Below are 57,671 nucleotides of genomic sequence, written 5' to 3'. Positions count from 1 at the left end.
GTGGTGATGCAACCAACGTGACTTTCACTTTGACTAAGCCTTATGAAAATGGTTTTGCAGGTTCTATTTCCTATACTTATGGAGAATCCAACAAAATATTTGATGGTACTTCATCTCAAAATAGCTCACAGTGGAGAAACATCTTGACCGTAAATGGTAAGAACTCTCCTAATTTGCCTGTAACGCGTTCAGATTTTGCAATTGGTAACAGAATAGTCGCCAATGCTTCTTACCGTTTGAACTGGAATGATAATATTGCTTCTACAATTTCATTGTTCTACACAGGTTTCCAAGGACAGCCATATAGCTTTAGCTACAGGGAAGGACGTGATTTGTTGAATGACGATTCTAGAGACAATGCGTTGATTTACATTCCTAGAAATAGCACTGAGATTCAATTCTCTGGTGATGAAGCAGAACAAGCTGCACAATGGGCACAATTGGATAACTTCATCAGTAGCATTGACTATTTGGATGAGAACAGAGGAGGATACGCTGAAAGAAATGCAGTTAGAGGACCTTGGAGCCACATTGTGGACTTGAAATTCCTACAGGACTTCAAAGTTAACTTTGGGAACAAGAACCACACGTTCCAATTCTCTGCTGATATCTTCAACTTCACCAATTTCTTGAACAAGGAATGGGGTAAATTGAAATTTATAAGAAGCGAAGTAAGCCCATTGACAACAGTATCTACTGGAGATGTACCTACCTTTAGTATCAATCAAGGGGTAATGGATGATGCAGGAAATCCTGATTTTGAAGAATTGGATGATGCAGGAATCCAATCTTCTAGATGGCAAATGCAACTTGGTTTGCGTTACATCTTCAACTAATAATAACATATCTAGTTTAGATAGTAAAGCCCTCTGCTTTCGCAGAGGGCTTTTTTATTTCCAAAAGCCGTATTTTAGATTCCACAAACAAAACTCATGGAAATTATAAAAAACCTGCATTCGTATTTGGCCTACATTGTTTTGGCCATACTTATTTACGCATTTGTCAATGCCTTGTTAGGACTATTGGGCAAAAAGGAATTCACTATGCACAAAGACCTTAGAATTAGTCTATTCGCACTGATTTTTACGCATATCCAGTTACTTATTGGTCTGATACTTTATTTTGTTTCTGCAAATGGATTGAATGCCATTCAATCGCTAGGTATGGGTGGACTTAACTCAGCAGCACGCCTATTGGCAGTGGAACATCCATTTGTCAACATTTTGGCCGTTGTTTTAATCACCATTGGATGGTCCAAGCATAAAAAGAAAGAGGATAGTAACCAAAAGTTCAAAACCATTACCATTTTTTATGGATTAGGTCTTTTATTCATCCTAAGCAGGATTCCATGGAGCCAATGGTTCGCTTAATGATCTAAGTAAGAAAACAAAAATTGGGATTGCCTCAATTTTAGTATCTTAGCACTTTAAAACAAACCTCTTACGCATTTGCGTATGAGGTTTTTTGTTTTATATCGGGATGTAATCCCATCAACCTCTCATTGTTCTCAACTAGAAAGTGTAACCAATTAATTTTTATAGAACCATGAGAAATTTAACCCATTTACCCCTCTTTGCAATTTTACTTATGCTGTTGTTTGGCTGTTCAGGGAGCAACAATAAGGACCTTGCTGGGTCACCATTTTATTGGCCTCCAGAAGCTGTAGATAAGCAGAAGGTCTTTAGTAGTTCATACTTTAGCGCTATACATGAGAACAATCTGGGGAGATATCTATTCGCCAATGAACCCATCCAACGGGAATGGGAAGATGAAAGCGACTTTGTAACAGTTTATGATATGTCCAAGATGGATGAGGTAGGACTTTATTGCAGATGGCTGGGAGCGCAGAATGCAGGGCCAGAAGTGCTATTCAAGACTTTTGCAAAGAATCCGAATTCCAAAAAACGGATACATCTTCGGTATGATTATTTTATAGATAGCATACAAGGGGATTTCCATTACTTTGACAAACCAACGGCGGAGGAACTTACCTGGGAGTCATCCAGATACCCTGTGTTTGCTCCGGGGGTACTTCCTGACTCCGAAGCTGAGGCGTTGGAAATAAGTCTTACCCAGCAAAATGTAATCAATACACTTTGGAAGCATCAAGACTATGTTCGAAACAAATCGGACAATACTTTGCTATTGGGACTTAAAATAGCAGTTGCAGATGGTACTTCCCCAGGAAAAAAAGCAGATAGGAAAACAATGGAAATGGCTTCGGGTCAGATTTTATTGACCAATATTGATCAAGGGTTGGAATGGATAAGTAAAATTCCGCAATACAGTATTCCAGAACCTTTTGTTAAAGACAAGGATTTGGAAAAACAAGGCCTAAAATTGATGCAGAGTTATGCGCGTAACAATGGTTGGAAAGAAAAATTTGTAAAAGCTATTGTTACCAGCGTAAATGACCGAAGAAATAAATACACCGGCATCAAAACAGGGGAATCTGTGATATTTGGTTTAATTGGTAAGTGGCCCAATGGCACCTATACCATACAATCGTTCAGGACTTTTAGGCAAAACGAGGATAGCCCAGTAAGCTTTGATGGTACGGGTAAGCAACGTAACATTATACCAACGGCTGATCAACTATCCGATTGGGAATAACTCCTTTTATTGCGCTTTCTTAACTAAAAACAAATACACCGGAAAATGGTCGCTGTACCCTCCGGTGTAGTTTTTGCCAGAGTAGGTGCGAAGTGGATAACCCTTATACCTTCCTGCAACGGATTTAATGTACGCGGGTGCAAATATTCCCGCTTTCCATAAGGTATATGAATCTTTATGTTCAGACAGCAAGTTAGGGGTAAGCATAAACTGATCAAAAAAATTCCATTTATCACGATAGGCTAAGGTACCTAATCCTCTACGATACATTTGTTCCATGGGGTTAAACAAGGAAAGACTATCCAATTTGGAACGTTTACCCTTAGTGTTCAGTATTTTTTTGAGACTATTATCCCTGGGATCATCATTGAGGTCACCCATACAGATTACTTTCACATTTGGATTTTGGCGCTGTAAAGAATCCATAATCCGTTTGTTTAACAATGCAGCTCTAATCCGTTTTGGATTACTAAGTGTGGTACCGCCTCTTCTGGATGGCCAATGATTAATGATAAAATAGATTTCTTCACCATCAAGATAACCACCTACCACCAATTGATCGCGGGTGTATTCTCTGTGGCCCATTTCATTAAACAGTAATAAACGATGACTTTTGAATGAAGAGGGCAGAAAAACTTTGGTTTTATATAGCAATGCTACGTCTATGCCTCGAGCGTCTGGCGAATCAAAATGTACAATTCCGTAGCCCTTGTCCTTTATTGTAGGATAACTTACTAGGTCTTCCAGCACGCTTTTGTTTTCCACTTCGCATAAACCAATTATGTCTGGAGATGTACCTGTGTGCTCCTTTCCAATTTGGGATATTACCTTGGAAATATTTTTAATTTTTGAGTTATATCGTTTGGGAGTCCATGTATATGCTCCATCCGGAGTACGTTCATCATCAAAAATCAGACTATCATTTTTAGTGTCAAAAAGATTTTCAACGTTGTAAAAAGCAACGGTTCTAATCGTATACTTTGATTGTTTTTGCCCATAGGTATATGAGAAAAACACTAGAAGTGTGTAGGTTAAATATTTCATTTGGGTTTTGTTTTCTGGCTTAAAATAAGTAAGATTGTTCGTATTCCTACAAAAAACGAAGTCCATAACCCCAAATTTTATTTTGATTAACCTACAATCATAAAGTTATGAGAACTTTCAAGTTCTTAGTGGCTCTTGGCTATACTGCAGTTGTACACGGCCAAACGGACTCAAAAATTACCGGGTATGTTTTAAACGCCGCTAATAATGCAATTCCGAACGCCTTTGTTCAGATTTCAGGCACTTCACACAAGTACTTTGTCAATGAATTAGGACAATTCACCTTCTCGACAAGTTTAACGGGTAAACAATTACTTCAAATTGAGGCAATTGACTATCAGCCCAAAACATTTGAATTGATTTTGGATGGAACGCCTAAGGATCTTGGCCAACTCATATTATATCAAGACATGGCGCTGGAGAATTCGGAAAACCTAATTCTTCTTTCGGACAATGAGCTTTCAGATGATGAGGATTTAATTTCCGGGTCGATGGGTTTATTACAATCTACGCGAGATGTTTTTTTAACTCGTGCTGCCTTTGATTTTGGTCAAGCATTTTTCAAAGTCAGAGGGTATGATTCTAGAAATGGTATCGTAATGATCAATGGCCTTCCAATGAATAAAGCATTGGATGGCAGGCCGCAATGGAACAATTGGGGTGGGCTTAATGATGTGTTTCGAAACCAAACGTACAGTAATGGATTGGAGATCAATAGCTATGCGTTTGGCGGAATTTTGGGCAATACGAATATTAATCTTAGACCTTCCAAATTTAGGCCAGGATTCCGACTTTCCACATCAGCATCCAATCGAACTTATAAAAATAGGGTAATGGCCACTTACAATTCGGGTCAAAATGATTCTGGATTTAGCTATTCAATTTCGACGTCAAGAAGATGGGCGCAATCTGGCTACGTTGATGGAACACTATATGATGCGTACTCCTTGTTTGGCGCCATTGAATATCAAATAAGTGATTCGAATAGTATTGTTTTTGGAGCGTTCAATGCAAAAAATAGAAGAGGTCGATCTCCGGCGTTGACCGAAGAAGTTGCGCAACTGATGGGAACACAATACAACTCGTATTGGGGTAAACAACAGGGAACTATTAGAAACTCAAGGGAACGAGAAATTAATGAGCCGTTATTTCTAGCGAGTCATTTTTTTCAATCGGATAAATTGCGATGGATAACTGGAGTTTATTATCAGATTGGCCAAACAGCCAAAAGTAGATTAGGGTATTATGATGCTCCTAATCCGGATCCAACGTACTATAAATATTTACCCAGTTATCATATCAATAATTCAATCAGTGCTGATTTTAATAATGCCAATTTAGCTGAGCGATCATTGGTTAATGATCCTCAATTGAATTGGGAAGAATTGTACAAAGCAAACAACAACTCGATAGATGGTAAAGCTTCCTATTTACTTTATGACGATATCTCTGCTGAAAAACGTGCTGTAGCTGCCACTAGTTTTCATCTTTCACTCCCCTCGAATTGGGCGTTAGGATTTGGGGCTGGCTTGGCTCAATCGCGAATGGAAAATTATGCTCGTATTTCAGATATGCTAGGAGCTCAATATCATTTGGATGAAGACCCTTTCACCGAAACTTACAACAATTTACGCTCTGAAACACCAGCAGGATACGGGAACAAAATAGGATACCATTATAAACTGGATTACAATGATTTAAACGGTTTTGTGCAAATACAATACGACTCAAGTAGATTCAACATGTATTCAGCTGCATCAATATCCAGCATTGAGGTAAAACGTGAAGGTATGTTTCAGAATGAACGATTTTTGGAAAATTCATTTGGTGATAGCGAAACCATAAAATTACCTGGATTCAATGTAAAAGGAGGAGCTCGGTTTTTCATTACAGGAAGGCACTGGTTTTCCTTAAATGCATCGCAATTGAAGAGAAACCCAACACCACAGAATCTATTTGTAAATCCAAGGGAAAACAATTTGGTAAATCCGGAGATCACTAATGAGTTGGCAACATCGATTGACCTCAACTATTTTTTCAGCTTACCTGATTTTAGAGGAAGGGTCTCATCCTTCTTTACGAGATTCCAACACACCAGTGACATTAATTTCTTTTTTGTGGATTCGGGGTTAGGGTCAGACTTTGTCCAAGAAGTTCTCACAGGAGTAGATAAATTACATAAAGGGATAGAATGGGGTTTGGAGTACCAAGCTTCTAATCAAGTTAAATTAACCCTGGTCGGAAACATAGGAAACTATGCGTATGCCAGTAATCCAAATGTTGAGATTTATTTTGATACCGCTGGGGAGGTAGATGATTTAATCAATACGGAAGGTGACGCAGATTTGGGTCTAGCGAACTTAAAAGGGCTTCGATTGGCACAAGGCCCGCAGACCGCTTTGGCATTTGGTGTTGAATATAGAAGTCCCAAGTATTGGTGGATTGGAACCACTGCAAACCTACTAGATCACAATTACGCAAATCTCAGTACCATAAAACGGACGCAAAGTTTTGCGTTGGATCCTGAAACAGGCCAAAACGCATCAACGGCATCTCACGACAATGTCAACCAATTACTTGGACAAGAAAAACTTGATGAAATTCATTTGCTCAATCTTGTTGGTGGAAAATCATGGTTGATCAATAAAAAATACATCAGTGCTTTCGTGAGTATCAATAACCTATTTGATTCGACGTATAGATCAGGAGGATATGAGCAAAGTAGGAATGGAAACTACAATCAGATGGTGCAGGATAATCTTAGCGGTAGTCCATCATTTGGACCAAAATATTGGTATGGCTATGGGCGAACATACTTTTTGAACTTGGCCATAAATCTTTAAAATTTTTCAATGAAGAACTTAGTCCGTAATGTGTTTATCAACCTCAGTATGGTATTGATTTTATTGGCATGTGTTCCAAGCAATGATTTTGAAGTAATATCAAGCAATTGCACCAAAAAAGAACTCGACTTCATCTCCTTTGATGAGCTGGCCTTAATTGCTGAAAATGGGGTTGTTCAAATTCAAGAAGAATTATTTTTGGAAGCTTGGGTAATTTCATCTGACAAGGCTGGAAACTTCTTTAATGAAATATACCTTCAAGATAAACCTGAAAATCCTTCATTTGGGATTGTCTTTAAAGCTGAACTGAATCAGTCCCATTTGTTTTACCCTGAAGGAAGTAAAGTGATAATTGATTTACAGGGACTCTTTGTAGGGAAATCAAATAACACAATAAACTTGGGAAGTACATTTTCTTCTTTTGGTAACCTATCCGTAGGGAGATTACCAGCGCTTACAGCAAAAGAACATATTGCTTTGAGTTGCGATCAAGCACAAATGATAAAACCGAGGATCATTTCAATTTCGGATATGCAAACACTAGAGAACAACACCTTGATAGAGCTTAAAGGAGTTGAGTTCATTGATGCTGAACTTGGGTTGACCTTTGCAGAACCTAAAGAGGAAACAAACAGAAGTTTAGTAGACTGTGAAGCTGCTATTGTGACAGTAAAAACAAGTGGCTATTCCGATTTTCAAGCTAGTCCGATACCTAATGGAAATGGAAGCATAACGGGTATTGTAAAAAAGGAAGGTGACGAAATACATTTGATAATTCGGGATTTGAATGATTTGGAATTTGACGGACCTCGTTGCCCTGAAATAATCACGGAGTTCACTTCAGAATCCGTTTTCATATCAGAATTGGCCGACCCGGATAACAATACTGGAGCCCGATTTGTGGAATTATACAATTCTGCTTCCGAACCCTTGAATTTAAACCTGTGGACTTTAAGAAGATATACCAATGATAAAACAGAAATCAGTTCTGAATTAGATTTATCTGGATTGATGATTGAAGCAGAAAGCACCTTGGTTATTTCACCTAATGCAGAAGAATTTGAACTAGTTTATGGTTTTGCACCCGATTTGGGTGTTTCTACCAATAGCCCCGCAGATTCCAATGGGGATGATAATCTAGAACTTGTAGATCCCTTTGGAAAGTTGATAGATGTGTTTGGTGTTGTTGGTGAAGACGGTTCAGGAACCAATCATGAATTTGAAGATGGCCGGGCCATAAGAAATCCGGAAGTCACCAAAGGAAATCCAAACTATACTTTTTCAGAATGGACAATCTACAACGACACAGGAGATGCTGGCACCATAAAGCAACCGCAATTGGCCCCCGAAGATTTTACACCTAAACAACACTACTAAAATGAAAATATCGCAGCATACCCCAATAACATTTAAAAATTCAAATTATGAAAAACACAAAAATGTTTTGGGCTGTTGTGAGCATGACAGTTGTATTTTGTTGGCTAGTCTCTTGCCAAAAAGAGGAGATGCAAACCAAGGAAACGCAAGATGTCGAGCTACAGGAACCGGACACTGCACGGATGATCAAGATTGGCGAAAAATTGGAGAATCCATATTCTGTCGAGAATATGCGGCGGGCTTATGACCGCTTACTGAAAAAGAACAAGGTGTCAAAAAAGACCTACGCGGCCAAAACCTTTAAAGATTCAAATGACATTAGCACTACCGATTACTATGTGAGGTTTTGGGTTGAGAACGATGAACAAAAAAGTTTACTTTTGGCCGACTCCCTTAATTTATCGGTTGTTCCTTTGGACGTGGAAATTGTGGAAGATGGTGACCACTATTTAGATGAGGGGTCAGAGTTGGATGGTGCACGGTGGCTTTACACTTCCGTTGTTGAAAATTACCATTTTCACGAAAGTATTAAATATGAAAAACTAGAGGATTTATTTCTTATTGAAGCATCTGATTTAGGTGAAGAAGAGGAACATGAAGAAATGAAAACCACAACGATTGGTGGCAAAACCGGAATTTCGAAGAATTTCTTATATGACCTGGAAGATGAGGCATTGATGCTCACCGGAAACCTTGATGCCGAACAATCTAGAAATGGAGCAGCAGTAGCAAGGAGCAGACAAAGGCCACAAGGACATGTTAGAGTGTTAAATACCGTTAGCGGAAACTTTGATCCTGTAGTTGGCGTAAAGGTCAAGACTAGAAAGTGGTTTAAATGGGCCAAGGGTTGGACCAATGCTGAAGGTTTTTATAGGGTAAATAGAAGATATCGAAGGAACGTTCGTTATACGGTAATTTTTAAAAATAACCGTGGGTTTAAGATTTGGCCCTCAGTAGTAAGTGTTTCGGCGGCTAGATTTAGAGCGGGATCTCGTAGCAAGTTTGGTCATGATTTTAATTTTCGTACTAATTCTGCTGGCTGGCGTTGGGCAACCGTTAACAATGCAACCAGAAGGTATTTGGATTATTGCACACAATTTGGGATTGGCAGACCACACCGTAACCTAAGAATAGTTGCGCTTGGAGGTTCAGGAGCATCTTCTGCCCCTATGCTGAGAAGGGTTTGGGGATTGTATGGTTTTACCACCAGATCTAAGGTGGTGACTTTTTTGGCCAAGGCAAATAAATTAAATATGAGTGCAAATGTAGTAGCTCATATGCTAAAGTTTATACAACCAGACCTAATTATTAGGGCCAACGCCAATAGAGGTACAGATGGCGTCTTTTCGGTAACATTCCACGAACTGGCACATGCTTCCCATTTTAAAAAGGTGGGCAGTAGGTATTGGATAAAATATATTAATTACATAATTAGCTATGGAACTTTATCCAAAGCCAAAAGACCTTATGGTGATGGTCGAGGTAAAAACTTTGGATTATGCGCTTTAGGTGAGGCTTGGGCGTATCATTGTGGATATACTTTAATCTTAGAAGAGTTTGGAAACGATAACAATATCGTTTCTGAAGAGGGATTGGAGAATTTCGAGCCAATTAGAAGACCAAGTAATATTTCAATAAATAGGCAAGGAAGACCTCTTTTTGCCTGGGAAGGTTGGATTCCTAGTGGTATAATGAACGACTTGGAAGATGATAATGAAGATTTGATTCGACAGGGATTTAATGACAACGTTTCAGGTTATGGCATTGCAGATATTTTTAATGCATTAGATTCAGGTATAGAATCACCACAAGCTTTTAGAAATCGATTGCTTAGCGAAAATGGCAATAGAGCTGCTAACGACGTAAGAAACCTTTTTGAAGCGTATCATTGGGATTAACTAATAATGATTTAAGAAATGAGAAATGTAATTTTAAGTTGGTTTTTGACTTCACTCTTAATAGCCTGTGACCCATCTGAGAGTTTAGATGCCGTAATAAATAATAATACTGATTTAAGCCTTAGGATTAGTTTTGTGAGTTCTCAAATTTTAACAGAGATGCCAAATCAGACTGAATTCATATTAGTGGCAAGTAGAGGAAAAACTAGCTACGCTAGATTAGGCTCTGATTCAGGAATAGGTAATGTAGCATTTTCACTACAAGTATTCGATTCAATTTATATCACAGACATGTCAGATGAGATATTGCAGGTTTATAAGCCTAATACACAAGGTAAGAATATCTTTAATATCGATGAATACTGGGAAGTCACAGAACCTTCGAAAAACCATTTTGTCTATAGTTATACAATTAACGATGAAGATTTAGGCAATTAAATTGTAATCCGCCCCCAATTTGGGGGCGGATTATCTTATATCTGATTTCAGAAAACTTCGTCTAATTGAAATTGACTAAAACGGCTTATAGCTAAACTTTTGGCCACCCACAGAGGCATCTGCCATTAATCCGGCTTTTGGTAAGGCAAAAACGGCAACACCATCTTTGTATTTGGCATTAAATGCAATTCCGGATTTTAAGGCAACTGCAGAGGTCTCTGCCGCAAACTGGAATTTACCGCCCTTGAATCGTTCCAAATCAACAGGGGTTTCAAAAAAGATGACCTCTATAATGGCTTGTCCACCTGCTTGTAGACCAATGTTCAGTTTTTTCAATCCTGCCATACCAATTGGCGTCCCATTTTCATATATCACACCATTACCAGAGGCACCACCTACTATAAAACCACCTTTACCAACATTGGGGAAAAGCACATAACCGGCTGAGTTGTCAAAAAAACGCTGGAGACCACTATCCGCTTTTAATAGTGCCTTTTTTGCCTTTTTGGCATCATTCATAATCTTACGATCTTTCTTACTCTGGGCGTTGGACGTAAAGGCGAATAATAGCAATCCCACCAATACAACGGATTTCAATAGTCTCATGTTCCTTTCTTTTATGGTATCAAAATTAAACAATAAACCCCTTCCTAAAAGGAAAGGGTTTGCCAAATATTGTTAAGGATAGCTTAGTCAACATTTTCCGGAAAAAACCTATTGGTCATGATTTCCTCCATTTGATTAACATGTCTTTCGGTATGACCAGACATGAAAAGTATCAATTGTACACCATCTATAGTTCCAAAAGGAAGGTCACTATTGTATAATCTTCTCAAGTCATCATCGGTACTTTCCATATAAGCAATATGTTCAGCTCTCTTGCTCATGAACGTTTTTAAGGTTTCCTCGGCCGAACCAAATTTTCCGCTAGGCTCAAATGGTTCTGAGGTTTTTACCTTGTTGGAACGATCTAGTATAATACCCAATAACGCTTGATCATCTAATTTCACGGAATCCTTCAAACTTGGGTTTGGACCAGCAGCAACCGTTTTTTGAATCAAACCACCAAAGGCATTTTCTGAAATGGTAATATGCTCCAAACAATCTGCTATTGACCAAGCCTCTTCTTCCGGTTGAAAGTTCAATTGTTCGTCACTAAGCCCTTTCAGGATTTTTGACATGTGATCTCTTGTTTTTTTGAGATGGTCAACAACCATTTTCCGATCATCATCGGTTAGTTTATTTGTATCCGCCGTGAAACTAAAAAGCAACAAGGCAACAATAGGGATAATTAGTTTTTTCATCTGTGATGGTTTTTATATTACTAATGGTATTTGTTTACTACAGAGTATTGACGATTCACCGAAACAAAATTGGACAACAATCCACTTTATATTTCTTTGAATTCTATTGATGTATTCAAAGATAACGGATATTTCTACCATAAAAAGGGGCATATCTGCCAAAAAACAGCCGTCAATAGCCATTTTTATCCCTTAAAGACATATAGATAACATTTATGTTTAGATAATATATTAATATAATTTATCTATCAACCGACCTTTCTATTTCATACCTTTAGAATGGTTATTAAACAAACAAAAATCAACATAGAATCATGAGTAAAGATTTAGCAAATTCAGCAGGAAATGGCATGGACGAAAGCATGTGCCCATTTCTTAACGGAGCACTTAAGCAGAGTGCTGGTGGCGGTACCAGCAATCGTGATTGGTGGCCTAACCAACTTAATTTGGGAATTCTACGTCAACATTCCAATTTGGCAGATCCAATGGACAAAGGCTTTGATTATGCAGAAGAATTCAAATCCTTGGATTTGGAGGCAGTGAAAAAAGACTTAACTGATTTGATGACGGATAGTCAAGACTGGTGGCCCGCTGATTATGGGCACTATGGTCCATTTTTTATCCGAATGGCTTGGCATGCCGCAGGGACTTACAGAATTGCTGATGGCCGAGGTGGTGGAGGTACAGGTGCGCAACGTTTTGCACCTTTGAATAGTTGGCCGGATAATGCCAATTTGGACAAAGCAAGACTTTTGTTATGGCCGGTAAAACAGAAGTATGGAAAGAAGATTTCATGGGCAGATTTACTGATTCTTGCAGGTCACGTAGCACATGAATCCATGGGATTGAAAATGTTTGGATTTGCCGGCGGCCGAGCAGATATTTGGCAACCTGAAGAAGACATTTATTGGGGTTCTGAAGCAGAATGGCTTGGAAACAAAGCAAGATACAATGATGAAGGTGAATTGGAAAAGCAGTTGGGCGCAGCCCATATGGGTTTGATTTATGTGAATCCTGAAGGACCAAATGGCAACCCAGACCCTTTGGCAGCTGCTCATGATATTCGTGAGACCTTTGGTCGTATGGCGATGAACGATTATGAAACCGTTGCTTTGATTGCTGGTGGTCATACGTTCGGAAAAACCCATGGCGCAGCAAGCGATGCGGAGTATGTAGAAGTAGAACCAGCAGGAGCATCTATTGAGATGCAAAGCATGGGATGGAATAACAAATTTGGCTCTGGTAAAGGAAGTGATACCATAACTAGTGGTTTGGAAGGTGCATGGACAGATACACCTGCAAAATGGAGCCATAAATTCTTGGAAAACCTTTATGCTTATGAATGGGAATTGACCAAGAGTCCAGCTGGGGGGCACCAATGGAAACCAAAAGATGGTGCTGGAGCAGGGACTATTCCAGATGCCCATGATCCAGAAAAGAAACATGCACCATTTATGCTGACTACAGACCTTTCATTGCGAATGGATCCTGAATATGGCAAAATTTCCAAGCATTTCTTGGAAAACCCAGATGAGTTTGCTGAAGCGTATTCACTGGCTTGGTTCAAATTAACCCACCGTGATATGGGGCCTGTAAGTCGTTATTTAGGTGCAGATGCACCTACGGAAGAATTGATTTGGCAGGATCCTATTCCTGCTGTGGACCATGAACTGATTAATGATGGTGATATCGCAGATTTGAAATCGAAAATCTTGGATTCCGGATTGTCAATATCCCAGCTGGTATCCACAGCTTGGGCTTCTGCGTCCACATTCCGAGGTTCAGACTATAGAGGTGGAGCTAACGGTGCAAGGATACGTCTTGCCCCACAAAAAGATTGGGAAGTAAACAATCCATCTCAATTGGCCAAGGTACTTGAAACCCTAGAAGGCATCCAAAAAGATTTTGGCAAGCAGGTTTCCGTGGCAGACTTAATTGTATTAGGTGGAAGTGCAGCAATAGAACTTGCAGCCAAGAATGCAGGTCAAGACATCACGGTTCCTTTTACACCTGGAAGAATGGACGCATCAGCTGAACAGACAGATGCAGAATCATTTGAAGTACTAGAACCGGTAGCCGATGGATTCAGAAATTACCTTAAGGGGAAATACACCGTTAAATCCGAAGAACTGTTGATTGACAAAGCACAATTGTTGACATTGACTGTTCCGGAAATGACAGTACTTGTAGGTGGAATGCGTGTTTTGGATACCAATCAAGACAAGTCTCATAACGGAGTGTTTACCAATAAAACGGAAAACCTATCCAATGATTTCTTTGTAAACCTATTGGATTTGAATACAAAATGGTCCGCAACTTCGGAAGATGATGAAGTCTTTGAAGGAAGAGATCGTAAGTCGGGAGACCTGAAATGGACGGGTTCTCGCGTGGACCTTATTTTTGGCTCAAACACTGAACTTAGAGCAATTGCTGAAGTTTATGGCAGTAGTGATGCCAATCATAAGTTTGTGAATGACTTTGTTGCAGCTTGGAGCAAGGTCATGAATCTAGATAGATTTGACTTGGCTTAGCAGCCATTTAAAGAAAAAGAAAATTAGATGTAAGACTGCCACCTCCTAAAAGGATGTGGCAGTTTTTTTAGTACCTTTCAATACCTAAAAATGAGTAGCACACAAGATTTTTTCAATGCGATTAGAAATGGTGATTTGATGACCGTTTCCAACTTACTGACCAAGGACAAAACCTTATTGAACAGCAAGGATGAACGAGGGTCTACACCATTGATATTGGCCACGTATTACAACCAGAAAGAAATAACCCAACTATTAGTAAAACAAGGTGCTCCCTTGGATGCCACGGATGGTTCTGGTAATACGGCATTGTTGGGCGTTTGTTTTAAAGGATATGTAGATTTAGCGCGTCTAATAATCGAGGCAGGCGCCGATGTTGATCACGTAAATTCTATGGGAGCAACAGCATTGATTTACGCTGTAACTTTCAATAGGTTGGACATTGCAGAATTGTTGTTGTCCAAAGGAGCGGATGTAAACAAAAAGGATGCTAGGGGAAATACGGCTTTAGATCAAGCCAAAGAACAAAATAACCTAGCAATGATTGACCTGTTGGAGGCCGCACAAGGATAACAAATGGATGCCCTAGAACAACTTAATCTAATCAAACGAATAAAGGCGTTGGCCGAAATAGGACTGGTTTATACTGAAAATGGCTATGATATTGAACGCTATGAAGAATTAAAGGAAATCAGTCATAAACTAATGGCAACTGTGGCCAATACGCCCTTGTCCACAATAGATGAGTTTTTTATTCCGGTCAAAGATTACCCGACTCCAAAAGTGGACGTTCGTGGATTTGTACTGAATGATAACGATGAAATCCTGATGGCTAAGGAAAGCGTTGATGGCAAATGGACGATTCCTGGTGGTTGGGCCGATATTGGAAGTTCCCCTTCCGAAATCGCAGTTAAGGAAATAGAAGAAGAAACGGGACTAAAAGCTGAGGTGGTACGCATATTGGCTGTTTATGATAAGCAAGCCCATCCGCACCCACCTGAGCCTTATTACATTTATAAACTTATTTTTCTCTGCTCCGCAACCGGTGGTGAGCTCAGACCAGGATTCGATATGTTGGATGCCAATTACTTTGACCTGGATCATTTACCGGAGTTATCCCAAGACCGTATATTGCTTAGCCAATTGAAACAACTGTTTCATTTGGCCAAATCCCCTAACAGTGAAGTATATTTTGATTAATAATGTCTGATAATCTAAAAATTGCCTTGATTCAAACCCATTTAAATTGGGAAAATCCGTTAGCTAATCGCAATAATTTCGAGAAAAAAATAAATTCTATTTCAGAGGAGGTGGATTTGATAATCTTACCTGAAATGTTCACAACTGGGTTTACCATGACACCTCAACACCTTGCCGCATCTGAGAGTGAAACTACTGTTGCATGGATGAAAAAGCAGGCAACGATAGCTAAGGCTGCTATAATTGGGAGTATGGTTTACCAAGAGGGAGATAAGTTTTACAACAGATTGTTATTTGTAGACCCGGATGGCAGCACCAAGCATTATGACAAGAAACATACATTTACCTTGGCTTATGAAGACAAAGTTTATCAGGCAGGTAAGACGCGTCTGATATTGGAATATAAAGGTTTTAAGCTATGCCCTTTGATATGTTATGATCTTCGATTTCCTGTATGGGCGAGGAATACCGAAGCATATGATGTATTGATTTATGTAGCCAATTGGCCCAAACCTAGAATTAATGCATGGGATACATTACTAAAGGCGAGAGCCATTGAAAATATGGCATACACCATTGGAGTCAATCGGATTGGCACGGATGACCTAGGGCATGAATATTCTGGGCATTCAGCGGTTTACAATGTTCTAGGGGAAACCATGGTTCATGCTGAAAAGGAAACTATTTTATATGCCCAATTGGAAAGGGAACATATTATTTCAACCAGAAATAAGTTAAAGTTTCTTGATGATCAGGATGCTTTTAGTTTGAAATAACGAAAGTCTGCTCCAATTCCCAATTTGCGCGAACATCTATCACATCGGGGTAATAACTGACACGCTCAGGTTGACGTTTTAAAAGATAACTACCTGTATCCCACTTTTGATTTCCATTCGCATCAAAAATCACACGAACCATATAATTGCCAGGTTCTAAATTGGCAAATTCGAAGATTTTAGGCTCGGTCGCAAATAATTCACGTTGAACTTCTTCCCGCTCATTGGTCAACTGCAGGATCAAAGGATACTTCACTGCCCCTCCAATATTGAATCTTAAATTTCCGTAATCGGCATAACTACCTGTGGAAAATCGGTAATTAAGTGTATCATTCTGAATACCAAAAAAATCGGTCACGGCACCTGGCATTATCTCAAAAGAATACTTCTGATTGGGTTCCAAGTCGAAATCAAAATCAATTTGGTTTTTCAAACTGTCAATAGTATAGCTATAGGGCATGTTAATGGAATCACTAACAAACAATGCAATTTGATTCGAATCAATAGCCGCAATAGGTGTATTGGCCAAAATGCTATAAGAGTCCTCAAAGTTTAAAGTTCCACTTACGCCAGGGGTAAGTTTTAAGGAATCCAACGGAAGATTTCGATTTTTTAGCGTAAACGTATCTATAATGTCCAGTTTTTCATTGCTTACAGTGAAAATGATGGAATCCAAATCCGTAGGAGAGATCCAATAGTCCAACGTATCCTTTTCCCTGTCTTTAAAAATCAAGGTTTGAACAGAATCCGGCAGTTCGGTCAGCGTGTTGATTTCAATATCGTGGTAATCCCCTTGATATCCGAAAAGTATGTGATTTTTTGCCATATAACTGGGAACGGAAACCGAATAATCAGGTTCTTCCTGGAATAAAGTCAATAGGTATACAGAATCTGTGGGGATGCTGATGGTATCGGTTAAAAACCCAATTTTATCCTGGCGTTGATTGAACATATTGTTTTTGTTCACATCTTTTAACGCAATCAAAGCATAATCACCTGCCTTTAAATTTTTCAATTCAAAAACAGGAAGACTGTCCAAGGTGTTCGATATATAGTTTGGAACCTTTTTGTAAATCGTAGAATCTGTATATGCTGTATCAATTTCGTATAGCATAACACTCACAAATTCGTCCGCCACACGGTTAAAGGCATCCTTTACTGCTCCAGTTAAACTTAAGGAATCAATATAAGTGCCAGTGGAGAACACATAGGTTAAAAAACTATTGGGATTCCCCTCATTATTGTCCACAATACTTTGCCCAAAATTGAATGTATAGGTGGTGTTATCTTGCAATGTGTCTTTAATGGTAACTTCCACATACTTATTTGCACCACCAAGCGGTCTAATTTCCGTTGGATATTTTAACGGCGGGGAAACGATCAATTGGTTTTGGACGTCCTCAAGTTTAATCAATTCATCAAAATAGAGACGAATCTTTTTGGCCTTGAATTCAGTCGTATAATTATCTGGTTCTGTGCGCAAAAGTTGTGGAGGTGTCAAGTCTTTAGGGCCACCCGTTGGATTGCCTCGTTTAGCGCATTGCCAAAGCGCCAAACCCATTAGAACAAGAAAAGTGAAACTCAACAATTTTTTAAAGTACCGCATCCGAAACTTGTATGGGGCAAAGAAACAACTAATTTAAAAAAGGGGTATAAGCCTTAGTAAAATTTAAACACTATGGGACAACGGCCATGCTTAATATTGAAATTTGGACATTGTCTATTTTTGAGAGTGCGGTTGCACAAGCTTCCAAAGTTGCGCCGGTTGTGATAACGTCATCTACCAACAAGATATGTTTGTTGTTGACGGAAGCTTTGCTTGTCAAGTCAAACACATCTTTAATATTTTCCCAACGCTTTTGTCGGTCTTTTTTGGTTTGAGTCTTTGTGTTAACAGTACGGACCAAAATATCATCCCTATAATTGGAACCAATGGTCATAGCAATTTTTTGGGCAAACAAGGAAACTTGGTTGTAACCTCTTTTTTTCCGTTTTCTAGGATGCAGGGGTACAGGTATTACAATATCAACTTCTTTTAGTTTAGCCTCTTTTTTAATTTCAGCACCACACCATTCCCCTAAAAACCCGCCTATTTGTTCTTGGTTTTTATACTTTAAATGATGTAATAGGTTCATTACGACTCCATTTTTACTGAAAACTAGAAAAGATGCGGCTTTTTTTATAGGAATTCTCCCATAAAATATACGATCTACAGGGTTTTCATCGGAATAGTTATAATCGGTGAGTGGCAGCTCATGTCGACAAACGGTACACAAAACGTTTTCTCCACTGGATAAACGCGCATTACATCCAAAACATACCTTTGGCAATAGGATGTTGTGAATCTCGTTTAGTATCTTAGCCAACCTTTTAGGGATCAAATCTTATACGTGTTATAGTAGCCAATTAACCTCATGGATGCCCAAGATAACAATTTCAACTACAAGATTATCTTTGCTGCTTTGGTCGCAGTAATCGTGGGTATTCTCATTGCTTTTTACTACAGTTATGCACAATCCAAGAACCAGATGAATTTCTTGGAACAGGAAAAATCCCTTTTGGTAAAGGACCTTACCTTGATGAAAGCCGAAGTGGACCGTTTATCCGGTTTAAATGAAGTAAGTGAGATTGAACTGCAAACATCTCGTTTTAGGGTGCAACAATTATTGGATTCTGTAGGCCGATTGAATTTCAGTATCATGAAGCTAAAAGAAACACGAAAGGAACTGAGAAGATTGGAAATCAAGTTTGACAGCCTTAAACTAAAGAACAATTTTCTGCGGTATAACAATAGTCTGCTAGCAGATCGTTATGATGAAGCACAGCGCCAGTTGAATGAACTTCGAGGTCAAGCCAATACCATGGCTCGCGCGGAATCTTTACTTAGGGAAACCAATCGTGAATTGGCTCGGGAACTTAAGATCAAAAGCTATTTAAAACTTCAAGATGCTGAAGGCAGTGGATTCCGATTAAGAGCAGGACGACCACTAAAAACCAACAAAGCTTCCACCATTGAAAAACTTAGGGGGTGTGTTACCATAATGGGTGACCCTAACGAGCAAGGTAATGTTAGAGTACTATATCTTCAGTTTTTAGACCCTAACATGGCAATTATTGAGGACAATGCCAGTACCATTTCCGTTAGTGGAAATACCTATAGCAAAAAAGTGGAGATTCCATATACTGGTAAAGAAATCAGTATTTGTGATGCCATTACTGTTCCGGAAGGTTCTTTAGCCGAAGGAATTTATACCCTTAACGTTTTTGAGGATGAAAGACTCCTTGCCTCTGCCGAATTTCAGTTGAAATAGCCCTCGTTTTTTAGGTAATGTTCTATTTTTGCCGAATGGCAAATCAAGAAGATAGTTTTAAGAAGGTAATCTCCCATGCCAAGGAGTATGGGTATGTTTTCCAATCCAGTGAAATATATGACGGATTAAGCGCTGTTTATGACTATGCTCAGAACGGGGTGGAACTCAAAAAGAACATTAGGGAGTACTGGTGGCAAGCCATGGTACAACTCAATGATAATATTGTGGGGATAGATGCAGCCATCTTCATGCACCCTACCACTTGGAAGGCATCTGGCCACGTTGATGCTTTTAATGATCCGTTGATTGATAATAAAGATTCTAAAAAAAGATATAGAGCGGATGTTTTGGTGGAGGATTATCGAGAGAAAATCAATGATAAAATCCTAAAAGACATCAATAAGGCAAAAAAACGATTTGGTGATGCCTTTGATGAGCAACAGTTTCGAGAAACCAATCCCAATGTACTGCGAAGACAAAAGGAGATTGATGAAATCAGTGCCCGCTTGGCTGAGGTCCAAGAGAAGGGAGATTTAGAAGCCTTCAAGCAATTGATTTTGGATTTAGGGATTGTATGCCCGGTTTCCGGTTCCAAAAACTGGACGGATGTAAAACAATTCAATTTAATGTTTGGCACCAAGCTTGGAGCTTCAGCAGATTCAGCCATGGATCTTTATCTAAGACCAGAAACCGCACAAGGGATTTTCGTGAACTTCCTTAACGTCCAAAAAACCGGTCGTATGAAGATTCCGTTTGGAATTGCCCAAACAGGTAAAGCCTTTAGAAATGAAATTGTAGCTCGCCAGTTCATTTTTAGAATGCGCGAATTTGAGCAGATGGAGATGCAATATTTCATCAAGCCAGGTACGCAACAGGAATGGTATGAAAATTGGAAAGAGAAGCGTTTGCGTTGGCACCTCTCTCTAGGAATGGGGGAAGAAAATTACCGTTTCCATGATCATGATAAATTGGCGCATTATGCCGATGCCGCAGCTGATATTGAATTTAAGTTTCCATTTGGGTTTAAGGAATTGGAAGGGATCCATTCCCGTACTGATTTCGATTTAGGACAACATGAGGAATATTCTGGTAAGAAGTTGCAATACTTCGACCCAGAGGAAAACAAAAGCTATGTTCCTTATGTGCTGGAAACCTCTATAGGATTAGACCGTATGTTCCTAGCGGTATTTTCCAACTCCTTGAAAGAAGAAGAATTGGAAAACGGAACAACTAGAACGGTTTTAAAAATACCTGCTGTATTGGCTCCTACCAAAGCTGCGGTTTTACCTTTGTTGAAACGTGATGGATTACCAGAAGTAGCCCACAAAATTTTTGATGATTTGAAATGGGATTTCAACGTAATCTATGATGAAAAAGATGCTGTTGGACGTCGTTACCGAAGACAGGATGCCGCAGGGACACCATTCTGTATCACGGTAGATCACCAGACATTGGAGGATGAAACCGTAACCATCCGTCACCGTGACTCCATGGAACAACAGCGCGTGAAAATAGCGGAAGTGAAAGCGATTATTTCCAAGGAAGTGGACATGCGCTACTGGTTACAGCGGATTTAAATCATAGCGTACCCAAAAACATAAAAAGGCTCCTATTGGAGCCTTTTTTTAATTGTAATGGATTGTTATTTACATTTTGGAGACACATATTTTTGACCGGTCATGCCGAATACCTCTATACTACCATTTGGCATTTTATGAAACATGGAGGTAATCACTCCATGTGCTTGTCTACCATCTTTTAAAGGGTAGCGTGTTCTAAACGTAGCCGAACATTTGGAGTAGAGGTATACCCCAAACGCGTTATATACTTTTGTCCATTCGGTTTGATGACTAACCACGTCTGTAAAGGTTTCTGGCCATCCTTGGGCTCTTCCATGAGTACGTAGTGTTGCCAAAAGTGCATTGGTTTTGGCTCCTGAGCTAAACTTGCCAACTGGAGTTCCGTAATCGGTGCCACATAGATTTTTAAGCCCCTCATCCGTAATGTTCATCGTTATGGGGCCAGTAGTCGCTAAAAACAGACGCTCACTATCTGGAAAATCTGAATTCATGACATATCTTTTCCATTCTAGCTCATAGGTGCCAACCTTCAAATTGTTCTTTAGGACATAATCCATAAACGCGCCGCCCACTTCCGATCGTTCGGAAACAATAAATGGTAGTCTGCTGGTCGTCCAACTGTTGGACATTTGTTCCTCTTCTTTGTGAAATGGACCCTCTAAATAACTGGCAACTTTTTCACCATTAAGATAAAGGTCATTGGCAATCCGAATGGTGTAATGATCCTTATGCGAGATATATCCAAGTTTTTGAAGCATTTCAATTGGGGGCGCCACTTGCTCATAAAAGGTTCTGGAGTAAATCTTGTCGCCAATGGTAAACTCCTTCAAATTAAATGGTCCTTTATTTTCCAATCCAAGATTATTGCTTTTGGAAAACACAATTCTTCCAGCTTCTTTATTGTGGGTATCACCCATTGGTTTTCCATTGCTTTCAGAATTTGGCACCTCAAATGCCATTGCTTCCTTCGTTAAAGTAGCGGTATCAGTATCACCTAAAATTACAACACCACAGAAATTGTTTTGTGCATAGAATTCAACAATAATGCGATCTCCCTTTTCATATACAAAACAGTCAACCCCAGCTGGATCATCCATTTTCCCTGGAATTTTTTCGGGTGTGGGTTGGTCACTCGGATACTTAAGTATCCCATCATAAGTAGATCCATCTTTGCCACGTAGCGTTATTTGCATTTTGTTACTGGTATTCCCAGGAGTGAAGTTACCTAGGAACACTTCCGTATAATATGGAGAGGAACTGGTATAGTTCCCTTCTACAAATGGCAAAAGTTCCTTCTCGAATTCTTTTAAAAATGCCTTGGCTTCAGCAATTCTGCTTTCTAAGTTTGGGATTTCACGACAGCCCGGAGAGCGCTCTTCTATCTTTTCCTTGTAGTCTACCGCCATTTTAAGAGCATATTTTAGACTGTTGAGACCCTCTTCTGATTTTCCATCTTTGACATCAGCAATTTTTTGCATTTTGGTCTCGAAAAGATTCAAAGTGGAGGAAGATCTAGTACAATCTTCATCTGGAGATGCATTTGCAGAACTTTTAGCCGTGTTTTCTGAAATGGTTGCATCCGAAGCTTCCTTTTTGGCTTGGTTGTCTTCTTGCGCCTTTCTGGCCATTTCCAATTTACTTGGCCTCTTGGAGCCTTGCGCAACCATCGTTTGTAGGCCGCCAAACCCAAATAGGAGGATTGCGGCGATAATCATTCTTTTCTTCATGGGATAACTGGTTTTTGGTTTATCCCATAAGATTGCTAATAATTAAAGCTTCTAAGGCAGGAAATTAACGGATGCCCCATCTGGATTCACGAATACCTGTTTTGAATTGATAAGTAATTCAAGTAATGCTTAAAATTCTAAAACAATCCAGTGATTTCTCCCTCATCATTTACATCAATTCCTTCTGAAGATGGTGTTGCGGGTAGACCAGGCATACGCATTATATCCCCAGTTATTGGAATTAAAAACCCAGCGCCGACCGCAATTTCGATTTCACGGACTGTTATGATGAAATCCTTTGGTCTGCCCAGAAGTTTTGGATTGTCGGATAACGATTTTTGCGTCTTTGCAATGCAAACCGGGAGATGATCTAGGCCTAGATTTGAAATCTTTCGCAGATGTGCTTTGGCCTTGGATGTATAGTCCACATGTTCCGCTCCATAGATTTCGGTTGCAATGGTGGTGATTTTGTCCATCACACTGGCATTCCAATCGTACAAAGGTTTAAAATCCGAAGTATTGGATTCAACAACATCAATAATATGCTGTGCCAATGCCTCTGCACCTTCACCGCCTTTTGCCCAAACTTCGGATAAGGCTACGCGTACACCTTTGGATGCAGCAAAATCCTTGATGACTTCGATTTCTTCATCCGTATCCGATACGAACCGGTTTATGGATATCACAGGGACGATATTGAATTTTCCAATGTTCTCCAAGTGCTTCTCCAGGTTAGGAAGTCCTTTTTTCAATGCTTCTACATTGGGTTCGGTAAGAGATTTTAAATCTGCCCCTCCATGGTATTTTAAAGCACGAATCGTTGCAGTCAACACCACAGCTTTTGGTTTAAGCCCTGCGCTTTGGCATTTTATATCGAAGAATTTTTCAGCACCCAGATCAAAGCCAAAACCAGCTTCGGTCACGGTGTATTCTGAATGCGACATTCCCATGCGCGTAGCAATTACCGAATTGGTACCCTGTGCAATATTGGCAAAGGGGCCGCCATGAATAATGGCCGGGTTGCCCTCCATGGTCTGCACCAGATTGGGTTTAATTGCATCTTTGAGCAATGCGGTCATGGCACCTTCGGCCTTTAAGTCTTTCGCATATATTGGCTCTTTATCAAAGGTGTAGCCCACAAATATGTTCCCTAGTCTTCTTTTCAAATCACCCAAGTCTTCCGCCAAACAGAGGATGGCCATAATTTCAGAAGCTGCGGTAATGTCAAAACCTGATTCCCTTGGTATTCCTGATGTTGTTCCGCCAAGGCCAACAATAATGTCCCTTAGTGCTCTGTCGTTCATGTCCATTACCCGTTTCCAGCCAATGGTACGAGGGTCCAATCTCAATGATCGAGTCTTGCTTTGAATGTTGTTGTCAATAACAGCTGCCAATAGGTTATGAGCTTTTTCAATTGCGGCAAAATCCCCAGTAAAGTGAAGATTGATATCCTCCATGGGCAGTACCTGGGAATATCCACCACCTGTGGCACCACCTTTTATTCCAAAAACAGGTCCTAATGAAGGCTCTCTAAGTACTACAGTTGTTTTTTTGCCCAATCTGTTCAGCCCTTCCGTAAGACCTATGGACATAGTGGTCTTTCCTTCACCTGCTGGGGTTGGGGAAATTGCTGAAACCAAAATCAAGTGACTTTGTGCTGCTTTTTTTACGTCTATGGATTGCAAGGGCAATTTGGCTTTGTATTTCCCATACATTTCAATGGTATCTGGGTCAATTCCAAATTTTTCGGCAATGCTGGATATTGATTGCAGGGTAACGCCTTTGGCGATTTCCAAATCGGTCATAATGTGCTGTTTTGTATTAGTCAGGTAAACGGAATGGAGGTTCTATTTACAGAATACAAGATATGGAAACTTGCTACCTAATTCACACAAAAACTTAAAATTCTAATTGAATAGGAAACTTATTAAAAGACGATTAATTGCTACAACAAGTGCAATTGTTTTTTTTGTACCAACCTCTGTGGTGCATGGAGATTTTGATACGCTCAATTGGACGAAGTATAAGTAAGTCTTTCCACGTGTACGCAAATGTGTTGGTGCTAATGGACGCTTCTGAAGACTTCACATAATGCCACCAATCCTTTGGATTGAATAACACATCACCAGGTTCCAAGTCCACCCTTAGAAATTCAATATCACGAAATTCAGGAAATTTATCCTCATCATAATTATTGATGTCTACTTGGCTTAACATGGCCCCATAATCAAATTTAGAACTTGGATATACTTGATTTTTAAATTTGGGAGATGCCACGATCATCAATTTACGCCCAACAATTTGTGCCAACATGTTATTATGATCATCCGCATGTAAACCTGTAATGGTTCCCTTTGGACCAATCCAAACTGCAGGTACATCATCAGCGGTTACCTTGTTGAGGTACGAAAAATCGACATCATCCAATAATTGGGGAAAATCCGCAAAAATCTGATAGGCTGTCAAATAGGTTTTGTCCTCAGATTCTTCCATGCCTTTATCCCTAACTTTCTCCAAATATTTTTTAACGTCTTTTTCTTCCAGTTGGGTTTCCTTATTAAGTACGTTCCCAATTTCCATTTCAATCTGATCTTGAATTTCCAAATTGGCAAAGAAGTCAAAGTTCCATTTTTGGAAAGCAGGCCATTTTTTTGCAAAACCTTTAATCAGAACAGGTCTTTTCTTGTTGAAATACTCTTTTTTAAAGGTTTTAAAATCAATTTCGGTAACTGTGGTGATCGGCTTGCTTTTTTCTAGAATTTCCGGTAAAAGGTCCATGGTTGTTGGCTGTTGATTCCGATGAAATTATGACACCAAATGAACACGAAAAAATTAACGCATGTTTTTACGATAAATCGCAAAAATTTGTGATGAGTGACCTTTTTTTAAAGCTTGAGAAACCCTTGTAAACGGTAGCCTAACTTTCTGATTGTCTTTGTGCTGTGAAATTCTTCAATTCCGCCAATTTAATTTTATGGTCTTTTTGAACGCTTTTGCTTAAAGTACGCCTTGTTGGCTATATAAATGGTCTTATGCACTTGGCAATAGATTTTGCTCTTGTCTTTGTTGGTCAAATCCGTGGTTTTTAAGATTTCAATCTCATTTTCGTTGACCACTCGGGATTTGATTTCTGCAATTTCCTCAACGGTAAAATGGAACTCGGCAAACAAATGTTCCTTGGCTGGGCGTTTGAATTGGATTTTGGCCGCTTTGTCCCAAACCACATATTCCAGACCTAAAATATTGATCAATTGGATCATTGGTACTGGGTCCACTGCAGAAAACATACTTCCACCATAAATGGAGTTCACATAGTTTCTGTTTTTGTAGGATAGTTTTAGCCTGATAGTGGCATAGTGCAGGTCTTCGGATATATGGGTGATCCTACCCGTGCTGCGGCGGTACATAGGAGAAAAGTTAAAACCATATTTAAGTAAGTGGTGCTTTTTAAACACTTTCTCCCCCACACCCATTAAGTTTTGATATATGGACATGCTTTTTTTTGTTAAGCTACGAATTAGTGGTAATGTGGCAAGGTTTGGTTTTCTAAATTGCCGGTATGTTGACAAAATCCCAAATAGAAAAACTTAATCTTCTAATTGATGAAACCCATGGCAGCCCCCAACAACTCGCCAGCCGTTTTGATGAACTTATTTATATGTTACACTACTTAGAATCGGATACATTTACTACACGGGAAGTGCAAGGTGCGGCGGATATTTTAAAGGAATTAGGGGATGTTTTACGTTCCTAGATTTTCATGATTAATTTGTTTCAGCAAATGCCTGATTATAGGTTTTAACCCATTCCACAATTTTGGAATCTTGGTCTCGCTTTTTTGTTTTCCGGATATCTTCCAATAATGCCGGGACACCACCAAAATAGCGTTCAGGGAAGTCTTTGAGTTTTGAGGTACTTAGATAGAACACCACATCATTTTTCATTAGATAATAATCCTGAACCGTATGCATGCTCATTTGTACCATGACCTGATAGGAATGGCGATAAAGTTTAGCCTTTCCTTCAGTTATGATTTCTTCCATAAAACGCATTGTCCCTTCTTTACTTTTTAACACAATGAACTGGGCATTGTCCACTTTCAAACTTTGGTAATTCTTTGCTTTGATTTTGACAAAGTTTCCAGCAGCGTTATAAAGTTTAAACCGATTCCCAAAAAAGGACTGATGGTCTTTTACGTAGCCATTTTGGAGTGATCCATCCAACTTGGTCAAGGTGCAAACTTTGTTTTGGCTAAAAAGAGAGGCATTTGATAGGCCTAGCAATAAGAAGACTATGTACAGTTTATTCATAGTTAGGTTTTTATTTCAAAATTTATGATTTCACTTATTTCAGCTGCTCTATCAACAATCATGAAATGTTCTCCGTTATCAATTAATTTTGATTCACTCTTTGATTTCCATGGAATTAACTTGTCTTTGGTACCATGTATGCGAATAACATTCTTCAATTTTTCCTTATTCGACCATGTAATAAACACATTCAGAGCCCACTTAGTAAAATCAAGATTTGTATCATCCAGGATATTGTTCAAAAGTTCATAGTTGAATGCTCCAAATAAGTATTTTGCAATTCTTCTAGGTGGGTCAAATAAACTGCTGGGTAAAAACCTTGTTAAACCTACTTTGCCAACTGCGCGATAAATCCAACTAATCTCCTCTTTGGTTTCAATGGAAGAAATTAGAATGGTATATTTTGGATTGATAATTTTACTTACCTCAACAGCAATGAGACCACCAAAACTAACTCCTAAAACGCTAAATTCTTGACTAGTGTCAATTTTATTTATAAGCCTCAGCGAATACTCACTGATAGATTCACCTTTCTTATGCTCAACCCAGTCAATTGGGGCCAATTCGTGTTTAAGTTTTAGAAAATCAAAAACTCTTCTATCCGCACCTAAACCACTAAACGCGTAAATTTTCAATTCAATTATTTTACGATTTCCTCAATTGTTAAAACTAACATTTGATTAAAATACATACCCCAATTGCACTCCACCATAGTAATTGCGTCCGTTACCTGGATAAAAATACCGTGGTGGGGCACCTCCAAAACTGGAAGCATTGATCAATACACTTTGGGCATAATTGGTGTCAAAAAGGTTGTTGATTCCCGCATTGACACCTAGGTTGATGTGAGCAGACAACTGGGTTTGATAGCTGGCCTTGGCATGCAATACGTTAAAAGAATCGCTTTGTAAGGAATTGTCGTCCCGCAAAGGAATTGCATCCACAAATTGGTGGGTAAGGTTCAAACGTAGACCATTGGTATGACGTAGATCCAAGCCAGAACTTATACGATGCTTGGGTACTCCTGTCAACGGATTTCCACTAAAATCCTCGCCTTCATCAACAAAATCGATAAAACTATGATCGTTAAAGGTGTAGCTCAAATATGGTGATAAAATAAGGTGTTGACTTAACTTCAATGCGTACTTCAGGTCCAGTTCCAAACCTTGGTGACGCGTCTCCCCAGCATTACGACCAATAAATTGATCCTCACCTACACGTTCCTCTACCAATAGATCATTGATTGTCATCCGATATAGTGCAAAATCCAAGGACAATCGTTTTTCAAACAATGTAAATGCCCCGCCCAATTCCAAATTGGTTCCTTTTTCCTGGGCAATATCCGGATTGATAAGTCCATCTGGCGTTAAGGTCTGTTCCAAGCTAGGGTTGGAAAATCCTCGACTTACATTGGCATATAGATTCCCATCCCTAAATTGGTATTGTAAACCAAAATTCGGTAAAAGAATCGCTTCAAAATCCCGTTCGGCAGAACTATTGGCATCTCCAGAATTAAAAAGGTCTCGGTAGTCAAAACTGGTATTGTTCAAACCCAATCCCACTTGTGCCGATAACTTATTGGTCAGAGGATACGAGTAAGCTCCAAAAAGATTCAATTGTGTTCGAAATTCCAGATTTCTACTCAAGCGATCACCTTGCAAACTGCCGTTACCATTGTTTTCTCCAAAAAGATTGTCAAAAGTGCCCCAGTGGTATTCATCCTTATACAATTCTGTTCCCAATGTGAAACTTCCTTTGCCCAATTGCCCATCAAATTGACTTCGGATACCAAATCCATTGGTAAACTCATCCAAAATATTAAATGGTCGCGGTTCGTAGTGATCTAAATAGGTGTAGAAGATACTGGTGGTGTTTTTGCTATTTTCAGAAAACCGATGTGTGTACGACACTCCTAAAAGCGTGTATTGGTTGTCTTCAAAACCTTGAGCCGCTAACCAGTTGCCCGCAGCTCGTGTAGGGTCTTCGTCAAAGTCCGATTGATTTATCGAACTTGGGATTTGCGCATTGTAATCGATGTAATTCAACAACAGTCCCAGCTCACCTTTACTACCAACATTTATGGCTGAGGTCAATAAGAAACCATCGCGTTCAAATCGGTTGTTTTGGCGATAACCGTCGGACTCAAAATGGTTGTAGCTAAAGCTAAGTTGCATGTTTTCATCTGCATGCTGAAAGCTTAAATTATCCTTGATCATACTATACGATCCAACGGTAAAACTGTTTGATAATCTAGTTTCATCAGGGAATGCTGTTTTGGTGTCCAGCAATATGGCTCCTCCTAAATTTGCACCAAATGCAGTTCCTTTTGGACCCTTGATTACCTCCATGGATCCTAGATTCTCAAAATCGTAGGCCTCAATGGTTGAGGTCCCAGCACCATTGGTCACGGGAATACCATTGAAGTACAAGCGCAGTTTATCGGTCCCAAAAAGTGTTCTGGCACCTACCCCACGAATGGTAATCCGATTGGTGTTCAGCGCACCAGAAAGAATGTACACCCCAGAGACTTGATTAATAGCAGAAGCTATATCAATGGGGTTGAACATTTCAAATGTTGTAGGACCCAAGGTAGACGAAGCAGTTATGCCCACCGCTCTTTTGGGTAAATTGTCTTCCAATAAGATCACTTCATCAAGTTGGGTAATACTGTCTGCTGGGGTTTGTTGGGCAAAACAAGTAATTGCAAACAGGAATATTAGGGTTTTGAATATACCTTTCATAGGTAAATGCATATTTTGAGGTCTTTTATTTTTTGATTGTGATGGTTTTACCTTTTTTGGCACTTTTTCGTGCAGCATCAAGGATTTCCATGACCACTAGGTTATTGGCCACAGAATATAGATTGTTGGCAGGTAATTGAATTTTATTTCGGACAACAGCTTCTAAAACGGAAAAGGGATCGTTAAAGGGTGCTGGTCGTTCCTCCAAGGTAAATTTTTCTTCGTTGTAGCCATCATACCCCTCGGCCATTCGAATACGGAGTGTATTGCGATTGTCGGCATATATTGCGCCAGTAAGTCCATAAATTTCCATGTCCTTTCTTCCCATGGGCCAATTCCATGAAGGTTCCAAAATTGCTTGCGCATCATCATAAGTAAGGATAATGGTAGCATCATCATCTACTTTGGGATTGTTTTCTGCTTGTAATTGCTGGGTTACCGCGGTTACGGTATTAGGTCGCTCCCCATTGCGAAGCCAAGTCATAAGATTTGCCCCATAACATCCAAAATCCATAATAGCTCCTCCACCATTTTCCACAGGGTCAAAAAGCCAATCCAGAAATTCCTGGTTGATACCGAGTTTAGCTGGCCCGCGGTGCCCATCCCTAACAATCACTTTTCGCAATGCTCCGATCTTGCCTTCATCCAATAGTTCCTTGGCCCTATGGTTTGTAGGATACCATGTGGTTTCGTAATTGGTGAGGAGGTGTATGTTGTGCTTTTGTGCCAAAGCAGCCATTTTTTGGGCATGATCAAGGCTTACGGCCATTGGTTTTTCAACCATCACATGAATTCCTTTTGGTGCACATTGCTCTACTACTTCCAAATGGGCATATATAGTTCCAAATGCGGCAACTGCCTCTGGCTTTGTGTCTGCGATCATCTCATCCAATGTGTTGTAGACCAAATCCATTGAATAGCCGTATTGATCTGCATAACGCTGTGCTAAATCCCTATTGGGTTCTACCATGCCAACGATTTTCACATCGGTTTTGTCTGCTCTTCCCAGAATCCAATGCACATGCGTGTGGGTAAGTCCTGCTATCCCCAATCTAAGGGGTTCTTCTTGGGCTTTTGCATTAGGTATTGTTAGTAGGGTAGCAAAGATCAGGGCTATGATGGTGCGGTGCATGTAATTGGGATTAAGCGCTTTTGATGTATAAAAATAAGAAGGAATCAGTCAATTTGTGCCAATAATGTTTGGGTATCCAGAATAGTGGCAAATTCATCTTTTAAATTCGCCAGCTCTAGGCTGTGTGCCAATGCAGCGCTGTAGGTTTCACCATTTAAGCCGATTTTGTTAAAGGCTGCAGTAGCATCGGAAATCAGTTGAACCTTGAAGCCCAGATTTGCAGCCATTCGTGTTGAAGTTGATACACAATGTTCGGTGGTCAACCCTGCTATCACCACTTCGGAAATCCCATCCTTCTTCAAGGTGTTTTCCAAGTCCGTACCGATAAATGCGCTATTGACATGTTTTTTAATGATCGGTTCATTTTCCTTGGGTTGCACTAGTGGATTAAAATCATTTCCCGGATTTGAAGGATGCAAAGGTGAATCTGGATTCAAAGAACAATGTTGCACATGGTAAATTGGCATGTTCTTGGACCGAAAAGCTTCAAGTAGCTTGGCACTATTGGCTTCGGCATTTAGATTATTCCGTTCTTCACCATAAAAGTCAAGTTCTTGTAATCCTTTTTGGATATCGATTAAGAGTAAGGCTGTCATCAATTTGATTTAAACCTTAAAATTAACGCTTAAAAGCGAAATCCGATAGCTAAAGCGCCCCTGAACATAAAGGTGTCTTGGAATTCTTCTGGATTTACATTTCTTCCAACACCACCGTAGATCTCCAAGGTGAAATTATCACTAGGTGTCACCCATTTATTACCGAGTCCAAGGCCCAAGGCAATGGTGCTATAGTTTTGATTTCGAAAATTGATATTTTCTTGCAGATTTTCTTCATCCCAGGTGTAATAAAGTCCAAAGGCCTCAACAAACAGTCCACTTCTGGGTTGATAGCCAAAATAGGCCCTTAAGTTAGGTCCAATGCCGAAATCCCCATTATAGTCTGTAGCATCATTGTCAAAGTACACGGTGCCTCCAAAACTGGTATCCTCGGTAAAAAAATATTCATAAGAACCTTCAACGGAACCAGTTGCCAAAAAAAGTCCAGCATTGAATTTTAGTTCATGGTTATTATCAAATCTTGGATAGGCTTGTGCCTGGATGGCTAATGAGCTCAAAAGCAAGACTATCAGTACTAGGTTTTTCATCATTCAATAATTAATTCAGAATGGAATAATCAATTAGTGTTCCAAATTTTTTGGAGCGCTTTACATTGGTTATTTTTAGCAAAACTTAAGCATGAAAATAGTTTCGTACAACGTCAACGGTATCAGAGCCGCTTTAAATAAAGGTTTTATTGAATGGTTAACTGCGGTAGATCCTGATGTGGTCTGTTTGCAAGAGATAAAAGCTCTAAAAGAACAGGTGGATGTTTCCCTTTTTGAAGCTGCCGGATACAAACATCACTATTGGTTTAGTGCACAAAAAAAAGGATATAGTGGGGTGGCTTTACTTTGCAAAGAAGCACCTGATTATGTAGAATATGGTACTGGAATCAATTATATGGATTTTGAAGGAAGGAACATTAGAGCGGATTATGGTGATGTTTCTATCATGAGTATGTACTTGCCTTCAGGTACTAATATGGCACGATTAGAGCACAAGTTGACATATATGTCCGATTTTCAAAAATATGCTGATACCCTTCGGAAAGAACGACCAAACTTAATTGTGCTGGGGGATTACAATATTTGCCATGAAGCCATTGATATCCATGATCCCGTACGGAATAAAAATGTTTCTGGGTTCCTTCCCGTAGAAAGGGAATGGATTGGTAATTTCATTAAGAGTGGATTCATAGATAGTTTTAGACATTTCAATAAAGAACCACACAATTATACATGGTGGAGTTATCGTGCCAATTCCAGGGCGAATAATAAGGGTTGGCGATTGGATTATGGCATGGTCAACGATTCGCTACAAGATCGTCTGAAACGCTCCGTCATACTTTCCGATGCCAAGCACAGTGATCATTGTCCAATTTTGGTGGAGTTGGAAAAATAACAATTGCTTGTTAAGGGAGTAGTCCGTAATCCGTATTTTTACCGACTCAAAAATTGCTTATGAAATACACACGACTTCCGCATACTGATATCAAGGTGAGTAAAATTTGTTTGGGGACCATGACTTGGGGTAGACAAAACTCTGAAGAAGAAGGTCATGAACAAATGGATTATGCTCTGGATCAAGGTGTGAACTTTTTTGATACTGCCGAGCTTTATCCAATTCCAGCCAAAAAAGAACTCTATGCAGTTACCGAAGAATTTATTGGAACTTGGTTTAAAAAGAACGGTAACCGCGACAAGGTTGTATTGGCTACGAAAATTGCTGGTCGTGCAGAATTTACAAAGCATATCAGGACAACGGGTTTCAGCAGGGAATCGTTGATCAAAGCAGTGGAAGGAAGTCTTCAGCGATTACAAACGGATTACATCGATTTATATCAATTGCATTGGCCAGAACGCAATACCAACTACTTTGGGCAGAGGGGTTTCAATGCACATATGATTGACCCTTGGACGGATAATATCCATCAAGTACTTGAAACACTTCGTGATCTTGTTCAAGAAGGGAAAATCAGACATGTAGGTCTCTCCAATGAAAGTCCTTGGGGTACTATGCGATTTTTGGAAGAGAGTAAAGTCCACCAAGATTTGCCACGGATGTTAACGATTCAAAACCCATATAGTTTGTTGAATCGATTGTTCGAAGTTGGTTTATCTGAAGTCTCCATGCGAGAGAATATTGGATTATTACCTTATTCACCTTTAGGTTTTGGGGTTTTAAGTGGAAAATACTTGACTGAAATACCTCCACGAAAAGCCCGGGTAACATTATTCCCCAATTATAATCGTTACAGTGGTGAAACAGCTACTGAAGCCACAAGAAAATACCAGGAACTAGCGCATGCAAATGGATTGAGTTTAGCCCAGATGGCGCTGACATTTGTAAATACGCGACCCTTCGTGACCAGTAACATAATCGGTGCCACTACCATGGAGCAATTAAAGGAAAATATCAGAAGTATTGATGTGGATTTGTCCGATGCAGTACTGGATGGCATAACGGAAATCCACAAAGCTATTCCAAACCCAGCTCCTTAAGTTTTATTTTAAGGTGTAAGCACGATATTCGTCTCCCGATGGTGTGCCCATCTTACCACCTCCGCAGGCAATGACGACATACTGTTTGCCATCAATTTGATAAGTGGCAGGAGTGGCATATCCTCCCGAAGGTAATTGATCTTCCCAGAGTTGTTTGCCTGAAGCCATATTAAAGGCTCTGATTTTTTCATCTTTGGTAGCAGCAATAAAGAGTACACCTCCCGCTGTTATCACTGGCCCGCCATAGTTCTCAATGCCGGATACTGGAATGTTTGGGTCATTTAAACTCTCTTCATGACCAAGCGGGATTTGCCAAAGGTATTCCCCTGTATTCAAATCCAAAGCGTTCAGGGTGCCCCATGGGGGTTTTACAATTGGAAAACCTCTATCATCCTTGAATCGGGCAAAACTTGCCACCGCGTAAGGAACCTCAAGATCTGTCTTTTCTACCCTATGATCTTTAGCAATCTCTTCATTAGCAAGAAAGGCTGCAATTTCAGCTATTTGCGCATTCGTGAGATTGGGCATTCCCGGCATAGCTCCTTTTCCTTTTTGTATGATGGACTGAATGGAATCCATATCTAATCTCATTTTTACATTTTGTAGTTCCGGAATGGCACCTAAACCTTGAAGATTACCTCCGTGACAGCGTGCACAATGAATTTGAGAAAGGGTTTCGCCTAAATTTTCTGTACTGTTTTCTGTGTTGGAAACCGCTTTCATTTTAACTATCCAGGCCATTTCATTTGAATTAACGTACATGATGCCATCTCGGGGATCAATCGCTGCACCTCCCCATTCAGCACCACCATCTGCTCCGGGATAGAGTATTACACCTGTGGTATCAATGGGGATGAATTGTCCTTTTGAAGTCAAGGTTTTGAATTTTTCCAATACTGAGGGCGTGTTTTCAGGGCTGCCATTGTCCACCAAATCATCCACAAAGGCATCTCTATCAGGTGCGAATAAATCTGATTCCAATAGAATTTGTCTTGCAAATGGTTCGGGTTTAACGGGTAGGGGTTGAGTGGTTGCAGCTATTTCTCCTTTTAGTTTTGAAGCTGGAAAGGGCTGCTCTTCAATTGGTAATAAAGGTTCTCCCGTTGCACGATGAAAAAGATAGACATGTCCACTCTTTGTAACTTGGGCCACTGCCGGAATGCGTCCTCCATTTTGGGTAATTTCCAAAAGATTGGGAGGTGCAGGTAAGTCCCGATCCCAAAGGTCGTGGTGTACCATTTGAAAATGCCACAAACGTTCACCGGTTTTTGCATTCAAAGCCAAAAGGCTATTTGCAAAAAGATTTGATCCTTCACGATCCCCACCATACCAGTCAAAGGCAGCAGACCCGGTAGGAATAAAAACAATGCCCCGTTCCAAATCTATGGCCATTCCTGCCCAAGAATTGGCGCCACCAACGGTCTTGTATGCTTCAGATGGCCAGGTTTCATGACCAAATTCCCCAGGTTGGGGAATAGTGTGGAAGATCCATTCAATTGCCCCTGTAATTACATTGTATGCGCGAATATGACCCGGGGAAGACCCAGGCCCTTCGCCTACACGCGTACCTTGAATCAAAAGATTTTCGAATATAGCGCCTGGGGTATTGGATACTACAGATAAACGTAATGGATCTCTGCCCAGTCCTTCTCTTAAATCAATACTGCCGTTAATGCCAAATGAAGTAATGGCGGTACCGTTACTTGGATCTACAGCATAAAGTTTAGAGCCCGAACTAAAGAATATTCTTGCTGGATTTGAACCATCTGTAGGCCAATAACTTAGACCTCGACTTAATCCCAAGCCCGAATTGTCCTTGACATTTGGCTCAAATTTCCATTCTTCCTCACCAGTGGAAGCATTAACGGCAAAAAGTTCAATGGCTGCATTAACGCCAAACAATTGGTTGCCAATAATCAATGGATTTGTCTGGATCTGTGTAGTTCTTCCTTCTTGCAATCCACCACTATTATACGTCCAGGCAAGCTCAAGATCTTGAACGTTCAAAGTGTCTATTTGATTTAGAGAGGCAAAATGGGTTCGTTCAGGATCGCCTAAGTAGTGACTCCATGTTTCCCAATGGTGCGTTTTTGTGTCATTTTGTTTGGTATTGCAAGAAATTAGAAGAACAACCCAAAGAGTTAAAAGGTAATACGGCGCTTTCATCGGATGGTTTTCATAAATATAAAAATATAAACCTAAGAAAGCGAGATGCTTAGCTTGTGAACAATGTGTTACCCGAACAATCCAGAAACTACGTCCTCCACTTTGGATACCAATTTAATCTCAATGGCAGTGTTTTTTAATCCAATTTTGTTGTTTTTGGACACATAGATTGTGGAGAAGCCTAGTTTTTCGGCCTCAAGAATTCGTTGGTCTACACGCTGGACCGGACGTACCTCGCCTGCAAGCCCGACTTCTGCTGCAAAACAAAGACCCTTTTCAATAGATATATCCGAGTTGCTTGACAATATTGCTGCGACTACGGCAAGATCTATTGCTGGGTCATCAACGGAGATACCGCCAGTGATATTTAGGAAAACATCCTTAGCAGCAAGTTTGAAACCCGCCCTCTTTTCCAACACAGCTAAAAGCATGTTCAGGCGTTTTGCGTTAAATCCAGTAGCGGAACGTTGGGGTGTTCCATATACCGCCGTGCTCACCAATGCCTGGATTTCAATAAGTAGCGGACGCATTCCTTCTACTGTGGCCGCAATTGCAGTGCCACTGAGGTCTTCATCATTTTTGGAGATCAATACTTCCGAAGGGTTATGAACTTCACGTAAGCCAGTGCCCTGCATTTCATAAATGCCAAGTTCTGCCGTTGATCCAAATCTATTTTTCAAGGAACGAAGAATTCTGTAGACATAATTACGATCACCTTCAAACTGTAGTACGGTATCAACCATATGCTCCAAAATCTTGGGTCCAGCAATGGTACCATCCTTCGTAATGTGCCCAACCAGAATCACAGGCGTATTGCTTTCTTTGGCGAATTTGATCAGCTCGGCAGTACATTCCCGAATTTGCGAGATACTTCCCGCAGCCGATTCAATGTAATCTGTATGTAGCGTTTGGATGGAATCGATAATCAACAAATCTGGCTCAAGCTGCGCTATTTGTTGGAAGATATGTTGTGTTTTGGTCTCAGTTAGGATAAAGCAATTTTCACTTTTCGGATTGATGCGATCTGCACGCATCTTAATCTGCTTTTGGCTTTCTTCACCGGAAACGTACAAAACCTTGTGTTGCAGTTTCAATGCAATTTGAAGTAGAAGTGTGCTTTTGCCAATGCCAGGTTCTCCACCGAGCAAAATCAAAGATCCGGGGACAATTCCACCGCCCAAAACTCGATTGAATTCTTGGTCAAACGAATTCAGGCGAATTTCTTTGTCATTGGTTATTTCAGAAATCTTTAACGGCCGGGCAGCTTTTTTAACTGGATTGGTCTCTGTCTTCCAATTTCTTTTTTCTTCTTTTTGAACAATTTCCTCAACAACGGTATTCCATTGTTTACAAGAGGTACATTGCCCAACCCATTTGGCATACTGGGCTCCGCAATTTTGACAAAAGAATGCAGTTTTGGTTTTGGCCATTAAAATTTACTTGCAGCCCCTAAAGATATGCAATAAGACCAACGGATTATTTGAGAATTCACGAAAGATGGGTTAATACCCAAAATCAGCCTTGAGCGCATCAATTTTTTCCAAAGCCATATCCTTGGTCAGAAAATCAATTTCCTCCATTTGGAATGCTTTTTCAAAAGTTTTGAATGCTTTTTTGGGTTCGCCCAATTGCTCATAATACTCACCTTCAAAATAAAAGCCCATCATTGTTTCAGGGAACTGTTTTTTACAGATTTCTGAAAGCGGTTTCAAGGATTCAAAATCGTCCTTTTTTAAACAGGCAGCGTATATGGCCATGATATCATTGAGTTCTACAGGTTTTTCAAATCCAAGTAGTCTTTCAATCATATCATAGCGATCTTCAAGGTATTTGATTGCAGGCTCATCCGATGTCAATATTTCGGTCTTGTATTCTTTTGGACTAATGGGGCGGAAAACTTTGAAAACATTATCAAAAGCTTTGCTTATTCCGTATGCCGCGATAGAAACATGATCGGCATTGTCATATTCATCGAAGAAATAATGTAGGTTTTCTTTATCTAATGACTTGATGCTATTGTTCATTTGAAGAATCCGTTGTCTGTCTTCTGTTTTTTCCTTTTCCAGCACAACATTATAGAATATCTCCTGTTTTAAATCCAACAACCTGGAGGGTACACGACTTTCCATTTCTGTGGCCAATACCGGCGATATGGAAAGGTATGAATTGAACAGGGATCGGTCTTTGAACAAAAAGTAATTTCCAAAATTGGCTGTTATATCGTAACCAATGAACATTTTGAAAGGCGCAATTTCATAGCTTGTTTCCAAATAGGGTATTAACTCAGTTCCTAAGAATTCATAAAAATTAGCTCCTTTTTCTGTAGGCAACCCCGAGGTTTGTTCAAAGTCACAATCTTCCCAACGTAAATCGTTTTCAGCTTGATGTATGCCGACAACGATAGCTTGTGGCATGCGTTGGTGCTCACTATAAAACTTGGCATTCGCAACCACTAGGTCAAAGAGATATTCTGCGTCCAGCACGACCAATAATGGGTACTTTTTGTCCTCAGAATAGTCTTCTGGGAAATAGTAGGATACGTCTCTCCGTTCTTGAAGTTTAAAAGATTCAAAAATTTCCTTGGTGACCTGCGCTTCTAAATTGAGGCACATGAGGCCAATCAATACGAAAAGCCAATTTTTCATGGTAATGGAATTAATGGTTGGGGTTTACCGATTTCTATTCAATAACGGCAACATAATAAAGGATATTGTACCAAAAACCACTACCATAAGGGTTTGTGCTGTCCACATGATCCAACCGTAGGCATCACCTGAGGTTTTACTTACTCCATATACGGAAAGTGTGGCTGTTACAACGATGGGAAAAAGACCTAAACCGCCATTAGTGGTGGCCATGGCAAATGCACCTGCCACAAAAGCCACTAAAAAAGCACCCATTGGTAGTTCGGTTGTTTCGGGTACCGTATATTTTATGACCCAAAACATGGCCACATAACAAAACCAAATGAAGAAAGTATGGAAGATAAATGCACCCCTGCGTTTCATCTTAAAAATGCTCATTACCCCATCTAGCATGCCATTAAGGAAATTTTTAATTTTAAGCGCCAAAGAGGATTTCGATTTACGAACAATTCTTATGGAAATGAGGAGTCCTACAATACCTACAAGAAGCATGAACAACGACCCTGCAAGTCCGATTCCATTTTCTTCCAATATGCCCAAAATCACATCAGTTTGAACCAATAAGGCAACTAGAATAACCAGGAGCAACATAATCAGGTCAATAATGCGCTCAGTTACAATAGTGCCAAAACCTTTTTCAAAGGGCACATTTTCATAGGTATTTAAAGCAGTGGCACGAAGAAATTCTCCTGAGCGCAAAACCAATGTGTTGGCAAAATAACTGGTAAGTATGATGAGGACATTGTTTGTCAAGCTGGGTTTGTAACCCATTGGCTCCAAAAGATAATTCCACCGAACTGCACGTGAAATATGACTCAGTATCCCAATAAAAATCGACAAAAACACCCAGATTGGGTCTGCAGATTTAATGGCTTCGAAAATTCGTGTCCTATCTTCAGGGGTTGTGGAAGTATAAGAATAATAGACCAATCCTAATCCAATGAGGATAGGGACTGCTATTTTCAAGAATTTTTTAAGGGATGGTCCCAAACTAGTTTAACATATTGGTTTCCTCATTGGGGAAAACCAATGCCGGATTGAAGGTTTTAGCTTCTTCAATATCCATCCAAGCATAGGTGATCAAGATCAATACGTCACCAACCGCTACTTTGCGTGCGGCAGCACCGTTAAGTGTAAGTTCTCCACTTCCACGAGGTCCAGGAATAGCGTAAGTTTCCAATCGTTCACCATTGTTGTTGTTAACGATTTGGACTTTTTCGCCCCGTATTATATTTGCAGCATCCATAAGGTCTTCATCAATGGTTATACTACCTATGTAATTTAGGTCAGCTCCTGTGACTTTTACCCTGTGGATTTTAGATTTTACTACTTCAATTTGCATAGCGCAAAATTAATTAATTCAGTCTTAGATTGTCTATCAACCGAACGTTCTCTGCATAAACGGCAATGAACGCCCTATATTTTTGATTTGCCTGCTTTTTCAGCATTGGGGTCAAAGTGTTTTCGTCGGTTATTTCAAAATATTCCAAATCCAACAGTTCATTCTTTTCAAATTGGGACTTAACCCATTTCTTTATTTCAGAAGCACTTTCCGTGCCAAATTTTTCGTTGGCAGTTTTAAGGGTTTTGTAAATAAAACCAGCTTCTTTCCTTGTCGTTTCCGATAACCTTTCATTACGTGAGCTCATAGCTAAACCATGGGGCTCCCGTTCAATGGGACATCCAACAATTTCAAAAGGTAAATTCTGGGTTTCTACTAGTTTTCGAATGATCTGAAGTTGCTGGAAATCTTTTTCTCCAAAATAAGCTCTGCTAGGCGATACGGTTGTCAGGAAAAGTTCAACTATGGTTCCAACTCCGTCAAAATGTCCGGTTCTAAAAGCACCTTCCATTACTTTGTCCAAGCCTTCAAAATTGTATTCTTTAGCAATGACCTCTTCGCCATAGATATCTTTTGCATCTGGAGCAAAAACAACTATGGTGTCATCTAATTGCTTCAATAGCTCTACATCCCTTTCAAAAGTTCTGGGATACTTTTCAAGGTCTTCTTTTTGATCAAATTGGGTGGGGTTCACGAACACACTGACTACAACAACATCGTTTTCTGAAATGGCTTTTTTCACCAGTGAGAGATGGCCTTTGTGCAGCGCTCCCATAGTTGGGACCAAACCGATCTCGTGGTTCTTGTCCCTTTCCATATTAAGGTGATCAATTAGTTCCGCCTTGCGGTCAAATACATGCATATCGTTGATCAAAAGCGTGCAAAAATACTATAAATACTGCTAATCAGCATAATTTTTGTACTTTTGCGGCTACGTTTTTCGGAATCGCAAAAGAAAGTGTTTATGAATGGCAAAAAGATATTGTTTGTATCTTCTGAATTAGTACCCTACCTCCCTGAGAACCCAGTTTCCTTAATGTCCTATGAAGCCCCAAGAATGGTTAACAGTAATGGCGGCCAAATACGCATATTCATGCCAAGATATGGGAATATCAATGAACGTCGTCATCAGTTACATGAGGTAATTCGACTTTCTGGGATGAACTTGGTAATCAATGATATGGATATGCCATTGATCATTAAGGTTGCATCAATACCAAGGGAGCGAATCCAGGTGTATTTTATTGATAATGATGAGTACTTTAAAAGAAAGGCAACTTTCACCGATCCTGATGGAAATCTATTTCCAGACAATGACGAAAGAGCAATTTTCTTTGCCAAAGGTGTAGTGGAAACAGTTAAAAAATTAAACTGGTCGCCAGATATTATCCATGTACACGGGTGGATGGCATCTTTACTACCACTTTATCTTAGAGAATACTATGCAGATGAGCCTTTGTTTGCGGACAGTAAGATCGTTACTTCTGTATATGGTAAGAGCTTTGACGGAGAGTTGGACGGTAAAATGATTGATAAAATAGCGTTTGATGGTATAGAAAAGGACAGTATCTCCTCAATTTCTGCACCCGACTATAATAATTTGTTAAAAGTTGCAGTGGATTATTCCGATGCCATTATTTTAGCCTCGGAAGAGGTTTCGGATGACTTAAAGAACCATATAGAAGGCCTTTCCAAACCGGTATTGCCCTACGTTTCATTACAAGAAGCGGAAGAGGCATACACAAATTTCTATACGACAGAAGTTTTAAAATAAATTGCATGAAATTTTCTTGGATTATCAGGTTTTCAGCCTTGGTTGGAACTTTGTTGTTGGTATTGTCCTCTTGTGAAGAAGAGCTTGGGACAATTGGTGAAGGGGTTATTGCAGGAGAACCATTTACAACGGGGAAAGTGGAATATGATGTATTTGCCTTTAATAAAGGTATAGACGCAGTACAGACAAATCGATTGCCGTTATATCACCTTGGTTCTTACGATGACCCCGTTTTTGGAAGAAGAACGGGAAGCATCATTTCCCAGGTGTCCCTTCCAGGTAGACAAGGGGGTCCTACATTTGGGGATACTTCCCAAGAAGTAGAAGATACCGCAGATTCCGATGATGATGTTGCAACTATACCTGAAGAAGAAACCGTTCTGTCTGTAGAACTTTATATTCCTTTTCAATTGCCACCAACGTCTTTGCGTGATGAAGATCTTGATGGCGTAGAAAACCAATTTGACGCTGATCCAACAGACCCAAGTAGTGACTCTGATGGCGATGGTGTTACCGATAATGACGAGAGACTTGTGGGGTCGAATCCGTTGGATCCCAGTGAAGATGGTACGGGGGATGATTTTGTAGCAAACACTTTTCCTGCACGATTTGATTTAGATAGCATTTGGGGTCCGGCATTGATAGAAAACAATGAAATTATTTCAGGAACTTTCAACCTAACGGTATCGGAATCCACATACTTCTTGCGGGACCTAGACCCAAATACCAATTTTGAAGAAGCGCAGGAGTATTTTTCCAATCAGGATTTTTCCGCTTTTATTGGTGAGGAATTGTTTAGCGGTCCGGTAAGTTTTGAGAATCTGGAATTATTGGAATTTGAAAATGAAGATGATCCGGAAACAGAGACAGACGAATCAGCTCAAGTAACTTCAAGACGGAACCCTGGTATTGTTGTAGATATTACCAATTTGGACTTTTTCCAACAGCGAATATTGGATAAAGAAGGCTCGGCCGAACTGATCAGTCAGAACAATTTTGCGGATTATTTTAGAGGAGTGCATTTATCCGGCGCGAATATGGATGATTTGATGATGCTTTTGGATTTGACCCAAGCAACACTGACTATTACATATTCCTATCAAAATTATAATACTACGGACGAGGAAATAGAAACCTTGGAGGATGATTTTTTATTAAACTTATTGATTAATAATAATGGGGCAATTTTGGGGAACGCGGTTAACACCTTTGTGGAAGATATGGTGCCGCCAAATGTTGCCAATGCATTGGACAATGGCGTAAATGCAGAGCGGATTTATACAAAAGGAGGTAGTGGCACGTTCACTGAGATTCGATTGTTTGAAGAAACCATAAATGGCGGTGCGGATATCATCAATGAAATCCGGCAAAATAATTGGATTATTAACGAAGCCAACTTAGTTTTTCATATAGATAGTGATGCAATAGGACCAAATACAATCGAGCCCTCACGGCTCTATTTGTATAATGCAGAAACCAATCAACCTATTTATAGTTTTGCAAATGAAGTCAGTGAAACCAATGAGCCACTAGGACGCTTTTTGGATTTTGATGGGATTTTGCAGAAGGAAAATGGCCGCGGCACTCAATATAGGTTTCGAATTACCGATTACATTAATAATATAATAGTTCGTGACTCAACGAATGCAAGTTTGGGGCTAACTGTTACATCAAACATTATAATTCCTAATGTTTTGGATTCCAAGGGCACTGTTGAGCCTTTGATAGAGCAGCCTCTAATGGCAATTATAAATCCTTTGGGAACCGTATTGTATGGTAGTGCAGTGGATCCAGAGGACGAGGATAAGAAACTCAAACTCGAAATATTCTACACAGAGGCCAATTAGGTATACCATTCATAGACTTTTTTCGTTTTATGTCCTATAGAGATTCAATTTTCCTCAATCGGGGTTAAATTTGAACTTGAAATATAAATAACTGTCACTAAAAATTCATTTGTATGTGCGGAATAGTTGGGTACATAGGCCACCGAGATGCATATCCTATTATTATTAAGGGATTGCAACGGTTGGAATACCGCGGTTATGACAGTGCTGGTATAGTGCTGTTTGACGGTGAAAACACGCACCTTTCCAAAACCAAGGGAAAGGTAGAAGATTTAAAAAAGAAAAGTGAAGCAACCATAGACACCAAAGGAAAATTGGGTCTTGGGCATACACGTTGGGCTACACATGGTGTGCCAAATGATATTAATTCCCACCCACATTATTCAAATTCTGGGGAATTGGTAATCATTCACAATGGAATTATTGAGAATTATGAATCCATAAAAAAAGCGTTGATTGAACGTGGATATACCTTCGAATCCGATACGGATACCGAGGTATTGGTCAACTTAATTGAAGAGGTTAAGAAAAAAGAAGGGGTTAAGTTGGGCCAAGCGGTTCAGATTGCGTTGAACCAAGTTGTTGGTGCATACGCCATTGCGGTTTTCGATAAAAATAAACCGGACGAAATGGTGGTGGCCAAACTAGGAAGCCCGTTGGCCATTGGTGTTGGAGAAAACGAATACTTCATTGCTTCAGACGCTTCTCCATTTATTGAATTCACTAACAATGCCGTTTACTTGGAAGACGAAGAGATGGCAATTGTGAGAATCGGCAAGGAAATTAAGTTGCGCAAGATAAAAGATGATGCAATAGCCTATCCGAATATTCTTGAACTCCAAATGAACTTGGAGGAAATAGAAAAAGGAGGATATGAGCATTTCATGTTGAAAGAAATCTACGAGCAACCAAGAGCAATATTGGATACCTATCGCGGACGTTTGTTGGCGGATCAGGGAATAGTGAAAATGGCTGGAATAGATCAGCATATTGAAAAATTCCTGAATGCCAATCGTATCATTATCGTTGCATGTGGTACATCTTGGCATGCAGGATTGGTTGCAGAGTACATATTTGAAGATATGGCACGTATTCCGGTTGAGGTTGAATATGCGTCTGAGTTTAGATATCGTAACCCTGTTATCACTGAGAATGACGTATTGATAGCTATTTCCCAATCTGGAGAAACCGCAGATACATTGGCAGCAATTAAACTAGCCAAGGAAAAAGGAGCCTTCGTTTTTGGTGTTTGTAATGTGGTAGGTTCGTCTATTGCCCGTGAAACACATGCAGGTGCATATACCCATGCAGGTCCTGAAATAGGGGTGGCTTCAACTAAAGCATTTACAACACAGATAACTGTACTGACATTGATTGCCTTGAAGCTCGCTCAGGAAAAGGGCGTTTTCTCGGAATCCAAATACCATGAAATCTTAACGGAGCTAGAAAGTATTCCGTCCAAGGTAGAACGAACTTTGGAGTCCAACGAGATTGTAGAGCAGATTTCTGAGATTTATAAGGATTCCTCCAATTGTCTTTATTTGGGTAGAGGCTATAATTTCCCAGTGGCCTTGGAAGGAGCGCTTAAATTAAAAGAGATTAGCTATATACATGCAGAAGGTTATCCCGCTGCAGAAATGAAACATGGACCAATTGCTTTGATTGATGAGCAAATGCCTGTTATCGTAATAGCCACCAAGAAAGGCCATTATGAAAAAGTTGTAAGTAATATCCAAGAAATAAAATCCAGAAGTGGACGAATTATTGCAATAGTTACAGAAGGGGATGTTCAGGTTCGTGAACTTGCGGATCATGTAATTGAAGTTCCGGAAGCAACAGAATGCCTGACGCCATTGCTGACAACCATACCGTTGCAATTGCTATCTTATCATATTGCGGTTATGCGAGGATGTAATGTAGATCAACCAAGAAACTTGGCAAAGTCGGTTACTGTGGAGTGACCTAGACAATTCGATAAAACTTCGAAAAGCACTTATTTTAAGCCTCTTTTTTGTTAAAATAGCAGAGAAGAGGCTATTTTTTTAGCAAAAAAGTATTATGCATGCATAATTTTTTTTGAATTTGTAGAATTCATGTGAAAAAAAATGTATCTTCCGCCCGGATACTTAACATATTCCTAAAACTAATTTAACTCAAATTATAAGCTGATGAGAAGATTAATGATTCTTTCCCTTATGTTGTTTGGTTCCCTTACCTACGCGCAAACAACTGTCCAGGGAACGGTAGTTGATGAAAACAATGAACCCGTACCTGGGGCCAATGTGGTTCTAGTGGGCAAGGCTGAAGGTACCACTACTGATTTTGATGGTAATTTCACCTTTAATACCTCAGAGCAACCTCCGTTTCAACTTCAAATTACGGCCATTGGTTTTGCTGATGTTTTAGCCAATGTAACTGCAAACAACCAAACATTATCAGTGGAGCTGAAGGAAGCCTCCACCTTTTTGGATGAAATCGTAATTTCCGCATCGCGAACTCCAGAACGAATATTTGAATCCCCGGTTTCAGTTGAGCGATTTGGCCTAAAGGAAATTAAGAATACAACTGCGGAATCTTTCTACGGTGGACTTCAAAACTTAAAAGGTGTTGACATCAATACCAACAGTTTGACATTCCAATCTATTAACACAAGAGGTTTTGCAACCTTCGCCAACAACCGTTTCCTTCAATTGGTAGACGGGATGGATAACACGGCGCCAGGTCTAAACTTCGTTTTGGGTAACTTGGTGGGTATGTCCGAGTTGGATGTTCAGAGTGTTGAAATCCTTCCCGGAGCATCATCAGCCTTGTATGGTGCAGGTGCATTTAATGGAATTTTGTTCATGCGTAGCAAGAATCCCTTCGATTTTCAGGGAATCAGTGCCTACGGTAAAACGGGTTTAACATCGCAAGATGCAGCGGGTGACAACAATTACTACGATTTTGGTGTTCGTGCAGCACACGCGTTTAATGACAAGTTAGCAGTGAAAGCCAATATTTCTATATTAAAAGGTGAAGATTGGCATGCAAATAGCGTGATTGATTTGAATAATCCAGGAGCGGACAGGTCAAATCCTGCGTATGACGGGTTGAATGTTTATGGGGATGAAGTTTCCACCTTGCTTGATTTTGATGCAGCAGCAGGGTTTCCTAGCGGCACCGTAGGATCTGCTACTATTTCCCGTACAGGATATGAAGAAGCCGTTCTTGCAGATTACAATGCAGAAAGTGTAAAAACGGATTTTGCTATCCACTACCGTCCTTTTGGTAATGATTTGGAATTGATTTATAATGGTAGAATTGGTAGAGGTACCACCATATACCAAGGTTCCAATAGATACGCAGTAAGTGGCTTCTCTATGCAGCAACACAAAATTGAAATCAAAAATGATAACTTCTTCCTAAGAGGATATTTAGTTTCTGAAAATTCCGGAGATGCCTATGATACGCGTTTTGCAGCGATTAATGTGAACAGAAGTTGGAAAGGAGATACTCAATGGTTTACAGAATATGCTGGGGCCTATATTCCTGCTTACTTAGGTGGAATACAACAAGGAGGGCTGTCCCCTGAAGATGCTTCAACAGCTGCCCACGCAATAGCAAGACAGGCAGCTGACACGGGAAGATTGATTCCTGGGACTCCGGCATTCGAAAGTGCTTTTAATAGAGTTATCAATGACGGTGATTTAACCACTGGTGCAAAGTTTATTGACAACACTAAATTCCGTCATTTGAATGGTAATTACAATTTAGCTCATTTAATTGATGATTGGGCGGATATTCAAATCGGCGGGTCTTTTAGAGAGTATGAATTGAATTCAGGAGGCACGATTTTTACGGATTCCGATGGGCCTATTACCTATAATGAATATGGTGCTTATGTACAGCTGCAGAAGAAAATGTTTGACGATCGATTCAAGTTTACAGGATCCGCACGTTATGATAAGAATGAGTTTTTTGACGGGTTCGTATCACCAAGATTGTCTTTGGCGTATACGGCAGGTGAAAATAGAAACCATAACTTCAGGGTATCTGCACAGCAAGGTTTTAGAAACCCAACCACACAAGATTTATTTATCGGTTTAGATGCTGGTGCTGCTATTTTGGTAGGATCTGCGCCAAATAACCTAGATCGGGATGTGCGAACTTTTAATGTAAGTCAAAGCGGACAAGCATTAATTGGACAATCTACGGTTAACATTACAGGTAGTACAGCCTATGAAAATGCATATTCCTTAAGTTCCGTTTTAAGCGGAGCTCCTGAGGCTGTTACTACTGACATCATAAAGCCAGAAGAGATAACTGCATTTGAAGCTGGATATCGTGGGCAAATCGGGAAGTTTACTATTGATATGAGCGGTTACTATAATAGGTACAAAGACTTCATAGCCAACGTTACCGTTTTGGTTCCTTACTACGGTACAGCTGGAGATGGTGGTCTTTCATTATTGGCCTTACAAAATGGGGATAGTAAACCGTATCAGACATATACCAACTCCACAGTTGATATTAACTCTTATGGTGGTACAGTTGGAGTGGATACCAAGATTTTTGGAAATTTTGATTTAGGTGTTAATTATACCTACAATGAGTTGGACTTTGATAAAGAACAATTTCCAGATTTTAGAACCAACTTCAATACACCAAAACACAAAGTGAAAGCATCATTCGGGAATACTGAGTTATTCAAGAATTTCGGCTTCAATTTCAACTACAGATGGAGTGATAGTTTCTTCTGGGAGGCTTCTTTTGCTGATGGGGATGTTCCAGCTTATACCGTACTTGATGCACAGATCAACTATACGGTTCCAAGCATTAAGTCTGTATTTAAACTTGGTGGATCTAACCTTTTGGGAGATGAGTATTTCCAAGCTATAGGAACTGGTAATATCGGTTCTATTTACTATGTGTCTTGGACGATTAACCCATAATTTGCTATACTGAACAAATAAAGGAAAGCACTGGTAAAACCAGTGCTTTTTTTGTAGGTAAAAAAAGCGGTTTTTAAGTTTTTCTTTAAAATGTAATAGTATATCTTTGCAGCCGGAAAAAAAACGGTTTTTTCCATCGTATTCAATTAAAAATTAACACAGTAATGTCTAAAGTTACAGGAAAGGTTGCCCAAATTATTGGCCCCGTCATTGACGTTGAATTTGAATCAGGAACAGAAATCCCAAAAATTTACGACTCGCTTGAAATCACCAAAGCTGATGGTTCCAAATTAGTATTGGAAGTACAGTCACACGTTGGTGAAAACACCGTGCGTACAATTTCCATGGATTCCACTGACGGTTTGAGTAGAGGAATTGAGGCGGTTGCTACAGGTAATGCAATCCAAATGCCAATTGGAGAGGATGTTTATGGTCGACTTTTCAATGTGATTGGAGATGCTATTGATGGTTTGGAAGAGTTACCTAAGGAAGGAGACAATGGTCTTCCAATCCACAGGGAAGCTCCAAAATTTGAAGACTTATCCACTTCTACCGAGGTACTTTTCACAGGCATCAAGGTTATTGACCTTATCGAGCCATATGCAAAAGGTGGTAAGATTGGTTTATTTGGTGGTGCTGGTGTTGGTAAAACCGTATTGATTCAGGAATTAATCAACAACATTGCAAAGGGCCACGGTGGTCTATCCGTATTTGCCGGTGTTGGGGAAAGAACCCGTGAAGGAAACGATTTGCTTCGTGAAATGTTGGAATCTGGTATCATCAAGTATGGTGACGATTTCTTGCACTCCATGGAAGAAGGTGGTTGGGATTTATCCAAAGTGGACAAGAAAGCCATGAAGGAATCCAAAGCAACTTTCGTTTTTGGTCAGATGAACGAGCCTCCTGGTGCACGTGCTAGGGTAGCTCTTTCTGGTCTTACAATTGCTGAGTACTTCCGTGATGGTGCTGGTGATGGTCAAGGTAAGGATGTACTTTTCTTCGTAGATAACATTTTCCGATTTACCCAAGCTGGTTCAGAGGTATCTGCACTTCTTGGTCGTATGCCTTCTGCGGTAGGTTACCAACCAACTTTGGCGACGGAAATGGGTGCGATGCAAGAAAGGATTACTTCTACAAAAAGAGGTTCCATTACATCGGTTCAGGCGGTATACGTACCTGCGGATGACTTAACGGATCCTGCTCCTGCAACTACTTTTGCCCACTTGGATGCTACTACAGTACTTTCTCGTAAGATTGCTGAGCTTGGTATCTATCCAGCAGTAGATCCATTGGATTCCACTTCAAGGATTTTGACGCCTGAGATTTTAGGTAAAGAACATTACGAATGTGCACAACGTGTAAAAGAGTTGTTGCAACGTTATAAAGAACTTCAGGATATTATTGCGATCCTTGGTATGGAAGAACTGTCTGAGGAAGATAAACTGGCCGTTGGTAGAGCAAGAAGGGTACAGCGTTTCCTTTCACAACCTTTCCACGTGGCAGAGCAGTTTACAGGTATCCCAGGAGTATTGGTAGATATCAAGGATACTATCAAAGGTTTCAACATGATCATGGACGGTGAATTGGATCACTTGCCAGAATCTGCCTTTAACCTCAAAGGAAGCATCCAAGATGCAATTGAGGCAGGTGAGAAAATGTTGGCTGAAGCATAAAATAAGTTACGAGTTAAGAATGTAGAGTTTACCAAAAATTGAAACTCGTCACTCCTAACTCATCACGCATAACTTAAAAAGAATGTATTTAGAAATTGTATCCCCAGAAGCGACTCTTTTTGCCGGTGAGGTTAGTTCTGTAACGGTACCTGGTATTAATGGTGAATTCCAAATGTTGCAAAATCACGCACCTATAGTTTCCTTACTTCAAGAAGGGGATGTAAAGGTTCAAGGGGACATTCAGATCGCTGAGGAGTTTCAAAACAAATTTTCCACCAGCGCCAATGGCGAAACGGTCTTAGCCATTACAAGCGGTACTATTGAAATGAAGGATAATAAAGTTATTGTCCTTGCCGACTAAAGCTTTTCAGAAATAACATGTATAAGCCACTCTTTTGAGTGGCTTTTTTATTTGAGTTCAATCAATACCCATTTGGTAAGATTATCTTCGGAATATCTTTTTAATTCTGTAAAACCAACAGCTAAATGCGCATTTAACGAACGGATGTTTTTGACAGCAACTTCCGTTATTATGGTATCCATCCCAAGTGGAAGTTTGGCCTTCATAGTAGTATAAAGTTGTCGGAATACACCCTTACCTCTATAGCTTTTAGCAACACAGATTTGCCCCATCACCATATAATTCAAATTCCCTTTTACAACCTTGTTGATTTCGTGGAACATGGGTTTTAATATTTCAATGCTTTCAGCAAATTTGGGGTGCATGCACAAGGCGTATGCAACTACTTTCCCGTCTGATTTTGCAATAATATGACCGCATTCATCATTCATTTCCTGAAGAACGGCAAAGGTGTGTTCTACGGTTACAAAACCATCAGACTCTTGTTCCTTTTGGGTAAGATTTCTAGGAAGGTTCTGCTGTTGTAGCTCAAGAATTTGGTGAAGTTCTTCGGAAGTTGATGCTTGTGTGTACGTTATCATTTTGGCAAATTAAGCCAGGCCTTTCTTTGTTCTAGTTCGTCTCGTTCTATGGTAGCATCTGTATCTTCCATCAATTTGATGGTATAAGATGGACTTGATTGCAACTCTAGGGTAGTTGAATAGTTGTTGCCAAATCTTTCATATTGGATTTGCAGTGGTTTTCCCATTTCAAACTGTTCCAAGTAGGTTTGAAAATTCTCATATTCAGCCAATGGTATTGTATTGATCCTTTTTATGACATCACCCTTGGATAATGACGCCAGATAGGCCGCTGAACCAATGGCGGGGTTGCTTGTGAGCAATCCACCTGTTGACTTTAGGGATACCCGTGCACCTAGATAGGGAACTTCTGAATTCTGTGTTAAAGACACGCCTACACTTTGAAATAGTGCCTTGTAATCCGGCATGCCACTTTGGTAAATGTATGATTCAAAGAAGGTGTCACCAAAGGATTTTCCAGCATAATCATTTAAGGTTTCATGCAGATCTTTAATGGTATATGGGATTTCCGACTTTCCGAATTTATTCCAAACGGCTTTCATATAATCATCCAAATTATAACCTTCATTTCTTAAACTAAGGTCCAAAGCAAGGCCTAATACACTGCCGTAAGGATAGTAAGAGATAAAAGTATTTTCCCTGTTTACGGGGTCAACGGATGTAGCGGCATCCACAAAGGGTGCTTGGTAACTCATTTCAATAGGATTGAAAAACTGACGGGCAGGTGATGTCCAGACATAATTAAAGGAGCCGGTCAATCCTTCGATGAATTCCTTAGCAGAAATCAAACCAGCCCTGCATAGAATTAAATTGGTATAGTAACTGGTAAAACCCTCTGCAAACCAAAGTTCACCACTCATATTGGCTGCTTCAAAATCAAAAGGTTCAAGACTTTCTGGTCGTATGCGCTCAACATTCCATGCGTGGAAAAACTCATGTGAAACCGTTGGAAGATTTCGTTTCATACCACCCTCTGCCAAACTGCGTGTACTTGTTAGAATGGTTGAATTGCGATGTTCCATACCATCACCTGACGCATTAGGAATATAGCAAGCTAGGAAGGTATAAGTATCAAAGTCAAAATTTGGAAGTTCCCCATATACCTCCTTTTGTTGGACGACGGTTTTTTTTACTTTTTCAAAATAGGTATCGGCTTCTTCTTCGGTACCATTATGGTGTAGTGCCAATTGTATGCGCTGACCATCCAACTCAAATGAACGTAGCATGAAATTGCTAATTTCCGTTGGACTGTCCATAAAGTAATATAGGTTAGGAGCCGAGTAGGTGGTGCCGGAAACCAAAGGCAATTGTGTCGCCACTTTCCAACCTAAATCATCACGTACTTTAAAATTCACTTCGATAGGTCTATCAGCTAAACTAGGAGCATACATAAAAGTAGCTGGGATGTTCAAGTGTGCGTGGGTTTCATCAATCTGGGAATAGGTGCCATCCCCGCGATTGGCAAACAACGTATATTGGATATTAACTGCTCCTTCATGGTCCGGAATAATCCATTGATAAGGATCGGGTCTAAAAACATCCAGTTCCTTACCTGAGCTGTCCAACGCTTTGAAATCATAGACATTTTTGGCAAATTCGTGTAGGGCATACCTTCCTGGCGAAGTTCTGCTCATCCTTACATGAAGTGAATCAGAAGTGATAGCTGTAAACGAAATACTAACCTTGGCTTCATGATGTACGGCATTTTCAAAGGAAATTTCATAGTTGACGGTTTGTCCGAAAACAATCGGAGCGGTAGTTAACAACAGAAACAGTTGGAATATCTTCATGGAATTTGATTTCAAGTCCTCTAAAATAGTCATTTAAACGCGGTAACCATTAAATTTGGAACATGGCCGGAATCCCATCTAAACTCAAAATAAAACTTAAAAAACGCGAAGAAGAAAATTCCTTGAGGGAACTACCTTCCAGTGCTGTTTGGATAGATTTTTTTTCCAATGATTATCTGGGACTTGCTCAAGAACCAGCAATAGAAAGGGAAGCCGAGATCATGCTAAAAACATATCCCAAAGTGATATCCGGAGCTACAGGGTCAAGGTTGCTTTCCGGCAATCATGTACTATATTTTGATTTGGAAAATTTTATTTGTCAGCATCACAATTCCGAAGCTGCTTTAGTTTTCAATTCCGGGTATGATGCCAATGTGGGTCTTTTTTCTTCGGTTCCGCAACGGGGAGATGTGGTGTTATATGACGAACTAGCACACGCAAGTATTCGTGATGGCATCAAAATGGGGAATGCTCAGAGCTATAAATTTCAGCATAATGATTTGGAGGATTTGGAAAATCGAATCAAGAAAATCAAATCCAAATCCGCTGATTTGGATATTTACGTGGTGACGGAATCTGTGTTTTCTATGGACGGTGATTCCCCAGATTTAATAAGTTTAAGCGCACTTTGTGTAGCGCATGATTGTTACTTGATTGTTGATGAAGCCCATGCCACAGGGATTTTTGGTCAAGGAAGGGATTTGATTTCTGACTTGGGTTTAAGTGAACTTGTTTTTGCTAGGATTATCACCTTTGGAAAAGCAATAGGACATCACGGGGCAGCTGTATTGGGAAGTAAAGCGCTAAAAAACTATCTGGTGAATTTTGCACGAAGCTTAATCTATACCACAGCCTTACCTCCGCATAGTTTAGCTATGGTACTAAGTGCTTATGTGCATATGAATTCCAACGGACAGGAAGCTATTAGGATTTTACAGGAAAACATTGCCCATTTTAAGGTTGAAAAGAAGCGTTTAGGATTGGAAGACCGTTTTATTTCCAGTGATTCAGCAATCCATTGCTTAATACTTCCGGGCAACGAAAAGGTTAAACAATTGGCTTTGCATTTGCAATCCTCCGGTTATGGCGTAAAACCTATTCTATCACCTACCGTAAAGGCAGGATCGGAACGTCTTCGGATTTGTTTGCATTCGTACAATACAAAAGAAGAAATATCACGAGTTTTGCAAGAAATTAAAAGTTATTTGGGTCAATGAACAACGAATTTTTCACCTTAGCCAGTTTTGAGTTTCCTGCTGATGTCCAAATTATCAAAGGAAAGTTGGAGGCTGAAGGAATTAAAGTATTTCTTAGGGATGAAAACACCATCAATTCTGACCCATTGATTAGTAGTGCTATTGGGGGTGTAAAGCTTCAGGTCTACACCACGGATAAAGAAAGGGCAATTACCATATACAATGAGGTCAGGAGTTATGCTACGGACAATGATGGCAATCCGATAAAATGTCCAAATTGCAATGCCGAAAAATCTGAGATCTATTATTCCAGGAATGGCATTTTTTACAAATTATTCCCATTTTTTGAACCTAAAAAATACCGATGTACTAGTTGTCAGTTCATCACAAAACCAATTTGATGGCGTATTTTATTACAGGAATCAGTACTGAAGTTGGAAAGACAGTTGCATCTGCAATAGTGGTAGAGGCTTTAGAGGCGGACTATTGGAAGCCCGTTCAGGCTGGAGATTTGGATTTTTCCGATACCGATAAGGTAAAAGGTATGATCAGTAATTCTAAAACGACGCTTCATGGCAACAGCTACGCCCTAAACACTCCTATGAGTCCGCACGCTGCCGCAGATATCGATAAGGTCAGGATTGATTTGACTAACATCAATAGGCCAATAACTGACAATGATTTGGTCATTGAAGGCGCAGGAGGCTTATTGGTGCCTTTGAATGACACAGATACCATTTTTGATTTAATCCAACCATCTGATAAGGTGATTGTCGTGTCACGGCATTATCTGGGAAGTATTAACCATACCCTGCTAACTGTCCAAAAGTTGCAGGAAAAGAATCTGGATATTGGATTAATTTTCAGTGGCGATGAACATCCCACCACCGAAGCGATAATTCTACAGAAAACAGGCGTTGTCTTTTTGGGTAGAATTGAAGAAGAAAAGACGTTTGATAAGATAACCATTGCAAAATACGCTGAGCGTTTCGGTCCTATGTTGCGATCATTTTAATCTTTGGTAGATTAAACCACGATCTATCGTCGCAATTAGTTGGTAATGGTCATCCAAATATGTGTCAATATAATCATTGAAATCCAGTAATTTTTTATCAAATATTCTCTTCCCTTTTCGGGCAACTATAATATTTGGTTGGATTTCCTCTAGGATAAATTGAAGTTCCTCCATTCCTGTAACTCGAGGATTGTTCATATAGGGGAATAATTTATCCCGTGTAATATTGCTCGGATGAGTGGCTACTTTCGTTGGCGGGTCCACGCCCAAAACCCAATATCCAATGTGGTATTCAGTAAAGAATATGTTTTTGGTATCAAGCTTGTTTTCGGCAATGTATTGTGGGATATCGATACCCTCTCCATTAAAAAAAGAACCTTTTTCCACTTTGTTCCCAATTATATTGGCGTATTCAAGATAGCTTTCCATAGGAACAAGCAAAACTAGAATACCCAATAGTAGCTTTGGGATATTTTTCAAAAACTCAAAATTTTGCAATCCGGCGGCCATCAATATCAGCAAAAATGGATAGAGCTGTATCAAATAATGACCGTTTACCTTTCCAGTTTGCATAAAAGAAGCGAGAACACCCACAACAACTGCAAGCAACAATTGAATTTCCTTTGAATTAAGCGCAATTAGTTGTTTGTAGATGGCCAACCCAAGGGCCGTCATAATAACCAAGACAAATGGCAAGGCCTTAAAAACTGAATGGAATTTTGTTTGGGAATAGGCAAGAGGAGCTTCAAAAATGGACTGCCACCATATGTGCAGTTGTCCTTGTAGTTGATAGGGAATGGAAGTCAAGTACACCAATAACACAAATCCAGTTGCCATCAATAGTAAATTTACCATAGCGCTTTTGAAATTATTAGTGCCGATTGATTGCCAAAGAAGAACTAATCCCATCGTCATTAACGGATAAGCCATGTTCAACTTGGACATCACGGAAAGTCCAAAAAGTAAACCAACTATGAGCTGCCAATACCAACTATTTTTTGAGACCAGTACATATAGTGCTGCAACAAAAAAGAAGGTGCAAATATGTTCAGACATCACGCCTTGTAAACTCCCAAATAGGCTTAAAAAGAAAACGCAAAATAGCGAACACCATAATGCAGCAGATTTTGGCACAAATCGTATTGCAATTTTATAGGTAAAAAAGGCGGTGAAGCATACCAAGAGGGTTCCCATCAAACGTATGGCTATAAAACTTTTGCCAAAAATTGAAATAACAGATGCGAAAGTGAGAAAGGTAATCGGGGGTTTAAGGTCCCAGAGTTTTATATAGGGTAAATTCCCCTCCACCCAGGATTGTGCCATGATGATAAAAGTACTTTCATCCCGATCCACATAATCCCTGAAGAAAAAAGGAAACCGAATAATTAAGGCAACTAAGAACAATAACCACAATACACTTTTCCAGTTGGGTTCTTGGTAACGTTGAAGAAATGATTCAATACCTTTTTTAAGCACTTTTTGCTTGGCGTTAATTAGGTTTTAATTGCCATCTTTGCAAGATAGATAAATTGAATCGTTTGACTAATCCCAAGACATTGGAAAAGTTATCTGAAAGGGACAAAAAGCATCTTTGGCACCCGCTGACACAGCATAAAACGCATTCTGAAATGTTGGCCATTTCCAGGGCAAAAGGTGCAATGATCTATGATGAGGAAGGAAGGGGCTATATCGATGGCATTGCATCTTGGTACACCTGTATGTATGGCCACTGCAACCCCTACATCTTAGACAAAGTGTCTTCACAGATGCAACAGTTAGATCAGGTGGTTTTTAGCGGATTTACCCATGAACCAGCAGTAAGGTTGTCTGAAGAACTGATTAAAATATTACCAAAGAACCAACAAAAACTGTTCTTTTCCGATAACGGGTCAACATCGACTGAAATTGGAATTAAAATGGCTCTGCAATACCATTTTAATAGAGGCGAGAAAAGAAATGTGCTATTCGCGTTTGAAGAAGGATTCCATGGCGATACCTTCGGTGCCATGTCCGTCTCTGGTTTATCAGTCTATAATGGGCCTTTTGAAGATTTCTTTATTGAAGTGGAGCGAATTCCGGTACCCAATCTGAGCAATACACAGGAACTGATTGACAGACTTGAGGATCGTCTAAAGAAAAATGATGTTGCTGGATTTATTTATGAACCTTTGGTTCAAGGAGCGGCAGCCATGAAAATGCATAGCGCAGAGGGGTTGGACCGAATTCTAAATCTGTTTAAATCGTATGGGGCTCTTACCATTGCAGATGAGGTAATGACCGGATTTGGTAAAACGGGGGCATATTTTGCTTCGGACCATTTGCAAACAAAACCTGACATCATGTGCCTTTCCAAAGCATTGACCGCTGGTTTAGTACCTATGGGACTTACTACGTGTACGCAACAAGTATATGATGCTTTCTATAG

Annotated in this window: 50 protein-coding genes (2 of these 50 only partly in view); 26 read left to right on the top strand and 24 right to left on the bottom strand. The window is 39.9% G+C overall.

What is annotated here, in order from left to right; all coding sequences use genetic code 11:
* The 3 genes from M3P19_RS08525 to M3P19_RS08515 all read left to right on the top strand — a co-directional run.
* Positions 1 to 836, top strand: the 3' portion of a protein-coding gene (locus M3P19_RS08525; protein ID WP_249657241.1) for a TonB-dependent receptor. It extends 2,410 nt beyond the left edge of the window; 836 of the gene's 3,246 nt are visible here — the last part of the coding sequence; its start codon lies beyond the left edge, outside the window; it ends in the stop codon at positions 834 to 836.
* A 96-nt stretch (positions 837 to 932) separates the two neighbouring features.
* Positions 933 to 1,370 (top strand): hypothetical protein, encoded by a 438-nt coding sequence (locus M3P19_RS08520; protein ID WP_249657240.1) that lies wholly within the window; start codon positions 933 to 935, stop codon positions 1,368 to 1,370.
* A 175-nt stretch (positions 1,371 to 1,545) separates the two neighbouring features.
* Positions 1,546 to 2,613, top strand: coding sequence for a flagellar basal body L-ring protein FlgH (locus M3P19_RS08515; protein ID WP_249657239.1), 1,068 nt, complete (start codon positions 1,546 to 1,548; stop codon positions 2,611 to 2,613).
* Between the two features lie 6 nt (positions 2,614 to 2,619).
* Here the strand turns inward: M3P19_RS08515 and M3P19_RS08510 are convergent, their stop codons facing one another.
* Positions 2,620 to 3,657 (bottom strand): endonuclease/exonuclease/phosphatase family protein, encoded by a 1,038-nt coding sequence (locus M3P19_RS08510; RefSeq protein WP_249657238.1) that lies wholly within the window; start codon positions 3,655 to 3,657, stop codon positions 2,620 to 2,622.
* A 107-nt stretch (positions 3,658 to 3,764) separates the two neighbouring features.
* Between M3P19_RS08510 and M3P19_RS08505 the strand changes: the two genes are divergently transcribed.
* From M3P19_RS08505 to M3P19_RS08490, 4 genes are read left to right on the top strand one after another with little or no spacing between them, the layout of a single operon-like run.
* A complete protein-coding gene (locus tag M3P19_RS08505; RefSeq protein WP_249657237.1) occupies positions 3,765 to 6,500 on the top strand; it encodes a TonB-dependent receptor in 2,736 nt (911 codons plus the stop codon).
* A gap of 9 nt (positions 6,501 to 6,509) precedes the next feature.
* On the top strand, positions 6,510 to 7,877 hold the full coding sequence (locus M3P19_RS08500) for a DUF5689 domain-containing protein (protein ID WP_249657236.1): 1,368 nt from the start codon (positions 6,510 to 6,512) through the stop codon (positions 7,875 to 7,877).
* 47 nt (positions 7,878 to 7,924) lie between these two features.
* Positions 7,925 to 9,775, top strand: a complete 1,851-nt coding sequence (locus M3P19_RS08495) for a hypothetical protein (protein ID WP_249657235.1) — start codon at positions 7,925 to 7,927, stop codon at positions 9,773 to 9,775.
* Between the two features lie 18 nt (positions 9,776 to 9,793).
* A complete protein-coding gene (locus tag M3P19_RS08490) occupies positions 9,794 to 10,213 on the top strand; it encodes a hypothetical protein (protein WP_249657234.1) in 420 nt (139 codons plus the stop codon).
* A 75-nt stretch (positions 10,214 to 10,288) separates the two neighbouring features.
* Here M3P19_RS08490 and M3P19_RS08485 read toward each other — a convergent pair whose 3' ends face one another.
* A complete protein-coding gene (locus M3P19_RS08485; protein ID WP_249657233.1) occupies positions 10,289 to 10,819 on the bottom strand; it encodes a lipid-binding SYLF domain-containing protein in 531 nt (176 codons plus the stop codon).
* A gap of 83 nt (positions 10,820 to 10,902) precedes the next feature.
* Positions 10,903 to 11,517: a DinB family protein gene (locus M3P19_RS08480; protein WP_249657232.1), complete on the bottom strand. Its 615-nt coding sequence runs from the start codon at positions 11,515 to 11,517 to the stop codon at positions 10,903 to 10,905.
* A 314-nt stretch (positions 11,518 to 11,831) separates the two neighbouring features.
* On the opposite strand from M3P19_RS08480, the gene katG reads away from it, so the two are divergent.
* The 4 genes from katG to M3P19_RS08460 all read left to right on the top strand — a co-directional run bounded on the left by katG (position 11,832) and on the right by M3P19_RS08460 (position 16,024).
* Positions 11,832 to 14,048, top strand: a complete 2,217-nt coding sequence (gene katG, locus M3P19_RS08475) for a catalase/peroxidase HPI (protein WP_249657231.1) — start codon at positions 11,832 to 11,834, stop codon at positions 14,046 to 14,048.
* 90 nt (positions 14,049 to 14,138) lie between these two features.
* Positions 14,139 to 14,621, top strand: a complete 483-nt coding sequence (locus tag M3P19_RS08470) for an ankyrin repeat domain-containing protein (protein WP_249657230.1) — start codon at positions 14,139 to 14,141, stop codon at positions 14,619 to 14,621.
* Between the two features lie 3 nt (positions 14,622 to 14,624).
* A complete protein-coding gene (locus tag M3P19_RS08465; protein ID WP_249657229.1) occupies positions 14,625 to 15,248 on the top strand; it encodes an NUDIX hydrolase in 624 nt (207 codons plus the stop codon).
* A 2-nt stretch (positions 15,249 to 15,250) separates the two neighbouring features.
* Complete coding sequence (locus M3P19_RS08460; protein ID WP_249657228.1) at positions 15,251 to 16,024, top strand: amidohydrolase; 774 nt, start codon at positions 15,251 to 15,253, stop codon at positions 16,022 to 16,024.
* Here M3P19_RS08460 and M3P19_RS08455 read toward each other — a convergent pair.
* Together M3P19_RS08455 and M3P19_RS08450 are read right to left on the bottom strand one after the other, a co-directional pair.
* Positions 16,011 to 17,630 carry an Ig-like domain-containing domain gene (locus M3P19_RS08455; protein WP_249657227.1) on the bottom strand — a complete coding sequence of 540 codons (1,620 nt, stop codon included), beginning with the start codon at positions 17,628 to 17,630 and terminating at the stop codon, positions 16,011 to 16,013. The genes M3P19_RS08460 and M3P19_RS08455 overlap by 14 nt on opposite strands.
* A 70-nt stretch (positions 17,631 to 17,700) precedes the next feature.
* A complete protein-coding gene (locus M3P19_RS08450; protein ID WP_249657226.1) occupies positions 17,701 to 18,390 on the bottom strand; it encodes a ComF family protein in 690 nt (229 codons plus the stop codon).
* A gap of 48 nt (positions 18,391 to 18,438) precedes the next feature.
* Between M3P19_RS08450 and M3P19_RS08445 the strand changes: the two genes are divergently transcribed.
* The gene (locus M3P19_RS08445; protein WP_249657225.1) at positions 18,439 to 19,335 is read left to right on the top strand and encodes a hypothetical protein; all 897 of its coding nucleotides are present in this window, start codon (positions 18,439 to 18,441) and stop codon (positions 19,333 to 19,335) included.
* 35 nt (positions 19,336 to 19,370) lie between these two features.
* On the top strand, positions 19,371 to 20,912 hold the full coding sequence (locus M3P19_RS08440; protein ID WP_249657224.1) for a glycine--tRNA ligase: 1,542 nt from the start codon (positions 19,371 to 19,373) through the stop codon (positions 20,910 to 20,912).
* A gap of 65 nt (positions 20,913 to 20,977) precedes the next feature.
* Here the strand turns inward: M3P19_RS08440 and M3P19_RS08435 are convergent, their stop codons facing one another.
* The 4 genes from M3P19_RS08435 to M3P19_RS08420 all read right to left on the bottom strand — a co-directional run bounded on the left by M3P19_RS08435 (position 20,978) and on the right by M3P19_RS08420 (position 26,136).
* On the bottom strand, positions 20,978 to 22,642 hold the full coding sequence (locus M3P19_RS08435; RefSeq protein WP_249657223.1) for a hypothetical protein: 1,665 nt from the start codon (positions 22,640 to 22,642) through the stop codon (positions 20,978 to 20,980).
* A gap of 137 nt (positions 22,643 to 22,779) precedes the next feature.
* Positions 22,780 to 24,447, bottom strand: a complete 1,668-nt coding sequence (locus M3P19_RS08430; protein ID WP_249657222.1) for a formate--tetrahydrofolate ligase — start codon at positions 24,445 to 24,447, stop codon at positions 22,780 to 22,782.
* 133 nt (positions 24,448 to 24,580) lie between these two features.
* Positions 24,581 to 25,420, bottom strand: a complete 840-nt coding sequence (locus tag M3P19_RS08425; protein ID WP_249657221.1) for a cupin-like domain-containing protein — start codon at positions 25,418 to 25,420, stop codon at positions 24,581 to 24,583.
* Positions 25,421 to 25,614: 194 nt separating this feature from the next.
* Positions 25,615 to 26,136 carry a DUF4442 domain-containing protein gene (locus tag M3P19_RS08420; protein WP_249657220.1) on the bottom strand — a complete coding sequence of 174 codons (522 nt, stop codon included), beginning with the start codon at positions 26,134 to 26,136 and terminating at the stop codon, positions 25,615 to 25,617.
* Positions 26,137 to 26,201: 65 nt separating this feature from the next.
* Here M3P19_RS08420 and M3P19_RS08415 point away from each other — a divergent pair, with 65 nt between their 5' ends.
* On the top strand, positions 26,202 to 26,396 hold the full coding sequence (locus tag M3P19_RS08415) for a hypothetical protein (protein ID WP_249657219.1): 195 nt from the start codon (positions 26,202 to 26,204) through the stop codon (positions 26,394 to 26,396).
* Positions 26,397 to 26,406: 10 nt separating this feature from the next.
* Here M3P19_RS08415 and M3P19_RS08410 read toward each other — a convergent pair whose 3' ends face one another.
* The 6 genes from M3P19_RS08410 to M3P19_RS08385 all read right to left on the bottom strand — a co-directional run bounded on the left by M3P19_RS08410 (position 26,407) and on the right by M3P19_RS08385 (position 31,969).
* A complete protein-coding gene (locus M3P19_RS08410; RefSeq protein ID WP_249657218.1) occupies positions 26,407 to 26,952 on the bottom strand; it encodes a hypothetical protein in 546 nt (181 codons plus the stop codon).
* A 2-nt stretch (positions 26,953 to 26,954) separates the two neighbouring features.
* Entirely contained in the window at positions 26,955 to 27,515 is a 561-nt protein-coding gene (locus M3P19_RS08405; RefSeq protein ID WP_249657217.1) for an alpha/beta hydrolase family protein, read from the bottom strand.
* A 117-nt stretch (positions 27,516 to 27,632) separates the two neighbouring features.
* Positions 27,633 to 29,693: a TonB-dependent receptor family protein gene (locus M3P19_RS08400; protein WP_249657216.1), complete on the bottom strand. Its 2,061-nt coding sequence runs from the start codon at positions 29,691 to 29,693 to the stop codon at positions 27,633 to 27,635.
* A gap of 25 nt (positions 29,694 to 29,718) precedes the next feature.
* Positions 29,719 to 30,825, bottom strand: coding sequence for a Gfo/Idh/MocA family protein (locus M3P19_RS08395; protein ID WP_249657215.1), 1,107 nt, complete (start codon positions 30,823 to 30,825; stop codon positions 29,719 to 29,721).
* Between the two features lie 44 nt (positions 30,826 to 30,869).
* Positions 30,870 to 31,421, bottom strand: coding sequence for a cysteine hydrolase family protein (locus M3P19_RS08390; protein WP_249657214.1), 552 nt, complete (start codon positions 31,419 to 31,421; stop codon positions 30,870 to 30,872).
* A gap of 29 nt (positions 31,422 to 31,450) precedes the next feature.
* Complete coding sequence (locus tag M3P19_RS08385; protein ID WP_249657213.1) at positions 31,451 to 31,969, bottom strand: DUF3575 domain-containing protein; 519 nt, start codon at positions 31,967 to 31,969, stop codon at positions 31,451 to 31,453.
* A gap of 91 nt (positions 31,970 to 32,060) precedes the next feature.
* Between M3P19_RS08385 and M3P19_RS08380 the strand changes: the two genes are divergently transcribed.
* Together M3P19_RS08380 and M3P19_RS08375 are read left to right on the top strand one after the other, a co-directional pair.
* Positions 32,061 to 32,825, top strand: a complete 765-nt coding sequence (locus tag M3P19_RS08380) for an exodeoxyribonuclease III (RefSeq protein WP_249657212.1) — start codon at positions 32,061 to 32,063, stop codon at positions 32,823 to 32,825.
* 59 nt (positions 32,826 to 32,884) lie between these two features.
* Positions 32,885 to 33,925 (top strand): aldo/keto reductase, encoded by a 1,041-nt coding sequence (locus M3P19_RS08375; RefSeq protein ID WP_249657211.1) that lies wholly within the window; start codon positions 32,885 to 32,887, stop codon positions 33,923 to 33,925.
* Positions 33,926 to 33,928: 3 nt separating this feature from the next.
* Here the strand turns inward: M3P19_RS08375 and M3P19_RS08370 are convergent, their stop codons facing one another.
* The 6 genes from M3P19_RS08370 to panC form a co-directional block, all read right to left on the bottom strand.
* Entirely contained in the window at positions 33,929 to 36,091 is a 2,163-nt protein-coding gene (locus tag M3P19_RS08370; RefSeq protein ID WP_249657210.1) for an outer membrane protein assembly factor BamB family protein, read from the bottom strand.
* Positions 36,092 to 36,159: 68 nt separating this feature from the next.
* The gene (gene radA / locus M3P19_RS08365; RefSeq protein ID WP_249657209.1) at positions 36,160 to 37,521 is read right to left on the bottom strand and encodes a DNA repair protein RadA; all 1,362 of its coding nucleotides are present in this window, start codon (positions 37,519 to 37,521) and stop codon (positions 36,160 to 36,162) included.
* A gap of 72 nt (positions 37,522 to 37,593) precedes the next feature.
* Complete coding sequence (locus tag M3P19_RS08360; RefSeq protein WP_249657208.1) at positions 37,594 to 38,736, bottom strand: alpha/beta hydrolase; 1,143 nt, start codon at positions 38,734 to 38,736, stop codon at positions 37,594 to 37,596.
* 24 nt (positions 38,737 to 38,760) lie between these two features.
* Positions 38,761 to 39,702, bottom strand: coding sequence for a lysylphosphatidylglycerol synthase transmembrane domain-containing protein (locus tag M3P19_RS08355; RefSeq protein WP_313791620.1), 942 nt, complete (start codon positions 39,700 to 39,702; stop codon positions 38,761 to 38,763).
* Positions 39,703 to 39,727: 25 nt separating this feature from the next.
* Positions 39,728 to 40,078, bottom strand: coding sequence for an aspartate 1-decarboxylase (panD, locus tag M3P19_RS08350; RefSeq protein ID WP_249657206.1), 351 nt, complete (start codon positions 40,076 to 40,078; stop codon positions 39,728 to 39,730).
* 13 nt (positions 40,079 to 40,091) lie between these two features.
* Positions 40,092 to 40,940, bottom strand: coding sequence for a pantoate--beta-alanine ligase (gene panC / locus M3P19_RS08345; protein ID WP_249657205.1), 849 nt, complete (start codon positions 40,938 to 40,940; stop codon positions 40,092 to 40,094).
* Positions 40,941 to 41,042: 102 nt separating this feature from the next.
* On the opposite strand from panC, the gene M3P19_RS08340 reads away from it, so the two are divergent.
* From M3P19_RS08340 to M3P19_RS08315, 6 genes are all read left to right on the top strand, one after another.
* Positions 41,043 to 41,852: a glycogen/starch synthase gene (locus M3P19_RS08340; protein ID WP_249657204.1), complete on the top strand. Its 810-nt coding sequence runs from the start codon at positions 41,043 to 41,045 to the stop codon at positions 41,850 to 41,852.
* 5 nt (positions 41,853 to 41,857) lie between these two features.
* On the top strand, positions 41,858 to 43,699 hold the full coding sequence (locus M3P19_RS08335; RefSeq protein WP_249657203.1) for a DUF4270 family protein: 1,842 nt from the start codon (positions 41,858 to 41,860) through the stop codon (positions 43,697 to 43,699).
* Between the two features lie 113 nt (positions 43,700 to 43,812).
* Positions 43,813 to 45,660, top strand: coding sequence for a glutamine--fructose-6-phosphate transaminase (isomerizing) (glmS, locus tag M3P19_RS08330; protein WP_249657202.1), 1,848 nt, complete (start codon positions 43,813 to 43,815; stop codon positions 45,658 to 45,660).
* A gap of 207 nt (positions 45,661 to 45,867) precedes the next feature.
* Complete coding sequence (locus M3P19_RS08325; protein ID WP_249657201.1) at positions 45,868 to 48,630, top strand: TonB-dependent receptor; 2,763 nt, start codon at positions 45,868 to 45,870, stop codon at positions 48,628 to 48,630.
* Between the two features lie 164 nt (positions 48,631 to 48,794).
* Positions 48,795 to 50,303, top strand: a complete 1,509-nt coding sequence (gene atpD / locus M3P19_RS08320) for a F0F1 ATP synthase subunit beta (RefSeq protein WP_249657200.1) — start codon at positions 48,795 to 48,797, stop codon at positions 50,301 to 50,303.
* Positions 50,304 to 50,385: 82 nt separating this feature from the next.
* Positions 50,386 to 50,664: a F0F1 ATP synthase subunit delta/epsilon gene (locus M3P19_RS08315; RefSeq protein WP_249657199.1), complete on the top strand. Its 279-nt coding sequence runs from the start codon at positions 50,386 to 50,388 to the stop codon at positions 50,662 to 50,664.
* Between the two features lie 47 nt (positions 50,665 to 50,711).
* Here the strand turns inward: M3P19_RS08315 and M3P19_RS08310 are convergent, their stop codons facing one another.
* Together M3P19_RS08310 and M3P19_RS08305 are read right to left on the bottom strand one after the other, a co-directional pair.
* Positions 50,712 to 51,245: a GNAT family N-acetyltransferase gene (locus tag M3P19_RS08310; protein ID WP_249657198.1), complete on the bottom strand. Its 534-nt coding sequence runs from the start codon at positions 51,243 to 51,245 to the stop codon at positions 50,712 to 50,714.
* Positions 51,242 to 53,035, bottom strand: coding sequence for a M61 family metallopeptidase (locus M3P19_RS08305; RefSeq protein WP_249657197.1), 1,794 nt, complete (start codon positions 53,033 to 53,035; stop codon positions 51,242 to 51,244). The genes M3P19_RS08310 and M3P19_RS08305 overlap by 4 nt, the downstream gene beginning before the upstream one ends.
* Before the next feature lie 62 nt (positions 53,036 to 53,097).
* Here M3P19_RS08305 and M3P19_RS08300 point away from each other — a divergent pair, with 62 nt between their 5' ends.
* From M3P19_RS08300 to bioD, 3 genes are read left to right on the top strand one after another with little or no spacing between them, the layout of a single operon-like run.
* Entirely contained in the window at positions 53,098 to 54,252 is a 1,155-nt protein-coding gene (locus M3P19_RS08300) for an aminotransferase class I/II-fold pyridoxal phosphate-dependent enzyme (RefSeq protein ID WP_249657196.1), read from the top strand.
* Entirely contained in the window at positions 54,249 to 54,632 is a 384-nt protein-coding gene (locus M3P19_RS08295; protein ID WP_249657195.1) for a putative signal transducing protein, read from the top strand. Before M3P19_RS08300 ends, M3P19_RS08295 begins: the two co-directional genes overlap by 4 nt.
* Entirely contained in the window at positions 54,632 to 55,246 is a 615-nt protein-coding gene (gene bioD / locus M3P19_RS08290) for a dethiobiotin synthase (protein ID WP_249657194.1), read from the top strand. The genes M3P19_RS08295 and bioD overlap by 1 nt, the downstream gene beginning before the upstream one ends.
* Here the strand turns inward: bioD and M3P19_RS08285 are convergent.
* The gene (locus M3P19_RS08285) at positions 55,238 to 56,722 is read right to left on the bottom strand and encodes an ArnT family glycosyltransferase (protein ID WP_249657193.1); all 1,485 of its coding nucleotides are present in this window, start codon (positions 56,720 to 56,722) and stop codon (positions 55,238 to 55,240) included. The genes bioD and M3P19_RS08285 overlap by 9 nt on opposite strands.
* 62 nt (positions 56,723 to 56,784) lie before the next feature.
* On the opposite strand from M3P19_RS08285, the gene bioA reads away from it, so the two are divergent.
* A protein-coding gene (bioA, locus tag M3P19_RS08280; RefSeq protein ID WP_249657192.1) for an adenosylmethionine--8-amino-7-oxononanoate transaminase crosses the window boundary here: on the top strand, positions 56,785 to 57,671 show its 5' portion. The gene runs 400 nt beyond the window's last position; only the first 887 of its 1,287 coding nucleotides appear in the window; the start codon lies at positions 56,785 to 56,787; its stop codon lies off the right edge, out of view.

This window comes from Flagellimonas spongiicola (genome assembly GCF_023502425.1).
In the GTDB taxonomy this organism is placed as follows: Bacteria; Bacteroidota; Bacteroidia; order Flavobacteriales; family Flavobacteriaceae; genus Flagellimonas; species Flagellimonas spongiicola.
The sequence above is the reverse complement of the archived record's forward strand: the minus strand, read 5'-3'. Positions and strand labels throughout refer to the sequence as shown.

What these genes read in the sequence shown, in the direction of transcription:
- M3P19_RS08520 (WP_249657240.1), top strand. Translation starts at nt 933, where the DNA reads ATGGAAATTATAAAAAACCTGCATTCGTATTTGGCCTACATTGTTTTG.
- M3P19_RS08515 (WP_249657239.1), top strand. Translation starts at nt 1,546, where the DNA reads ATGAGAAATTTAACCCATTTACCCCTCTTTGCAATTTTACTTATGCTG.
- M3P19_RS08510 (WP_249657238.1), bottom strand. Translation starts at nt 3,657, where the DNA reads ATGAAATATTTAACCTACACACTTCTAGTGTTTTTCTCATATACCTAT.
- M3P19_RS08505 (WP_249657237.1), top strand. Translation starts at nt 3,765, where the DNA reads ATGAGAACTTTCAAGTTCTTAGTGGCTCTTGGCTATACTGCAGTTGTA.
- M3P19_RS08500 (WP_249657236.1), top strand. Translation starts at nt 6,510, where the DNA reads ATGAAGAACTTAGTCCGTAATGTGTTTATCAACCTCAGTATGGTATTG.
- M3P19_RS08495 (WP_249657235.1), top strand. Translation starts at nt 7,925, where the DNA reads ATGAAAAACACAAAAATGTTTTGGGCTGTTGTGAGCATGACAGTTGTA.
- M3P19_RS08490 (WP_249657234.1), top strand. Translation starts at nt 9,794, where the DNA reads ATGAGAAATGTAATTTTAAGTTGGTTTTTGACTTCACTCTTAATAGCC.
- M3P19_RS08485 (WP_249657233.1), bottom strand. Translation starts at nt 10,819, where the DNA reads ATGAGACTATTGAAATCCGTTGTATTGGTGGGATTGCTATTATTCGCC.
- M3P19_RS08480 (WP_249657232.1), bottom strand. Translation starts at nt 11,517, where the DNA reads ATGAAAAAACTAATTATCCCTATTGTTGCCTTGTTGCTTTTTAGTTTC.
- katG (WP_249657231.1), top strand. Translation starts at nt 11,832, where the DNA reads ATGAGTAAAGATTTAGCAAATTCAGCAGGAAATGGCATGGACGAAAGC.
- M3P19_RS08470 (WP_249657230.1), top strand. Translation starts at nt 14,139, where the DNA reads ATGAGTAGCACACAAGATTTTTTCAATGCGATTAGAAATGGTGATTTG.
- M3P19_RS08465 (WP_249657229.1), top strand. Translation starts at nt 14,625, where the DNA reads ATGGATGCCCTAGAACAACTTAATCTAATCAAACGAATAAAGGCGTTG.
- M3P19_RS08460 (WP_249657228.1), top strand. Translation starts at nt 15,251, where the DNA reads ATGTCTGATAATCTAAAAATTGCCTTGATTCAAACCCATTTAAATTGG.
- M3P19_RS08455 (WP_249657227.1), bottom strand. Translation starts at nt 17,630, where the DNA reads ATGCGGTACTTTAAAAAATTGTTGAGTTTCACTTTTCTTGTTCTAATG.
- M3P19_RS08445 (WP_249657225.1), top strand. Translation starts at nt 18,439, where the DNA reads ATGGATGCCCAAGATAACAATTTCAACTACAAGATTATCTTTGCTGCT.
- M3P19_RS08440 (WP_249657224.1), top strand. Translation starts at nt 19,371, where the DNA reads ATGGCAAATCAAGAAGATAGTTTTAAGAAGGTAATCTCCCATGCCAAG.
- M3P19_RS08435 (WP_249657223.1), bottom strand. Translation starts at nt 22,642, where the DNA reads ATGAAGAAAAGAATGATTATCGCCGCAATCCTCCTATTTGGGTTTGGC.
- M3P19_RS08430 (WP_249657222.1), bottom strand. Translation starts at nt 24,447, where the DNA reads ATGACCGATTTGGAAATCGCCAAAGGCGTTACCCTGCAATCAATATCC.
- M3P19_RS08425 (WP_249657221.1), bottom strand. Translation starts at nt 25,420, where the DNA reads ATGGACCTTTTACCGGAAATTCTAGAAAAAAGCAAGCCGATCACCACA.
- M3P19_RS08420 (WP_249657220.1), bottom strand. Translation starts at nt 26,136, where the DNA reads ATGTCCATATATCAAAACTTAATGGGTGTGGGGGAGAAAGTGTTTAAA.
- M3P19_RS08415 (WP_249657219.1), top strand. Translation starts at nt 26,202, where the DNA reads ATGTTGACAAAATCCCAAATAGAAAAACTTAATCTTCTAATTGATGAA.
- M3P19_RS08410 (WP_249657218.1), bottom strand. Translation starts at nt 26,952, where the DNA reads ATGAATAAACTGTACATAGTCTTCTTATTGCTAGGCCTATCAAATGCC.
- M3P19_RS08400 (WP_249657216.1), bottom strand. Translation starts at nt 29,693, where the DNA reads ATGAAAGGTATATTCAAAACCCTAATATTCCTGTTTGCAATTACTTGT.
- M3P19_RS08395 (WP_249657215.1), bottom strand. Translation starts at nt 30,825, where the DNA reads ATGCACCGCACCATCATAGCCCTGATCTTTGCTACCCTACTAACAATA.
- M3P19_RS08390 (WP_249657214.1), bottom strand. Translation starts at nt 31,421, where the DNA reads ATGACAGCCTTACTCTTAATCGATATCCAAAAAGGATTACAAGAACTT.
- M3P19_RS08385 (WP_249657213.1), bottom strand. Translation starts at nt 31,969, where the DNA reads ATGAAAAACCTAGTACTGATAGTCTTGCTTTTGAGCTCATTAGCCATC.
- M3P19_RS08380 (WP_249657212.1), top strand. Translation starts at nt 32,061, where the DNA reads ATGAAAATAGTTTCGTACAACGTCAACGGTATCAGAGCCGCTTTAAAT.
- M3P19_RS08375 (WP_249657211.1), top strand. Translation starts at nt 32,885, where the DNA reads ATGAAATACACACGACTTCCGCATACTGATATCAAGGTGAGTAAAATT.
- M3P19_RS08370 (WP_249657210.1), bottom strand. Translation starts at nt 36,091, where the DNA reads ATGAAAGCGCCGTATTACCTTTTAACTCTTTGGGTTGTTCTTCTAATT.
- radA (WP_249657209.1), bottom strand. Translation starts at nt 37,521, where the DNA reads ATGGCCAAAACCAAAACTGCATTCTTTTGTCAAAATTGCGGAGCCCAG.
- M3P19_RS08360 (WP_249657208.1), bottom strand. Translation starts at nt 38,736, where the DNA reads ATGAAAAATTGGCTTTTCGTATTGATTGGCCTCATGTGCCTCAATTTA.
- panD (WP_249657206.1), bottom strand. Translation starts at nt 40,078, where the DNA reads ATGCAAATTGAAGTAGTAAAATCTAAAATCCACAGGGTAAAAGTCACA.
- panC (WP_249657205.1), bottom strand. Translation starts at nt 40,940, where the DNA reads ATGCATGTATTTGACCGCAAGGCGGAACTAATTGATCACCTTAATATG.
- M3P19_RS08340 (WP_249657204.1), top strand. Translation starts at nt 41,043, where the DNA reads ATGAATGGCAAAAAGATATTGTTTGTATCTTCTGAATTAGTACCCTAC.
- M3P19_RS08335 (WP_249657203.1), top strand. Translation starts at nt 41,858, where the DNA reads ATGAAATTTTCTTGGATTATCAGGTTTTCAGCCTTGGTTGGAACTTTG.
- glmS (WP_249657202.1), top strand. Translation starts at nt 43,813, where the DNA reads ATGTGCGGAATAGTTGGGTACATAGGCCACCGAGATGCATATCCTATT.
- M3P19_RS08325 (WP_249657201.1), top strand. Translation starts at nt 45,868, where the DNA reads ATGAGAAGATTAATGATTCTTTCCCTTATGTTGTTTGGTTCCCTTACC.
- atpD (WP_249657200.1), top strand. Translation starts at nt 48,795, where the DNA reads ATGTCTAAAGTTACAGGAAAGGTTGCCCAAATTATTGGCCCCGTCATT.
- M3P19_RS08315 (WP_249657199.1), top strand. Translation starts at nt 50,386, where the DNA reads ATGTATTTAGAAATTGTATCCCCAGAAGCGACTCTTTTTGCCGGTGAG.
- M3P19_RS08310 (WP_249657198.1), bottom strand. Translation starts at nt 51,245, where the DNA reads ATGATAACGTACACACAAGCATCAACTTCCGAAGAACTTCACCAAATT.
- M3P19_RS08305 (WP_249657197.1), bottom strand. Translation starts at nt 53,035, where the DNA reads ATGAAGATATTCCAACTGTTTCTGTTGTTAACTACCGCTCCGATTGTT.
- M3P19_RS08300 (WP_249657196.1), top strand. Translation starts at nt 53,098, where the DNA reads ATGGCCGGAATCCCATCTAAACTCAAAATAAAACTTAAAAAACGCGAA.
- M3P19_RS08295 (WP_249657195.1), top strand. Translation starts at nt 54,249, where the DNA reads ATGAACAACGAATTTTTCACCTTAGCCAGTTTTGAGTTTCCTGCTGAT.
- bioD (WP_249657194.1), top strand. Translation starts at nt 54,632, where the DNA reads ATGGCGTATTTTATTACAGGAATCAGTACTGAAGTTGGAAAGACAGTT.